The sequence below is a fragment of the Lachnoclostridium sp. genome (assembly GCF_031997925.1).
Taxonomy (GTDB): Bacteria; Bacillota; Clostridia; order Lachnospirales; family Lachnospiraceae; genus Lachnoclostridium.
The window spans coordinates 106,662-164,332 of the sequence record NZ_DAMADT010000001.1; the positions used below are offsets into that span (position 1 = coordinate 106,662).

General features: G+C 36.3%; 47 protein-coding genes, 3 tRNA genes and 2 pseudogenes (1 of these 52 only partly in view). 41 read left to right on the forward strand and 11 right to left on the reverse strand.

The genetic code is table 11. From position 1 onward, the window contains the following. The 7 genes from RTP52_RS00470 to RTP52_RS00500 form a co-directional block, all read left to right on the forward strand. A partial coding sequence (locus RTP52_RS00470) for a glycoside hydrolase family 13 protein (RefSeq protein ID WP_312368534.1) occupies positions 1–1,821 on the forward strand: 1,821 nt, incomplete at its 5' end. Between the two features lie 96 nt (positions 1,822–1,917). Beyond that, positions 1,918–1,999, forward strand: a tRNA-Tyr gene (locus RTP52_RS00475). A gap of 4 nt (positions 2,000–2,003) precedes the next feature. Then, positions 2,004–2,089, forward strand: a tRNA-Leu gene (locus RTP52_RS00480). Positions 2,090–2,191: 102 nt separating this feature from the next. After that, positions 2,192–2,262: transfer RNA gene (locus tag RTP52_RS00485), tRNA-Gly, on the forward strand. A gap of 36 nt (positions 2,263–2,298) precedes the next feature. Beyond that, positions 2,299–4,083 carry a B12-binding domain-containing radical SAM protein gene (locus RTP52_RS00490; protein ID WP_312368535.1) on the forward strand — a complete coding sequence of 595 codons (1,785 nt, stop codon included), beginning with the start codon at positions 2,299–2,301 and terminating at the stop codon, positions 4,081–4,083. 97 nt (positions 4,084–4,180) lie between these two features. Beyond that, positions 4,181–4,870 (forward strand): endonuclease III, encoded by a 690-nt coding sequence (nth, locus tag RTP52_RS00495; protein ID WP_312368536.1) that lies wholly within the window; start codon positions 4,181–4,183, stop codon positions 4,868–4,870. Positions 4,871–5,021: 151 nt separating this feature from the next. After that, complete coding sequence (locus tag RTP52_RS00500) at positions 5,022–5,729, forward strand: 3'-5' exonuclease (RefSeq protein ID WP_312368537.1); 708 nt, start codon at positions 5,022–5,024, stop codon at positions 5,727–5,729. Between the two features lie 75 nt (positions 5,730–5,804). Here the strand turns inward: RTP52_RS00500 and RTP52_RS00505 are convergent, their stop codons facing one another. Next, positions 5,805–6,419 carry a hypothetical protein gene (locus tag RTP52_RS00505; protein ID WP_312368538.1) on the reverse strand — a complete coding sequence of 205 codons (615 nt, stop codon included), beginning with the start codon at positions 6,417–6,419 and terminating at the stop codon, positions 5,805–5,807. Between the two features lie 275 nt (positions 6,420–6,694). On the opposite strand from RTP52_RS00505, the gene RTP52_RS00510 reads away from it, so the two are divergent. The 10 genes and pseudogenes from RTP52_RS00510 (at position 6,695) to RTP52_RS00555 (ending at position 18,381) form a co-directional block, all read left to right on the forward strand. After that, a complete protein-coding gene (locus tag RTP52_RS00510) occupies positions 6,695–7,654 on the forward strand; it encodes a VanW family protein (protein ID WP_312103643.1) in 960 nt (319 codons plus the stop codon). Between the two features lie 214 nt (positions 7,655–7,868). Next, on the forward strand, positions 7,869–8,867 hold the full coding sequence (locus RTP52_RS00515) for an AIR synthase-related protein (protein WP_312368539.1): 999 nt from the start codon (positions 7,869–7,871) through the stop codon (positions 8,865–8,867). A 57-nt stretch (positions 8,868–8,924) separates the two neighbouring features. Then, positions 8,925–9,326: pseudogene (locus RTP52_RS20325) on the forward strand (Lrp/AsnC family transcriptional regulator); the annotation flags it as partial. 51 nt (positions 9,327–9,377) lie between these two features. Beyond that, positions 9,378–10,463 (forward strand): annotated as a pseudogene (locus RTP52_RS00525) (pyridoxal phosphate-dependent aminotransferase); the annotation flags it as partial. A 213-nt stretch (positions 10,464–10,676) separates the two neighbouring features. After that, positions 10,677–11,147: a chemotaxis protein CheX gene (locus tag RTP52_RS00530; protein ID WP_312103652.1), complete on the forward strand. Its 471-nt coding sequence runs from the start codon at positions 10,677–10,679 to the stop codon at positions 11,145–11,147. A gap of 169 nt (positions 11,148–11,316) precedes the next feature. Continuing rightward, positions 11,317–11,817, forward strand: coding sequence for a tRNA (cytidine(34)-2'-O)-methyltransferase (locus RTP52_RS00535; protein WP_312368540.1), 501 nt, complete (start codon positions 11,317–11,319; stop codon positions 11,815–11,817). 362 nt (positions 11,818–12,179) lie between these two features. Then, complete coding sequence (locus RTP52_RS00540) at positions 12,180–14,570, forward strand: endonuclease MutS2 (RefSeq protein WP_312368541.1); 2,391 nt, start codon at positions 12,180–12,182, stop codon at positions 14,568–14,570. Positions 14,571–14,670: 100 nt separating this feature from the next. After that, entirely contained in the window at positions 14,671–15,387 is a 717-nt protein-coding gene (locus tag RTP52_RS00545) for a response regulator transcription factor (RefSeq protein ID WP_312368542.1), read from the forward strand. 50 nt (positions 15,388–15,437) lie between these two features. Then, on the forward strand, positions 15,438–16,811 hold the full coding sequence (locus RTP52_RS00550; protein ID WP_312103114.1) for a sensor histidine kinase: 1,374 nt from the start codon (positions 15,438–15,440) through the stop codon (positions 16,809–16,811). 199 nt (positions 16,812–17,010) lie between these two features. Next, positions 17,011–18,381 (forward strand): S1C family serine protease, encoded by a 1,371-nt coding sequence (locus RTP52_RS00555; protein ID WP_312368544.1) that lies wholly within the window; start codon positions 17,011–17,013, stop codon positions 18,379–18,381. 245 nt (positions 18,382–18,626) lie between these two features. On the opposite strand, the gene RTP52_RS00560 is transcribed toward RTP52_RS00555, so the two are convergent. Beyond that, complete coding sequence (locus RTP52_RS00560) at positions 18,627–19,511, reverse strand: GNAT family N-acetyltransferase (protein ID WP_312103108.1); 885 nt, start codon at positions 19,509–19,511, stop codon at positions 18,627–18,629. A gap of 430 nt (positions 19,512–19,941) precedes the next feature. On the opposite strand from RTP52_RS00560, the gene RTP52_RS00565 reads away from it, so the two are divergent. The 8 genes from RTP52_RS00565 to RTP52_RS00600 all read left to right on the forward strand — a co-directional run bounded on the left by RTP52_RS00565 (position 19,942) and on the right by RTP52_RS00600 (position 28,935). Beyond that, a complete protein-coding gene (locus RTP52_RS00565; protein ID WP_312103106.1) occupies positions 19,942–20,889 on the forward strand; it encodes a 3'-5' exoribonuclease YhaM family protein in 948 nt (315 codons plus the stop codon). A 221-nt stretch (positions 20,890–21,110) separates the two neighbouring features. Then, the gene (rlmD, locus tag RTP52_RS00570; RefSeq protein WP_312368545.1) at positions 21,111–22,517 is read left to right on the forward strand and encodes a 23S rRNA (uracil(1939)-C(5))-methyltransferase RlmD; all 1,407 of its coding nucleotides are present in this window, start codon (positions 21,111–21,113) and stop codon (positions 22,515–22,517) included. A gap of 158 nt (positions 22,518–22,675) precedes the next feature. Further along, a complete protein-coding gene (locus tag RTP52_RS00575; protein WP_312103102.1) occupies positions 22,676–22,906 on the forward strand; it encodes a hypothetical protein in 231 nt (76 codons plus the stop codon). A 146-nt stretch (positions 22,907–23,052) separates the two neighbouring features. Then, positions 23,053–24,342: an MFS transporter gene (locus RTP52_RS00580; RefSeq protein WP_312103100.1), complete on the forward strand. Its 1,290-nt coding sequence runs from the start codon at positions 23,053–23,055 to the stop codon at positions 24,340–24,342. Positions 24,343–24,579: 237 nt separating this feature from the next. Further along, positions 24,580–24,855, forward strand: coding sequence for a GNAT family N-acetyltransferase (locus RTP52_RS00585; protein WP_312368547.1), 276 nt, complete (start codon positions 24,580–24,582; stop codon positions 24,853–24,855). A gap of 358 nt (positions 24,856–25,213) precedes the next feature. Continuing rightward, a complete protein-coding gene (locus RTP52_RS00590) occupies positions 25,214–25,405 on the forward strand; it encodes a GNAT family N-acetyltransferase (protein WP_312103095.1) in 192 nt (63 codons plus the stop codon). Between the two features lie 131 nt (positions 25,406–25,536). Then, positions 25,537–27,894 carry a transglutaminase domain-containing protein gene (locus RTP52_RS00595; RefSeq protein WP_312368548.1) on the forward strand — a complete coding sequence of 786 codons (2,358 nt, stop codon included), beginning with the start codon at positions 25,537–25,539 and terminating at the stop codon, positions 27,892–27,894. Positions 27,895–28,047: 153 nt separating this feature from the next. Then, positions 28,048–28,935, forward strand: a complete 888-nt coding sequence (locus RTP52_RS00600; RefSeq protein WP_312368549.1) for an AraC family transcriptional regulator — start codon at positions 28,048–28,050, stop codon at positions 28,933–28,935. Positions 28,936–29,232: 297 nt separating this feature from the next. Here RTP52_RS00600 and RTP52_RS00605 read toward each other — a convergent pair whose 3' ends face one another. Continuing rightward, positions 29,233–29,658, reverse strand: coding sequence for a helix-turn-helix domain-containing protein (locus tag RTP52_RS00605; RefSeq protein WP_312368550.1), 426 nt, complete (start codon positions 29,656–29,658; stop codon positions 29,233–29,235). A gap of 210 nt (positions 29,659–29,868) precedes the next feature. On the opposite strand from RTP52_RS00605, the gene RTP52_RS00610 reads away from it, so the two are divergent. Then, the gene (locus RTP52_RS00610; protein WP_312103085.1) at positions 29,869–30,339 is read left to right on the forward strand and encodes a JAB domain-containing protein; all 471 of its coding nucleotides are present in this window, start codon (positions 29,869–29,871) and stop codon (positions 30,337–30,339) included. Positions 30,340–30,583: 244 nt separating this feature from the next. Here RTP52_RS00610 and RTP52_RS00615 read toward each other — a convergent pair whose 3' ends face one another. Then, positions 30,584–31,057, reverse strand: a complete 474-nt coding sequence (locus tag RTP52_RS00615) for a cupin domain-containing protein (RefSeq protein WP_312368551.1) — start codon at positions 31,055–31,057, stop codon at positions 30,584–30,586. Between the two features lie 238 nt (positions 31,058–31,295). Here RTP52_RS00615 and RTP52_RS00620 point away from each other — a divergent pair, with 238 nt between their 5' ends. Beyond that, positions 31,296–32,054 (forward strand): Type 1 glutamine amidotransferase-like domain-containing protein, encoded by a 759-nt coding sequence (locus RTP52_RS00620; protein WP_312368552.1) that lies wholly within the window; start codon positions 31,296–31,298, stop codon positions 32,052–32,054. A 210-nt stretch (positions 32,055–32,264) separates the two neighbouring features. On the opposite strand, the gene RTP52_RS00625 is transcribed toward RTP52_RS00620, so the two are convergent. After that, positions 32,265–32,843, reverse strand: coding sequence for a hypothetical protein (locus tag RTP52_RS00625; protein ID WP_312368553.1), 579 nt, complete (start codon positions 32,841–32,843; stop codon positions 32,265–32,267). 714 nt (positions 32,844–33,557) lie between these two features. On the opposite strand from RTP52_RS00625, the gene RTP52_RS00630 reads away from it, so the two are divergent. The 9 genes from RTP52_RS00630 to RTP52_RS00670 all read left to right on the forward strand — a co-directional run bounded on the left by RTP52_RS00630 (position 33,558) and on the right by RTP52_RS00670 (position 41,560). After that, positions 33,558–34,211, forward strand: coding sequence for a YkgJ family cysteine cluster protein (locus RTP52_RS00630; RefSeq protein WP_312368554.1), 654 nt, complete (start codon positions 33,558–33,560; stop codon positions 34,209–34,211). 98 nt (positions 34,212–34,309) lie between these two features. Beyond that, complete coding sequence (locus RTP52_RS00635) at positions 34,310–34,576, forward strand: autorepressor SdpR family transcription factor (RefSeq protein WP_312107274.1); 267 nt, start codon at positions 34,310–34,312, stop codon at positions 34,574–34,576. Between the two features lie 84 nt (positions 34,577–34,660). Beyond that, positions 34,661–35,314, forward strand: a complete 654-nt coding sequence (locus RTP52_RS00640) for an SdpI family protein (RefSeq protein WP_312368555.1) — start codon at positions 34,661–34,663, stop codon at positions 35,312–35,314. A 345-nt stretch (positions 35,315–35,659) separates the two neighbouring features. Next, complete coding sequence (locus tag RTP52_RS00645; RefSeq protein WP_312368556.1) at positions 35,660–36,784, forward strand: cysteine desulfurase family protein; 1,125 nt, start codon at positions 35,660–35,662, stop codon at positions 36,782–36,784. 93 nt (positions 36,785–36,877) lie between these two features. Then, positions 36,878–37,741, forward strand: a complete 864-nt coding sequence (locus RTP52_RS00650) for a tRNA 2-thiocytidine biosynthesis TtcA family protein (protein ID WP_312368557.1) — start codon at positions 36,878–36,880, stop codon at positions 37,739–37,741. A gap of 658 nt (positions 37,742–38,399) precedes the next feature. Beyond that, on the forward strand, positions 38,400–39,275 hold the full coding sequence (locus RTP52_RS00655) for an SPL family radical SAM protein (RefSeq protein ID WP_312368558.1): 876 nt from the start codon (positions 38,400–38,402) through the stop codon (positions 39,273–39,275). Positions 39,276–39,594: 319 nt separating this feature from the next. Then, positions 39,595–39,963, forward strand: a complete 369-nt coding sequence (locus tag RTP52_RS00660) for a GntR family transcriptional regulator (protein ID WP_312368559.1) — start codon at positions 39,595–39,597, stop codon at positions 39,961–39,963. After that, a complete protein-coding gene (locus tag RTP52_RS00665; RefSeq protein WP_312368560.1) occupies positions 39,960–40,829 on the forward strand; it encodes an ABC transporter ATP-binding protein in 870 nt (289 codons plus the stop codon). The genes RTP52_RS00660 and RTP52_RS00665 overlap by 4 nt, the downstream gene beginning before the upstream one ends. Continuing rightward, positions 40,826–41,560, forward strand: coding sequence for a hypothetical protein (locus tag RTP52_RS00670; protein ID WP_312368561.1), 735 nt, complete (start codon positions 40,826–40,828; stop codon positions 41,558–41,560). Before RTP52_RS00665 ends, RTP52_RS00670 begins: the two co-directional genes overlap by 4 nt. Positions 41,561–41,770: 210 nt before the next feature. Here the strand turns inward: RTP52_RS00670 and RTP52_RS00675 are convergent, their stop codons facing one another. Beyond that, positions 41,771–42,949: an amidohydrolase gene (locus RTP52_RS00675; protein ID WP_312368562.1), complete on the reverse strand. Its 1,179-nt coding sequence runs from the start codon at positions 42,947–42,949 to the stop codon at positions 41,771–41,773. Between the two features lie 341 nt (positions 42,950–43,290). Between RTP52_RS00675 and RTP52_RS00680 the strand changes: the two genes are divergently transcribed. The 3 genes from RTP52_RS00680 (at position 43,291) to RTP52_RS00690 (ending at position 46,885) form a co-directional block, all read left to right on the forward strand. Next, positions 43,291–43,779: a deoxycytidylate deaminase gene (locus RTP52_RS00680; protein ID WP_312102365.1), complete on the forward strand. Its 489-nt coding sequence runs from the start codon at positions 43,291–43,293 to the stop codon at positions 43,777–43,779. A 137-nt stretch (positions 43,780–43,916) separates the two neighbouring features. Next, a complete protein-coding gene (locus RTP52_RS00685; RefSeq protein ID WP_312368563.1) occupies positions 43,917–45,347 on the forward strand; it encodes a serine hydrolase domain-containing protein in 1,431 nt (476 codons plus the stop codon). Then, the gene (locus tag RTP52_RS00690; protein ID WP_312368564.1) at positions 45,347–46,885 is read left to right on the forward strand and encodes a glycoside hydrolase family 43 protein; all 1,539 of its coding nucleotides are present in this window, start codon (positions 45,347–45,349) and stop codon (positions 46,883–46,885) included. The genes RTP52_RS00685 and RTP52_RS00690 overlap by 1 nt, the downstream gene beginning before the upstream one ends. A gap of 24 nt (positions 46,886–46,909) precedes the next feature. Here RTP52_RS00690 and RTP52_RS00695 read toward each other — a convergent pair whose 3' ends face one another. The 4 genes from RTP52_RS00695 to RTP52_RS00710 form a co-directional block, all read right to left on the reverse strand. Further along, positions 46,910–48,703, reverse strand: a complete 1,794-nt coding sequence (locus RTP52_RS00695) for an ABC transporter ATP-binding protein/permease (RefSeq protein WP_312368566.1) — start codon at positions 48,701–48,703, stop codon at positions 46,910–46,912. 2 nt (positions 48,704–48,705) lie between these two features. Then, positions 48,706–50,649, reverse strand: coding sequence for an ABC transporter ATP-binding protein/permease (locus RTP52_RS00700; RefSeq protein ID WP_312368568.1), 1,944 nt, complete (start codon positions 50,647–50,649; stop codon positions 48,706–48,708). 309 nt (positions 50,650–50,958) lie between these two features. After that, positions 50,959–52,086: a sensor histidine kinase gene (locus tag RTP52_RS00705; protein WP_312102353.1), complete on the reverse strand. Its 1,128-nt coding sequence runs from the start codon at positions 52,084–52,086 to the stop codon at positions 50,959–50,961. Continuing rightward, positions 52,080–52,763, reverse strand: a complete 684-nt coding sequence (locus RTP52_RS00710; protein WP_312368570.1) for a response regulator transcription factor — start codon at positions 52,761–52,763, stop codon at positions 52,080–52,082. The genes RTP52_RS00705 and RTP52_RS00710 overlap by 7 nt, the downstream gene beginning before the upstream one ends. A gap of 279 nt (positions 52,764–53,042) precedes the next feature. Here RTP52_RS00710 and RTP52_RS00715 point away from each other — a divergent pair, with 279 nt between their 5' ends. After that, entirely contained in the window at positions 53,043–53,651 is a 609-nt protein-coding gene (locus tag RTP52_RS00715) for a DUF4367 domain-containing protein (RefSeq protein WP_312368572.1), read from the forward strand. Positions 53,652–53,818: 167 nt separating this feature from the next. On the opposite strand, the gene RTP52_RS00720 is transcribed toward RTP52_RS00715, so the two are convergent. Then, positions 53,819–55,303, reverse strand: a complete 1,485-nt coding sequence (locus RTP52_RS00720; RefSeq protein ID WP_312368574.1) for an L-fucose/L-arabinose isomerase family protein — start codon at positions 55,301–55,303, stop codon at positions 53,819–53,821. A 534-nt stretch (positions 55,304–55,837) separates the two neighbouring features. Between RTP52_RS00720 and RTP52_RS00725 the strand changes: the two genes are divergently transcribed. Then, positions 55,838–57,671: the 5' portion of a methyl-accepting chemotaxis protein gene (locus RTP52_RS00725; protein WP_312368575.1), read on the forward strand. 383 nt of this gene lie beyond the right edge of the window; only the first 1,834 of its 2,217 coding nucleotides appear in the window; the start codon lies at positions 55,838–55,840; its stop codon lies beyond the right edge, outside the window.

Here is a 57,671-nt window from a genome sequence, read left to right on the forward strand (position 1 = left end):
TATTATTTTGAGTTGGTAAAGGGTGAAAGGACATATTATTATAATACCGATGGTGTAACAGAGGAGATTGCACCAGAAAAAGCATTTACCATACTTGCTGGATATAAAACGCCTGACTGGGCAAAAGGAGCAGTATTTTATCAGATATTCGTAGACCGTTTTTATAATGGAGATGTGTCAAATGATGTGCTAGACAACGAGTATCATTACATAGGAGAAAGTGTGGCTCAGGTTTTAGACTGGAACAAGTATCCGGCTGTTAATGGAGTTAGGGAATTTTACGGTGGAGATTTGGCTGGTGTAATAAAGAAATTAGACTACTTAGAGGATTTAGGGATTGATGCTATCTATATTAATCCTATTTTTGTATCACCCTCCAATCATAAATATGATATACAAGATTATGACTTTGTAGATCCACACTATGGAGTTATCAAACTGGATGACGGAGAAAATTTGCCTTCCCAGAATAACAAGGAAGCGACTAGGTATATTAAGAGAGTAACAAGCTTAGAAAATCTTGAGGCTTCCAATCAATTATTTCAAACCTTAGTAGAAGAGGCACATAAGCGTGGAATAAGGATAATACTCGATGGTGTATTTAATCATTGTGGTTCTTTTAATAAATGGCTAGATCGTGAGTTGATTTATGAAGATGCAAAAGGCTATGAAAAAGGGGCCTTTGTTTCAAAAGAAAGCCCTTATCATACGTTCTTTCAATTCCTAGAGGATTCCTGGCCTTATAATGCAACTTATGATGGCTGGTGGGGGCATGATACTCTCCCTAAGTTAAATTATGAGAAGTCACAAAAACTCAGAGATTACATTATGGAAATAGCTAAAAAATGGGTTTCACCTCCATTTCATGCGGATGGTTGGAGGCTTGATGTAGCTGCTGACTTAGGCTATACCGCAGAATATAATCATCAGTTCTGGAAGGAGTTTCGAAAGGCAGTAAAAGAAGCGAATCCAGAAGCTCTAATCCTAGCAGAGCACTATGGAGATCCATCGGAATGGCTACAGGGTGATGAATGGGATTCAGTAATGAATTATGATGCCTTTATGGAACCAGTAACTTGGTTTTTTACGGGAATGGAAAAGCATAGTGATCAATATCGTGAGGATATGTTATCGAACCATAGTAACTTTATAAATGCAATGAATTATTTTACGGGTAAATTCCAGACTCAGTCACTACAAGTAGCAATGAATGAGCTTTCCAATCATGACCACTCAAGGTTTCTAACAAGAACGAATCGAAGGGTTGGTAGAACCAATAGTGTCGGAGCCAAGGAAGCAGAAGAAGGAATCCAAATGGCAGTTATGAGAGAAGCTGTGGTACTTCAGATGACTTGGCCAGGAGCACCAACCATTTATTATGGGGATGAAGCTGGGGTATGTGGATGGACTGATCCGGATAATCGAAGAACTTATCCTTGGGGAAATGAGGACAAAGAGTTAATTCGTCTTCACAAGGAACTAATACGATTACGAAAATCATATCAAGCACTAAAGGTAGGTTCCATGAAATTTTTAACTTCATTTCGTGGTGTGATTAGCTATGGGCGATTTGATTTAGAAGATCAGTTTTTAGTGTTATTAAATAACAATGATTACGAGGTAATGGTTTCCGTACCAGTATGGGAAATTGGTATTCCAAATGATTGCCCAATGATTCGTATGTTTGCGACAGACGATGTTGGTTTTGCTGTGGATGCTAAGGTATATTATCCAGAGCAAGGAGAATTATCATTGAAATTAAAGGCGCGTTCTAGTATTGTTGCAAAAAATTATCCAAAGAGACTGATGTTCTTAAAATAAAATGAAAAAATTACCATAAAAATATTTAAAAAATTTTTCAATAAGGGCTTGTACAATGAAGATAACTGTGCTATAATCAATCCTTGTCAGTACCATGGATGGGTTCCCGAGTGGCCAAAGGGGGCAGACTGTAAATCTGTTAGCGACGCTTTCGAAGGTTCGAATCCTTCTCCATCCACTTAGCCGGCGTGGCGGAACTGGCAGACGCACAGGACTTAAAATCCTGCGGGACTAATCTCCCGTACCGGTTCGATTCCGGTCGCCGGCATCTAATATCTGACTTTAAGATATTAGATACGAAATCAACTTAAGTTTTTCTAAGAACATATTTACAAACATGAGATATCTTTATCTCGAACATAATTCACATGCGGGTGTAGTTCAATGGTAGAACACTAGCCTTCCAAGCTAGATACGTGGGTTCGATTCCCATCACCCGCTTTTTTTGTACGCAAAAATACCAGAAAGGAGCCAGCTATGAAAATCTTATTAACTGCAATCAATGCAAAATATATTCACTCTAATCCTGCAATATACTACTTAAAGAGTTATGCAAAGGAATATAGAGATTATATCGAGTTAGCGGAATATACGATAAATCAATATACCGATGATATTCTGCAAAGTATATACCGAAAGAGGCCAACTATGTTAGCGTTCTCCTGTTACATCTGGAACATTAGTATGGTAGAAGAGATCATTCGAGAATACCGTAAGCTTGATGATAGTGTTAAGATTTGGCTTGGTGGCCCTGAGGTAAGTTATGACCCAGAGGAATGCCTAAAGCGTCTTCCTGAAATAGATGGAATTATGATAGGGGAAGGTGAGGCTACTTTTGAGGAGTTAGCCTCGTATTATTTAAAACAAGAGGATTGGAATGCCGATTGTAAAACAGGAGATGTAAGTAAAACTTTAGCAGATATTGAAGGTATTGCTTACCGTAGGGAGAATGGGGAGATTAACAAATCCAGCGCTCGTGAACCGATGGATTTTTCTAGGCTTCCGTTTTTATACAAAGAGGCGATGGAATTATCCGAGTTTTCAAATCGAATTATCTATTATGAGACCAGCAGAGGCTGCCCATTTTCCTGTAGCTACTGTCTTAGTTCGATTGATAAAAGAGTACGTTTTCGAGATCTTGATTTAGTGTATCAAGAGCTTGGTCTATTTTTAGATAAAAAGGTAGCTCAAGTTAAGTTTATTGACCGTACCTTTAACTGCAAGAAATCTCATGCGATGGGTATCTGGCAATTTATTAAAGAGCATGATAATGGAATTACGAATTTTCACTTTGAGATTGCAGCAGATATCTTAGATGAGGAGCAACTATCCTTATTAGAAACGCTTCGTCCAGGATTAATCCAATTAGAAATTGGAGTACAATCAACTAATGATAGGACAATTGGTGCAATCAATCGTCGTATGGACCTTTTTAAGGTAAGTGAGAATGTAGACAGAATAAAAAAAGCAGATAACATCCACCAGCACTTAGATTTAATTGCAGGTCTACCATTTGAGGATTATACTAGTTTTGGGACCTCATTTAATGAAGTATATGCTATGAGACCGGACCAGCTACAGCTTGGATTTTTAAAGGTGTTAAAGGGCTCATACATGGAGGAAGTAAGTAAGGAATATGGTATCGTATATAAAGCGAAACCCCCTTATGAAGTTTTGTACACGAAATGGCTTTCCTATGATGATGTAATACGTCTAAAAGGGGTAGAAGAAATGACCGAGGTATATTATAACAGCGGGCAATTTAAGGAAACCCTAGCATTTATAGAACATTTTATAAAATCACCATTTCATTTTTATGAAGACCTCGCAAAATTTTATGAAACTTCCGGATTATTTGGATTAAACCATAACAGAATTCGCAGATATGAAATTTTGCTTGAATATTTAATAGAACGATTTGATTCAAAAGTTGTATCTGTAGCAAAGCAGATGATGATATTTGATTTATACAAAAGAGAGCGTTTAAAGACAAGACCTTCCTTTGCGCCATATCCTGAGGAGTATAAAAAGGTATTTAAAGCTTATTTGACTTCGCAAGGAACGAATAAAAAGGGTGAACAATTACATTTAGAGCACTTTGATTATGACATTATAGAGGCAGCTTCTACTGGAAATATTGTTGAGAAAGACCTTATTATAAAGTTTGATTATCAAAAGAAAACAATACTTCATGGCGAAGCTGAGTTTACCATCCTTACGCAAAAGGAAATTGAAACTATGAAGTGTGAAGAGAATATCTAAGGCGCCAAAAGATGCCGCCTAAGATATTCTAAAACTTCACACTAGATTCTTGGATACTAGACAGGCATGATTTAATGTGGCTGAAAGGAGTATACGAATGGCACGTGAGGACGAAATCAAAAAAAAGAGACTTAGTAAAGCGGAAAAAGATAGAATTGATGCGATCTTAGCTCTGTTAAGCGAGCATTATTCGATGGAATATAAATGTTACTTGAATCACGAAACGCCGTGGCAGTTGCTAATTGCTACGATGCTTAGTGCGCAGTGTACGGACGAGCGTGTCAATATCGTGACGAAGGACTTGTTTGTGAAATATAAAAGTGTCGAGGATTTTGCAAACGCAGATCTAAGTGAATTAGAGAAGGATGTCCATTCTACAGGCTTTTATCGAAATAAAGCAAAGAATATTATTTCTTGTTGTCAAACACTGCTGAGAGAATACCATGGGGAAGTACCAAACGATATCGATGCTCTAACAAACCTAGCTGGAGTTGGAAGAAAGACTGCTAATGTAATACGTGGTAATATCTTTCATGAGCCAAGTATTGTAGTAGATACACATGTAAAACGTATCTCTAAAAAGCTTGGATTTACCAAAGAAGATGACCCAGTAAAGGTTGAATATGATTTGATGAAAATAATTCCAAAAGATCATTGGATTCTTTATAACATACAGGTTATAACACATGGTAGAGGGTTATGTACTGCTAGAAATCCGCAATGTGACCGATGCTTTTTATCACATCTATGTAAAGATAATATGAAAAATGTTAAGGTAAGGAAGTAAAAGTAAAATCTTTTACTCAGGAAGTTTATGTCTGTAAAATTTACATTTTAAATGCCACGTAGTGGCAATGAGGTTATGAGCAAGTAGCGTAAGCGGATTGCGAATATCCGCTTTGACTACGTTTGTAAAATGAACTAGAATGGGGGTTCGGATGAATTTCTTAGCAATAGATTTAGAAACAACCGGACTTAGTCCGGAAAAAGATCGAATCATTGAAGTGGCTGCCATACGCTATATTGATGGTAAGCCAAAGGAATGTTTTGAAAAACTAGTTAATCCAGGGTGTCCATTGCCTGAAAGAATCGTTGAATTAACTGGAATTACAGAAGATATGCTTGTAGGTGCAATGACAGAGAGGGAAGTAATTGAAGAATTTCTAACTTTTACTGGAGAAGATGTACTTCTAGGGCATAACGTATCTGTTGATTATAGCTTTATAAAAACTGCAGCGGATAGGTTAAAGATAGGGTTTGAGCGACAAGGTATTGATACGCTCTATTTATCTAGAACATTAAAAGCTGATCTTGAGAAAAAGAGTCTCGAAGCGATGTGTGAGCATTATGGGATAATAAGAGAATGCAGCCACAGAGCATTGGAAGATGCGATAGCGGCTGCAACTTTATATCAGAAATTGTATGATGAATTTAATAATAATTTTGAAGCATCGTTTCTTCCAGTAGAATTAAAATACAAGGTAAAGAAGCAAGAACCAATGACAGAGAAGCAAAAAAAGTACTTGCTTGATTTGGTCAACTATCATAAAATAGAGGTGCCATTAGGGTTTGCTGATTTTAGTAAAAGTATGGCTTCAAGGTTTATTGATAAAACAATTTTACATTATGGTAGGATGAAAAGATAAATCTTTTCAATCCTTGAAATTTGTACCTGCGTAATCCTCGGCACAAATTTCACGTGCGCAAAGAACGTGCGCAAATTACTCCTCCTCTTTCCCGTACATTTTATATAATTGATCTAAGATTGAATCTTTTAAGATGGTTTGTAATCCCCTTGCACGGGTAATGAGGGATGATATTTCTTCCTTTCTATCAAACTCAAGATAAAGTTTTGCAAGTAAAGTGTAAGAACTACTGATGTCACTCCCAATCGAGAGTGCAAATTCTAAAACATTAGCTGCTTGCTGCTTTTCACCTTTCTCATATAGCAGGTTTGCCCATTTGTTTAAGAGTCTTATGAGGTTGGTAAAGTTTTGATCATACGAACTTAAAAGATTAAGGTTAGCAATTCCATACTCAAGTTTTAAGTCTGTATTGGTAATATGAGACAGGTTGACAATCTTTTGTTCGCGAAGTTCATACAACTGTTTTTGAATTTGAGCTAGTTCGATATCACCGGTTTCCTTAAAAGGTAGGGAGTCGTAAGGAATCGTGATATAAGACAGAGTAGATAAGTCCTTTTTACGAACTAAGTTGGACTGATTTTCTTTGTCCCAGAAAATCTTGGAATTTTTCTTGGAATTTTTTTCAGATTTTCTTTTTTGATAAGCAATCCAAGCTCCAAGTATTAGAATGATACCAAGTATAATAGGCATAGTGTTATTCCTTTCTTATGTTAATTTTATTGGAAAAGAGGTGTATGTATGTTTCGTAATAAAAAGACGCAACGAATCATGGCAGTTGTACTTTGTGTAGTACTCATTTTAGCGATGGTAGTGCCAACAATTTTAAGTATCTTCGCGTAACAGAAAAAATAATGCGGTTACGCGTTTTAAAACGAATTTGCAATAGCATATACTTAAGAAAAATATACATAAATATATTCCAAATGTCAAACAATAGAGCATAAGAGATATTGATGGAGGCAATCATGAAAATGAAACGAAATGTCCTTATGACTACACTATTAAGTTTGATGGTAATAATTTGTGTAGGATGCAATAATGAAGCCCCACCAAAGGAACAGAATCATACTTTGGATGGGGCTTTATTTGATGTAACACCTTCCATTTCACCAGAGTCGGTAACAGTAACACCAAACGCCGATTTCATTGCAGATGAAGGAAAAGAAGCAATTACGGAAAATACAACTCCATTAAAGCCAGGAAATGTAGAAATCGATGCCAATGCAATTTTGGGGCAATACACAACCTACTTTTACAACTCATCGAAAGCAAGAAAAAATAATATTGTGAATGCGGCTAAGAAAATGCATCTTAAAGTTGTAAATCCAGGTGAGGTATTCTCAACCGTTAAGGCCATTTCTCCGATTACAAAAGAAAATGGTTACGATGATGCAGGGACCTATCAAGATGGTAGCGTTGTCAATGCAATTGGTGGAGGAGTTTGTCAAGTATCCACCACGCTATACAATGCAGTGCTGGGGGCTGAATTAAAAGTTACGGAACGGCATCCTCATTCCATGACAGTGAGTTATGTGGAACTTGGTAGGGATGCAGCGATTGCTGGTGATTATATGGATTTTTGCTTTCAAAATACCTTAGAAACTCCGATTGTAATTGAAGCGATTGCAGATCCAGCGGGTAGTATATCAGTACGAATCCGTGGAGTAGAAACAAGAGATAAAAGTAATCGTAAAGTTTCTTATGAATCGGTTATTCTCGAAACGACTGAGCCAGGTCCTGCAGTTATTACTTACGACAAAAATCAACCGAAGAATTATTTGAAAGTTACACAGTCTGCTCATAGTGGTTATAAAGTTGAACTATACCGTTTAATCTACTACCAAGGAGAACTTATCGACCGTATTTTATTAAATACAAGTACGTATGAGGCATCTCCACAACATCTAACCATCGGAATTAAATAGTTTATGGCAGAAATTTTCCAAGAATTTATTGAAAGAAATTCTAGGATGTTGTATAATAGCGCTTAATTGTACTGTCAAACCTAGAAATAATGCTAGTTAAGTATCAGTTTTCAAGAATTGTGAATGAGAAGCGAGGGGGGTATCTTAATATAAATCGTTTCGAAAACTAGCACATTGTTTCTAGGAAAGTACGTTAAAAAGAATGGAGAAAGATATGAAAACGGGAAAAGTAAGCGAGGTTATTTTAAAACGTTCCGTCTTAAAGTTTTTAGGAACGAAACAAAAGAATACACCCGTGATTAGTCTGGATGCAGGTAGGATTTTTTATGATGAAAGTACTGATTTGCTTTTCGCAACAGCATCTATGCAGGGCAATCAGTTTGGGCTAATAGAATCAGTTTTTCACCGAGCAGTGAATAATATCTATGCAAAGGGTGGAAAACCGATTGCAGTATCTGTTGCTTTAACACTGCGAAGACATGCAGATGAACAGGAACTGAAAGTTTATAGTAAAGAATTGAATCGATTAAGTACATTGTATTCCATTCCAGTGTTATCTGGAGAAACGATGGTAGGTGCAGGGGCGACACAAAACACTATAACGATTCATGCAACAGGAAAAGTTAATAAGCAATCAAATACGATGGATAAAAAGCAGGAATCGATAGAAGATTCCATAAAAGATTATCAAATCGTAATGTCTAAATATATTGGATTAGCCGCAACGAAACTTTTAATTGAATCGAGGAAAGAAAAATTAAAAGAACGTTTAACAGAGAGTTTTTTAGCAGGTGGTAAAAAAATCGGCGAACTTCTATCGATACAAAAGGATATGGAAGTTTCAAAGGATTTTGATATCGTATGCTCCCATGATGTGTCTGAAGGGGGTATCTTTGCGGCACTTTGGGAGATCGGGGAATCATTGCAGTGTGGAATGGAGATTGCCTTAGATTCCATCTTACTAATTCAAGAGACCATTGAAGTATGTGAGGCTCTTGATCTTAACCCTTACTTACTTTATTCCGGTGGGTGTGTTTTATTTGTTACAAAAGAGGGAGAGTCATTGGTAGAAAAATTAAACAGTGAAGGTATCCCTGCCTCAGTGATTGGTAAAACAACAAACACTCCAGACAGGATTGTAAGGAAAGAGGATGAAATACGTTATCTTGAGCCTTTTAAGGGCGATGAGATATATAAGGGTCTATCCGAGTAGACTCATTCGCATTGGGAAAATGATTCCCTTTGACATTTAGTAAAGGAGAGGAATAGCATGAGAGAGAAGATTTTGAAAGCGATTGACAAGAACAGTAAATTAACTGCCAAAGAACTGGCGGTGATGATAGACGCCGAGGAGGCAGCAGTCGCGGCCGCGATCAAGGAATTGGAAGCAGAATCCATCATTTGTGGGTATCCTACTCTGATTAACTGGGATAAAACCGAAAGTGAGAAGGTTACTGCTTTAATTGAAGTAAAGGTTACTCCACAAAGGGGCCAAGGCTTTGACCGTATCGCGGAACGTATCTATAAATTTGAAGAGGTAGAGTCAGTATATTTAATGTCTGGCGGTTTCGATCTTACCGTAATTATTGATGGTAAGAGTATGCGTGAGGTAGCGAATTTCGTATCAAGTAAGCTCGCCCCTATGGAGGCTGTTTTAAGTACAGCCACCCACTTTGTATTAAAGAAATATAAAGAGCATGGTATGCCGCTAGTGCATGAAAAAGAAATGAAAGATGCAATCTCTCTCGGTGTGGGAGAGCCAGATTTTGATACTCCTTGGCATATTCGTGAGGAGGGTATTTATTCGTTAGAAAAAGGTAGGACTTTTTATACTTCAAATTCCGGACTTGTTGAACTAAGAAAAGAGATTTGTAATTATTTATATCGCAGATGCAATTTAACTTATGATTACCGCCATGATGTAATCGTTACGGTTGGAGGTAGCGAGGCAATTGATGCTGCACTTCGCGCAATGATAGATGAAGGGGATGAGGTACTAATCCCGCAGCCAAGCTATGTGTCTTACTTACCATGCGTATTATTAGCAGATGGTAAGCCAGTTATCATAGAGTTAAAGAATGAGAATAATTTTAAATTAACCAAGCAAGAGTTGTTAGATTCGATAACAGACAAAACAAAAATCTTAGTCTTACCATTTCCAAATAACCCAACTGGAGCAATTATGACCGAAGAAGAGTTAAAGGAAATTGCAGAAGTAGTTATTGAGAAGGATTTATTTGTTCTATCGGATGAAATCTATAGTGAGCTTACGTATGGTACGAAGCATGTATCCATTGCAAGTCTACCTGGTATGAAGGAAAGGACTATTGTTATCAATGGTTTCTCTAAATCCTATGCAATGACAGGCTGGAGACTAGGCTATGCAGCTGGTCCAAAAGCAATTATTGAGCAGATGACTAAAATCCATCAATTTGCTATCATGTGTGCGCCAACCACAAGTCAGTATGCTGCAGTGGAAGCACTTCGTGCAGGTGATCCAGATGTGGAGATGATGCGAGATGATTATGATAAGCGGAGAAGATATGTAGTAAATGCGCTACATGAAATGGGATTAGAATGTTTTGAACCATTCGGTGCTTTCTATGTATTTCCATGCATTAAGAGTCTTGGAATGACCAGTGATGAATTTGCAAATGCTTTACTTCATGAAGAAAAGGTAGCAGTAGTACCTGGTACAGCATTCGGAGATTGTGGCGAAGGTTTTCTTCGTATATCCTATGCTTATTCTATTGAGAATTTAAAAGAAGCATTAGAAAGAATGGCTAGGTTTGTAAAAAAACACAGATAATGTGAAAATAAGTTGATAATATATTCCAAAACGTGATATAATCAAAGAAAAAATGGAACATTTTAGAGAATAAGCGCACATAACTTATCACTTACTCCTTAGAGTTTAGTGCTAAGTCTATGTGATTTGCTTATTATCTTACTGTTAACAATAAGATAGCATCAAACGTATTTCTACTGTATGGATAAAGCGTGTTGATACATAGGAGGGAAAATGGCGGTTATAAGCGCAGACTATATAAATCCGTTTTTAATAGCAGCAACCAAAGTACTGAAAGACATGGTAATGATTGATGCCAAAGTAGGTAAGCCATCCACAAAAGAAGCAGTAATTGCGGATCAGTCATTACTTATCATGCTTGGAGTAACTGGGGAGATGAGTGGTCAGGTTATCTTAAGCTTTGAAGATAAGGTAGCACTCGATATCGCATCTAAAATGTGTATGATGACCTTAACCGAACTGGATGATTTGTCTAAGAGTGCCATCTGTGAGCTATGTAACATGATTTTAGGTAATACAGCAACTGTATTTTCTACCAAAGGAATCGAAGTGGATATCACGCCTCCGACGATGTGTACAGGAACTGTGAAGTTTACAAATAACTTTGCTGCAAATATTTGTATTCCATTAATTTATGATGATGGTAAAACGATTGAAATTAACGTTGCAATAAAAGGAAACTAACTCGGGTGCTGCCATATGGTAGCACCCTTAAATGTTTGAAAGGAAGAGTGAAAGAAAATTTATTATTTTTTTTACTCGGATATTTGTGTTTACATCGTCCTCAGCACAAATATCCAGCCTACTAAGTAGGCTTCGGATGCGCAAAAAGATGCGAAGGAAAGGGAAAACTATGAATATTGTATTATTTGAGCCAGAAATTCCTGCGAACACAGGTAATATAGGTAGAACTTGCGTGGCCACCGGAACTAAGCTACACTTAATTGAGCCACTGGGATTTCGTTTAGATGAAAAAGAAATTAAGCGTGCGGGTCTTGATTATTGGAAAGACTTAGACGTTACTGTATATGAAAACTATGATGATTTTTTGCGAAGAAATCCAAATGCAAAAATCTATATGGCAACAACGAAAGCTAGACATGTGTATACAGAAGTTTCTTATGAACCGGATTGTTTTATTATGTTCGGAAAGGAAAGTGCAGGAATACCAGAGGAAATCTTATTAGATAATAAGGATACCTCTATTCGTATCCCAATGATTGGAGAAATCCGTTCTTTGAATCTTTCCAATTCTGTAGCAATTGTACTATATGAGGCATTAAGACAGCAAAACTTTGATCATATGCGTCTACTTGGAAATCTCCATCATCATTCTTGGGAGGAAGCAAAATAAGTTTTTTGGGTAGGAAATAGGATACGATAGGGAAAGGATTAGTAAAGCTAATAGATATTAGTTTAGTCCTAATCCTATATCGTATCCTTTGTTTTATTCATGACAAGGAAAAGTTAATGATGTTCTTTTCATGAATAACTAAAATATCTGAAAAACAAGCTTTAAATAATCACAGTTAGTAATAGAGTTGTTTTACTTTTATTATAAAATATAGTAAAATAAGAGTGCCTCTATCGTTGTGGATTTCAAGGGATTTGCACTTGAAGCATTGATCAGTGACAATGAGGAGCGATGTTTGATATATTATGGGAGTTAGAACATCTTGATTTGTATGTGTGCTAAGCACACAGATGGGAGTTATTATGAATGAAAAAGCGTTACGTACATTGGAATATCATAAAATTATAGAAAAACTCAGTGCTCTTGCTGGTTCTTCTCTTGGACGGGAAAAGTGTCATCAGCTATTGCCACTAACCAAACTAGAAGATATTGTTCAGATGCAACAAGAGACAACGGATGCACTAACAAGACTCTATGCAAAGGGTACACTCTCCTTCTCTGGAATACCAGATATTAGAGATACTCTGATGAGATTAGAGATAGGTGCATCCTTGGGAGCTGGTGAGTTATTAAAAATCAGCTCTGTTTTGACTGCAACATTAAGAGCTAAAAATTATGGTTATAATCAAAAGAACAACGAGGAAACGGAGGAAGCTGCGCAAGATACCTTAACAGAACGTTTCCATTTATTAGAACCGTTATCTCCAATCAATAATGAAATCAGACGTTGTATTATCTCGGAAGAAGAAATTGCAGATGATGCAAGCCCAGGATTAAAGAGTGTAAGAAGACAGATTAAACTAACGAATGATAAGGTACACGAGCAACTTGGAAGTATCTTAAATTCTGCTTCTACCAAGGGAATGCTTCAGGATGCAATTATCACGATGAGAAACGGTAGATATTGTCTTCCAATTAAGCAAGAATATAAGAATACTTTCCAAGGCATGATGCATGACCAGTCTTCTACTGGATCAACCGCTTTTATTGAGCCAATGGCGATTGTTAAGTTAAATAATGAACTTGCTGAGCTTGCGATACGCGAGCAGGAAGAGATAGAGAAAATACTTGCTGAACTTAGTAATCTGGTAGCTACAGAGAAATATAATCTTAAGTATAATCAGACTACGTTAGCGGAACTGGATTTTATCTTTGCACGTGCGGGGCTGTCAAAGAATATGAAGGCAAGTCAGCCACATTTTAATAATCATCACTACATTAATATTAAAAAGGGACGTCACCCACTGATTGACCCTAAGAAAGTCGTGCCGATTGATATCTATCTTGGCGATAAGTTTGATCTATTAGTTATAACAGGACCAAACACGGGTGGTAAAACCGTATCGTTAAAAACTGTTGGTTTGTTTACGTTAATGGGACAGGCTGGGTTACACATTCCTGCATTCGATGGCTCAGAATTATCAATATTTGAGGAAGTATATGCAGATATAGGTGATGAGCAGAGTATTGAACAAAGCTTAAGTACCTTTTCTTCTCATATGACCAATACCGTTTCTATATTAGAACATGCTAACGAAAATTCCTTAGTACTATTTGATGAACTTGGTGCCGGAACAGATCCAACGGAAGGTGCTGCTCTTGCGATGGCAATTCTAAGTTACCTTCATCAAAGAAAGATTCGTACCATGGCAACCACACATTATAGCGAGTTAAAAATATTCGCTCTCTCCACAGAAGGAGTATCGAATGCATGCTGTGAATTTAGCGTAGAAACCCTTCAACCTACGTATCGTTTATTGATCGGTATACCTGGTAAGAGTAATGCGTTTGCAATATCCTCTAAGCTTGGATTATCGAATTATGTTATTGAAAAAGCGAGAGAATTTATCGGTACAAAGGACGAAAGCTTTGAAGATGTCATTAGTAATCTAGAAGCTAGCCGTATGGCGATGGAGAAAGATAAAGCAGAGGCAGAGCAATACAAAAAAGAAGTAGAAGAATTAAAACGAAAGTTAGCGGAAAAGAATACAAAGATTGATGCTGCAAAAGATCGGATACTTAGAGAAGCGAATGAAAAAGCTAGGACTGTTCTTCAAGAAGCAAAGGACTATGCGGATGAAACCATTCGTAAGTATAATAAGTGGAGTGCGGGTGGCGCGAACAATAAAGAAATGGAGAACGAACGTGCTGCCTTACGTGAAAAGCTGGGAGATACGGCTTCTAGTCTAGCTTCTAAAGAAAAAAAGAACCGCAAGCAGCATAAACCTTCCGACTTTAAGGTTGGTGACTCTGTTCACGTGATTAGTTTAAATTTAAAGGGTTCTGTAAGTACTCTTCCAAACGCAAAGGGAGACTTATATGTACAAATGGGAATATTACGATCCCTTGTAAATATTTCAGACCTAGAATTAATTGATGAAGAAACGATAGTTGCTCCAACGATGACGAAAACCCAAAGCGGTAAGATCCGTATGAGTAAATCGTTATCGATAAGTCCAGAATTAAATATTATTGGAAAGCGTGTGGATGAAGCACTCCCAATGGTGGATAAATACTTAGATGATGCTTATCTTGCTCATCTGCCACAAGTTACGATTATTCATGGTAGAGGCACAGGTGCGCTAAAAGATGCAGTTCATGCACATCTAAAAAGAACCAATTACGTAAAGAGCTATCGTGTAGGTGGATTTGGTGAAGGTGACCATGGGGTTACGATTGTTGAATTTAAGTAAGTGACTACTGAGAAGGCATGGTTACAGACTACGAGCGGGCATGTTTTCAATATTGTGCTGCCACATAAATTCGCAGATTTGTGGTAGAATGGAGGTTAGTATGGCAACAAAGCAAAAGATTTTAATTGTGGATGACGATGCCAATATTGCAGAGTTAATTTCACTGTATTTGATGAAGGAATGCTTTGATACCAAGATCGTCTATGATGGGGAAGAGGCGATTACACAGTATCGGGAATATCAGCCTAATTTAATTCTCTTGGATTTGATGTTACCAGGAATTGATGGCTATGAAGTATGCAGAGAAGTTAGAAAGACCAGCACGGTACCGATTATCATGCTCTCTGCGAAGGGAGAGATCTTTGACAAGGTTTTAGGGCTTGAACTTGGTGCAGATGATTATATGATAAAACCCTTTGACACGAAGGAGTTGGTAGCAAGAGTAAAGGCAGTACTTCGGCGCGTAGTGCCATCACAGTCAACATCAGAGCAGGTAATTATGCAGGAGCTGGGTGATTTTGTGTCTTACCCTGATCTTGTCATCAATCAATCGAATTATTCGGTAACTTACTTCGGGGATTCCATTGAAATGCCACCAAAAGAATTAGAGTTGTTTTATTTTCTTGCTTCTCATCCGAATCAGGTTTTCACAAGAGAACAATTACTAGATCATATCTGGGGTTATGAGTACATTGGAGATACAAGAACCGTGGACGTTCATATCAAGCGTTTGCGTGAGAAAATTAAGGATCATACCTCATGGAGACTTTCCACGGTATGGGGAATTGGATATAAATTTGAAGTGAAGAAAAATTAGTCCATATCGTAGGAAATATCAGGTGTTAAAGCGCCAGAATAGAGGATGCTATGAAGAGAACAGCATTTGTAAAATTAATTCTATGTTATTGCTTTGCTGCGATTTCGATGTTTCTGCTTTTAAATACCTTTGGGGTTAAATTTATGGAAAATAAGCTGATGGATCGAAAGAAGGATGAGCTTTATAATGAGGCATCCATTATTGTTACTGACTATGCTACTGAGATGGTAGAACAGTTGCGAGTTATAGATAATTTTCTTGGTACTCGAATTTGGATTGTCAGTAAAGACGGTACTATAGTAGCAGATACAAGAAGCAATGCAATAGGGATAAATATTACAAATCTGGATGCTAATTTTTTAGAGCAGACATTTTCGGAAAATGTATATTTTAAGGGGATATTTACAGAACCTATGCTTAGTGTTGTAGTGCGTATTCCTTATAACTATTCCATTAAAGGGTATGTTTGTATCCATATGCCAATGGATAGTATTCGAAGTGAAAGCATTTATTATATTGATGTAGTCAATGTCTGTTACTTAGTATTTTTAATCATTTTATTCTTAATTTTTTTGATTATCTATTATATTACGGTTTTTCCAGTACGTCGTATTACAATAGTTTGCAGTGAATATGCCAAAGGAAACTTTGATGAACCAATGGAAATACGGACGAATGATGAGTATAGGGAATTAGCGAATAGCGTCAAATACATGGCAGATGAACTTAAGAATTTAGATGATTATCAGAAAAAGTTCGTGGCTAACATCTCTCATGATTTCCGTTCCCCTCTTACCTCGATTAGAGGGTATGCAGAAGCTATGAGAGATGGGACAATACCATATGAGATGCAAAATAAATATCTTGATATTATTTTATTTGAAACAGAGCGTTTGACAAAGTTAACAACAAACCTATTATCCTTAAATAGTTTTGATAATAAAGGTACGTTACTTGATCTTTCTTCCTTTGATATCAATGCTGCTATAAGAAAGACAGCAGCTACCTTCGAAGGACAATGCACAAAGAAGCGTATTGTGTTTAATTTAGAATTCTCAGCGAAGGAAACTTTTGTAGATGCGGATATTGACAAGATTCAACAGGTCCTCTATAACTTGATCGATAATGCGATTAAGTTTAGTAATGTAGATTCCACAATCAAGGTGACAACGGAAGAGAAGGGTTCAAAGGTCTTAATATCGGTAAAAGATCACGGAATAGGAATTCCGAAAGATAGCATTAAAAAGATTTGGGAACGTTTTTATAAGACAGATTCCTCAAGAGGAAAAGATAAGAAGGGAACTGGCCTTGGGTTATCGATTGCGAAGGAAATTATTACCTCCCATGATGAAAATATTAATGTTGTCAGTACTGAGGGTGTTGGAACAGAATTTATTTTTTCTCTAAAGAAAACAGATTATTAAAAGCCGGTAGAAAAGCCTAAAAAGACTAAGGTAAAACAGGCGGCAAAGCCTTTGGTTTGGAAATAATGTCGAAATACAGTAAAATACCGCAAAAACGTAGCTTTATTGTTTACAGTTTCTTCATAGTTAGTTCATAAGTCTGTGCTAGAATGATAAGACAGGCACAATTGATACTTATGTATGCGTAAGGAGAGCACATATGGAAACAAAGACACCTGAACCTGAGAAAGAGTTTCGCTTTATTCAGGAAAAAGTAGTACCAAGGAGAAAACACAAGGTGAAAAAAATGGTGTATGCCGCTGTTTTTACTGTGGTACTTGCAGTTATTTTTGGACTGGTGGCAAGATATGTATTCATAAAATCGAATCATTTTTGGATTAAGGTACTTGGAATTGATACGACTGAAAGAGAACAGATTACTTTCCCATCCGAAGGGGCAGAGAATCCTACAGGATCTGATGGTACAGGGGAGAATGTTACGATAACACCGAGTATCAGTACGACACCAGAACCAACTGCTACTATTACAGGGGTTCCGGATAACGAAGATCAAGTAACGGTTGTTGAGAAGAAAATAGAAGCTACCGTGGAAGATTATGAACGTATGCTATTTGAATTAAAGAAAGTTGCTACTTCGGCTACGAGCGGTTTAGCTGTGGTAACAGCCATAGAAAATCAAGTAGATTGGTTTGATGAAACGTATGAAACCAAACGCACTACTACCGGTATCATTATTGCGGAAAATAATGCAGAATTACTTGTTTTAACGAGTCTAGATAAGATTAATGGTGCTAGTGATTTAGAAGTAACATTTAACTCCAGCTTTAGTGTTTCTGGTTTTACCGTTTCCGGTAAACTATGGTCTTATGATAAAGATTATAATCTAGCAGTAGTTGCAGTTAAATTAAAAGATATACCACCACAGAAAATGTCATCAATAAAGATTGCAGATCTAGGAGAATCGTATTCGATTACGCTTGGTGCGCCAGTGATTGCACTTGGAAAGCCTGATGGATATAATGGCTCGATGATGTTTGGTATGGTCTCTAGCAGTGGTGATTCCTATTACATTATGGATAATCGCCTTGATGTATTTCATACTAATTTGAATGTAAATAATAACAGTGATGGTGTCATTATCAATACAAAAGGACAGATTATTGGTATCATGTCTGAAAAGATGAAGGATACTGCAAATCCGGATGTAAATACAGTGGTTGGTATCTCTAGGTTAAAACCAGTCATAGAAAAACTAGCCAATAAAACCGAGAGAGTTACTTTTGGAATTATAGGTGAAGATATTCCTTCCGATGTCTTACAATCCTTTAATTTATCTACAGGAATTTATGTAACAGAAGTTCGTTCTGATTCACCAGCATTTAATGCAGGGATTAAGCAGGGGGATATTATTACTCAGGTGAATGAATACTCAGTTACCAACATATCTAATTTCGCTAGTATTTTAAATAATTACAAACCGAAAGAAATCGTGACTGTTGTGGTTCAACGAAAGGTTAAGCAAGAACTTTCGGAAAAGAGTATTAAGGTTGTACTGGAACTAAAAGAATAGATGTTTAATAATTATAGAAATAATTCAACAAGAAGAAGCACGCCTAGCGAACTTATCCTTGTCATGAATAATAACGGGGCTTTTGCAAAATAGAGGAGTAATCTATGAAGCGAAAGTTCCGTTTTTGTCTTAAATCGAACAAAAGCAAGTCCCGAAAGACTTACTTTTGTAGTATCATTAGCTTACTCTACCAATGGTAGAAATCTAGATTTCCTATGCTCCAACCTAGAAAGAAAATACGATCATTAAGCATGAGATAGGTCTGGAAAATGTAATTTTAAACGTTCTACATTAAGTAAATCTTCACCAAGAATGAATAAAGTACTATCTTCTTCATGGTAAGTAGATACTTCGTATAGAGAGGTATGAAACGGGGTAAATCCTAACTCAATTGTTTCAATGATATCACTGTAAAATAAGGCGATATCCTTAGGTTCAATTATTTTTGAAGCAATAATTTGGTGAAGAAAAAGAGTTTTACTATGAATCGAGGCCACGATGTAGCAATCTAATTCAGGTAAATAATAAATATTATCACAGTATGGACCTGTTAACCCAAACGCCATGAGACCGAAATTATCCATGGAGAAAGCTTCATTTGGTATACTATGTTTCATCGCTTCTAGCAAAACATTACGATTTTTATCATCGGACATATCTACTTTTTGAGGTTTTAAAACTTTGCCTTCAAGTTCATGTTCTGATTCTGAAAAATTTAAATGATAACGATAAACATATTCGTTACTTTTTATAAATCCAAACTTCGGATAAAACTCGAGTACACTGTCATTTGCAAAAAGATAGATTCCGTCCACTTTACCAAGATATTTTTCTAAAATTGATTCCATCAGTTGACGACTAAGACCTTGATTGCGATAAGCAGGGTCTGTCATAACTGTTCCAATTTGTAAGAAACTCTTTTTCACCCCAGCGATTGTCATAGTCATATGATTGACAGAAATATTAGCAACAACAGTATTACCATCTATCATGGAATGTGGTTCATATGATTCACTCCAATACCCATGGTCATACCAATCCTTTAGTTGGAAATGAAATACCTTTTGGGTTAAGGCATGAAAACTATTTCTTAAAGCAGTGTCATTTTGATAATTTACTCTATACTCCATAATAACCTCATTTCTAGCATATTCAATTATATCTAGATAGCCTATGTAAGATATTGTTTCTTAGTATTATTGCTTGTAACGATACAGTGTATATAAAAATACAGTTTATATAAAAATACAGTTTATACAACAATACAGTCCATTAGCAATATGGAGGTTGATCGGTAGATTCCCTCCTACGACAGTATCTAGTTAATTTTATCATAAAGTGGTAGATTAGAAAACCTTAAAGGTGGGTTAGAAAAAAGTTTAAGGTATTATTTAAAAGGCAGAAACAATATCTTTTCGATAATGCAAGTAAAATGTATAAGAGTTCTAGTATTTCACACTTTATATATTGACTTAGGTGGGGTATAATAGAAAATAGGTGGTTGAAGTAAGAGTTAATTTCAATCGCAGTTGTTCTAGAATAGAAAGGCTAGGTAATAAAATGAGATATTTAGGTGAGTTACGAGACGGAGAAATGTTTAAAGAAACATATCTTTGTAAGCAACTTCAAATTTTAAAAACAAAGGCTGGAAAAAGCTATTATTCCATGTTAGTACAAGATAAAACCGGAATAAAAGATGCTAAGGTATGGGAATTAGGCCCTGGAATTGAACATTTTGATACCATGGATTATATACATATCGAAGGGCAAGTAACATGTTTTCAAGGCTCCTTACAGCTAAATGTAAAACGTGTTAGAAAATGCCAAGAAGGTGAATATGATCCTGCAGATTATATGCCTTCTACCGATAAGAATGTAGAGGATATGTATAAAGAGTTACTAAGATATGTAGATAAAATAAAAGAACCACATGTAAAGCAGTTAGCGCAAAGCTTTTTTGTCCAGGATAAGGACTTTGCGTTACGATTTAAGAGACACTCTGCTGCAAAGAGCGTACATCATGGTTTTATGGGTGGATTACTGGAGCACACATTAGGCGTGGTACGTTTATGTGATTATTTAGCGGATAATTATCCATTGATTCAAAGAGACTTACTATTAGTTTCAGCGATGTTCCATGACCTTGGTAAGCTAGAAGAAATCTCCAGCTTCCCTGAAAATGATTACACCGACGAAGGCAACCTCCTTGGTCATATCTTCATCGGAACTGCTAAGCTAAATGAAAGAATGAAGACGATTCCTGGATTCCCTAAGAAGATGGCAAGTGAAATTATGCATTGTATCTTAGCTCATCATGGAGAACTGGAATATGGATCACCAAAGAAGCCAGCGCTTATGGAAGCGTTAGCACTTAGTATGGCAGATAATTTAGATGCAAAATTACAGACCATGAAGGAAATCTTAACAAGCGAAGAAGATAAGAATGATTGGTTAGGCTTCCAGCGCTTATTTGAATCTAACGTGAGAAGATCCTCGGATTATGAATAAACCAAATTGTTTTTAAAAATAAATTACCATAGTTTTATTAGAAGATTTGTGCCATTTTATTTCATGGCACAAACTCTTTTTTGTAAGAGTAGATTCTTAAATTGGGTGTTAGAAAGAGAGAGTAAGTATGAAAGATAACTCTTTCACCCAACAAGTTTGTGCTACGCCAAACTTGAGCCATTAGCTACTCCTAAAAAACAGTCGTAGCATGGAGGCTAGATATGGAACAGGTTAAGATACCAGGGAAGAATGAAGTTGTACCAATAATTATAGAAGACATCGGTGCAGATGGGGAAGGGATTGGAAAGGTACTTGGATTCACTCTGTTTGTAAAGGATGCAGTAGTAGGAGATGAACTTCTTGTTAGGGTAATGAAGACTAAGAAAACCTATGGTTATGCCCGTATCGAACAGATTGTAACCCCATCCCCTTACCGAGTTACTCCAAGATGTGAAATTGCATCAAAATGTGGAGGTTGTCAGATTCAACAATTATCCTATGAAGAGCAATTACGCTATAAGCAGAATAAAGTTCTTAACTGTTTAAAGAGAATTGGTGGAATTGAAAATCTACCGATGGAGCCAATCGTTGGTATGGAGAACCCTTATTACTATCGTAATAAAGCACAATTTCCAGTTGGAAAACGTCCGGATGGAGAAATAGTAATCGGATTTTATGCAGGTAGAACTCATTCCATTATCGATACTGCTAAATGCCACATAGGTGACGAAAGTACAGAACCTCTCATTGCTTGCATTCGAAATTTTTTGAAACAGGAAAATATCAGTATTTATGACGAAGAAAGTCATAAAGGACTAGTAAGACACATCCTTCTTCGAGTTGGTTTTACTACAAAGGAATTAATGATATGCCTAATTATCAATGGCAAAGAGTTACCAGCTAGTGACAAGTTAATAAAACAAATTTTAGCATGTCCGAACCTTCCAAAAGAATTTAAGGTTACTAGTATCTGTCTTAATAAGAATACCAAGAAGACGAATGTAATCCTAGGGGAAGAGATCATTCCTCTTTATGGTCCTACCTATATTACGGATTATATTGGCGATATAAAATATCAAATCTCACCTTTATCCTTTTATCAGGTAAACCCAGTACAGACAAAGAAATTATATGATCTGGCGCTTGATTACGCTGAACTTACAGGAAATGAACTTGTTTGGGATTTATACTGTGGGATTGGAACGATTTCTTTATTCTTAGCGAAAAAGGCAAAGATGGTATATGGGGTTGAGATTATACCACAGGCTATTGAGGATGCCAAAGCAAATGCTAAATTAAACGACATTAACAATGCAGAGTTTTTTGTAGGTGCAGCAGAAGAGGTATTGCCAAAGCAATATCAATTAAGCGGAGGAAAAATCTATGCAGATGTGATTGTTGTCGACCCGCCAAGAAAAGGATGCGAGGAAAGTTTATTAGAAACTATCGTTTCCATGAAACCAAAAAGAATTGTTTATGTTTCCTGTGACCCAGCAACACTAGCAAGGGATTTAAAGTATTTGATAGAGCATGGGTATGATCTTAAGAAGGTTAGACCTGTTGATCAATTTCCTCACTCAGTGCACGTTGAGTGCGTAGTAATGATGACGAATAGTGGTCAAAAGTGAAAATAAGATGGTTTGACCGCAAGATGTTGCGGTTTTGGTGCGAAAAAGAGCAAAAAACGGGCGAGAAAAGTACATTTTTCGACCTTGTTTATTTGCCCAATTTATATATGACATTCGGTATTTTTTGATAGTTGCTTTAGTAAGGTTATCAATAAAGTATGGCAGAAGATATAGCAATTATTACAGATGGAGAAATTAGAGAGCTAATCTCGGAAAAACCTTATTCATTTGCCTACAATGGCGCAACCAAAGAAGCAAGAAAGAATGCCCTAACGCAAAGTTGTTACCGGGATTTGCGGCAACAAGTGATTTTGATGATAAGCAAGTTCAAGATTGGATTGATGGAATTGAAATTTTATGTGGAGATAACAGTGGATATTGATATGTAAAACCTCAGATTAACAGGAATTCATCTCGGAATCGAGGCGTGGAAAAATGGCTAGTACAATGTTGTCTACTCGTCGCTTCGTTCTCCTCCTTAGAAACCCGACTTAACAGTCATTAATATAGAAATAGTCGTAGAATGGAGAAACCAGTGAAAACAGTACAAAAAACAAAAGCTCTGCGGAAGCACCCACTAATTGAATTATTAAAACATAACAAAGGAAATCCAAGAACGCTAATTTTGATGGAGCCTCTCTGGGGTATTCCGCATAACTTAATCGCACCTTATGCCACACTATATATGTACACGCAAGGAATAACGGACGTTCAAATCGGACTGATTCTGTCGGTTGCTATGTTTGTTCAGGTGTTTTTTTCCTTCTTTGGTGGTATAATCACCGATAAGTTCGGGCGCAAATTTACAACCATGATGGGTGATTTCTTTGGCTGGAGTGTTGCTTGCTTGATATGGGCCATTTCGGGTAACTTTTGGCTCTTTTTAATTGCAGTTATATTTAACAGTTTTGAGCAGATTAACCAGACGGCATGGTTTTGTTTATTGATTGAAGATGCAGAGCCCAAGGATTTATTAGGAATATATACCTGGGTAAACATAGGCGGTCTAGTTGCAATCTTTTTTGCACCTATTTCAGGATTGTTGATTAATTCCTTCACCGTGGTTCCAGTTGTCCGCGTTTTATATATTGTTTTCGCTGTGAATATGCTGATTAAGGTGATTATTACTTTTCGGTTTTGTGATGAAACCCGGCAGGGAAAGATTCGTATGACGGAGACGAAAGATACCCCTGTTTTACAGATGTTATATGAATACAAGGATCTAATACCCAAAGTACTAAAGAATAAAGAGATTATGAAAGTGGTTATTGTCTCTGTGATATTACATATAACGAATCTTGTCAGTACCAACTTCTTTAGCTTGTATGTAACACAAAGACTAGGAATAGCAGAGCGCTATCTAGCTTTTTTTCCTATTTTGAATGCGGCTGTGATGTTGATTTTCATGATTGGAATACAGCACCGCTTGGAGTCTGTGAAATTCCGGATACCTATGTGGATCGGTCTGGTATTGTATGCCGCTTGCTCGATTCTTCTGATACTGACTCCAATCGGTAGCATGCCATTTATTATCATTTATGTCTTTGTTTCTGCAGTAGCAAGTGCCCTTGTAGTGCCTCGTAAAGATGCCTTACTCCAGCTAAATATTAATCCGAAGGAGCGGGCTCGTATTAATGCTTTGATTATGGCCGTTACCATTGCGTTTGCCTCACCATTTGGCTACTTTGCTGGATGGTTATCAAGTATTGACCGTCGCTTGCCATTTGTGTTTACATTCACTATCTTTATCGTAGCAATCATTATCGTTGGTCGTATCCGTGATCCCGAATTCGCTAATGAGCATGGGGAAGTTGATAATCAATGATAACCCAGTGTGTTTCTTCTAAAAGGGCGTAAAAAGCAAGGTAGTACCCATTGCATTTTTTATGGATAGTTATGTTTCACTTCGTTATCATATTCATTCTATTACCTTCTTTTTGTATAGTATCCTACTTATGCATACTTGCACAAAGTAACTTTTTCGCATATGATAGCGTAAGAGTGATATACTAAGTAGCATAAAAAATGAGGTAAATTAAGAAGATAAGTTGGAGGTGCTGCAATGTTAGAAATTAAAAAAGGAACTAAGAGTTTTTATATAGGAGATTCAGAAGAAAATTCGTTGGCAATAATGACATATGTTCTTTCTGGTGAAGATCTTATTATAGTGGATCACACCTATGTGTCTGACGAACTAAAGGGTCAGGGTATTGGAAAGCTGTTGCTGAAAGAACTTGTTGATTGGGTAAGGGAGGAAAACAAAAAGATAATTCCCCAGTGTTCTTATGTAAGAGCACAAATGGAAAAGAATAATGAGTACCATGACTTGATATATTAATAGCAGTACAATTAAGTGCGGAAATCAAACTATTGTATGCAAGGTTGTAGTAGAAGAGTAGCAATATTTTCTATTGTAAAATAAATTGAAATAGCCATTCCTAGCTGTAGTGTTAGGGATGGCTTATTTTAATCTTACTTATAGGAAAAACTAGCAAGAAAAAGATTACTATATTATGACAATTTCTTTACGAATACAAGGATTTATGATAATATGTATGGGCAGTCTAGTCTGCATTTAAATAAAAATAATTATCGAAAGGTGGGTTGTTAACATATGAAAAGTATTAATTTATCATTATTATTGACAAACAGGAGGTTAACCTTATAGTAGCCTTCTGAACTTAGGAGGATATCGATTGAATAATATTACGATAAGACTAGAAGAAGAAAAAGATTACAAACAAGGGATAGGTAGTGCTTTAATGAGGCATTCACTCAAGACAGCAGCAAAATTAGGATACGGTTCTGTCATATTCTATGGACATGCGTCTTATTATCCGAGGTTTGGCTTTAAAGAGGCAAAAGAATTTGGAATTACAACATGTTGAAATGGGAATTAAAGAAATTGACAATTAGTCTCTTTTTATAAAAATAGCGACAATGGAAGAAAGCAATCTTCCGTAATAAACTAGTAAAGTACATACTACCCAAAATACATCCTATAGGAGATAAAAAAAGTATGAAAAAAGTAGCAACGCTTATTATTGCTTTTATTATGATGCTATCGACCAGTTTATCGACTACGTATGCCGCGTCATATTTTTCAAATAACAAAGCTCTTGATGATTTATTTAAGAAACTGGAGAAGGAATTTCTGAAATATGAAAAAGACGAAGTAATACCTCTTAGAAGTATGGGTGCAATAATCACAGATAAAAATCAAGAACGAATCAAAAGAACTTCAAAGAAGATGTCAGATAAGCAGGTCAAGGAAGCTGCACAAAAGAAACTGAATGAAATTAGGGTAGTCATCGAGTTAAAGGAAGAGGAATTAGGCGGACTGTCGAAACAGGAGTATAAAATAATATCTGATCACCTGACAGGTTACCTACAATTAGCAAAAGGAAGCTCCTACACCTGGGATTTTGAAGGAAAAAATGTCAGTCTATACTTGGATGTATATGAGGATAGCTTTTATAATTTTAAAGGTCTCGTAGGAAATTTCGCTAGAATGGGCAAAGAAAAAGATCAAGTCAATGCGGCTGACCTAAGAGTTAAGGGTAAGATAACAAGGTACTTGAATCAATCCATTCAAAAAGGTAACAAAATCGGTAAGGAAATACTAAATAAACTTCCTGGTGAAGTAGAAAAGCTGTTTATCGAAAGTTCCTTATCAAGAATTGAAGCATCCAGAGTGTTATATAGAATACATGATCAAATATATAACCCTGACATTAATAACTATTTTGCAGATCAATATGATGGATCTACCTCCATTGATAAACTTTTAGAAGGCTATGAGATTGAAATTGAATGGGCACGTAATGACAGGGAGGCAGAAAAAAGATTCGATTATTTTGAATACTCGAAAGATATCCCATCCAGCAAAGCGAAAGATTCCATCACCAAACAAATTATTAACGAAGAATTACCGCAAACATTCACATATGGATTTAATAAGCCGGTAACCCTTGAGGAATTGGCTAGATTATATTTTGAATCCACAGAACTTAATGATAAAATAGAAATTGAAGGCAATGTAATCGATAAGGATAGTCCTGATTATGTGAAACAAGCATTTATTTATGGCATGATTGATGGCGATAATAATTTGAAACAGCCTCTTACAAGACTGGAAGCTGCAAGATATTTGGTCAATGGGACAATTTACAGGGGAAGGGGATTTAATAATATATTAAGAATAACAGATTGTGCCAAAATCCCAATTGCCGATCAAGTAATTGTATCCACTTGTATAACAGGAGGTATGCTATTAAAAATAGATAAATTTGAACCACAGGCTAGTTATATAAAGGAAGATGCAATCTTAGATAGAGAAATGTTTAAATTTAATAATCTAAGAGGTTATAAAATTCCTTTTAGCTTAAAGGAACCAGAGAAGATTATCCTTGGAAAAAACACAATTCATTTGATTTTTGAAAATAAAGATGAGATTCTGGATTATATGGATGATTATTTTGATGATACTGTATTGGGTAAACTTATGTTAAAGAATACTTACACTAAAATTGATACAGGATGTGCTCTAATCGAAGTCTTAACACCGGAAAACGGCATTAAATTTACAATAAAAAAAGGAAGCACCTATATTGATTTTGAAGAAGGTGTTTATGGACCTGGTTTAGCCTACGATATTGAACCTAAAGTATTAAAAAAGAGTGATAAAGTGGATATGAATATGCAGGTGGATGCGATTCATAAAAAGCTATTTAAAAAGCTTGATGAAATCCTTGCTAAGATTATAAAGCCTGGAATGACAGAGGAGCAAAAAGTAAAAGCCATCCATGACTTTGTTGTAAAACATATCACTTATGATAGTAAGTTACAGGATGAGCACACAATTCAAAGTATTATTTATACCATTGATAATGGAAGAGGTGTTTGTGGTGACTACGCTCTCTTATTTATGCATTTGTGCAGGAGGGCATCCATTCCATGTACGTTCGAAGCTGGTGATCCTTTTACCTTTAACCATGCTTGGAATGCAGTATTTGTAAATGGGAAATGGTTGTTCGTGGATACTACCTGGGACGATGGTCCGAATGGAAAAGTGTTATATACCTACTTCCTAAAGGACAGATTTACTTTCATGAATACCCATACACCATACATGGGTGTTCCGGAATATAGGGTGTACACCGACATCGATTCTATGAAGATCAAAAACCAGGACGAGTTAAGAGGTTATTTATTAAATAACTTTTACTGGATAGATGGTTTTAAGCTGACATTTCGTATGTCTGATAAGAAGATAAAGCCTACCATTGGATATTTAAAAGATCCTTATGTAAGTGTGGATTTAAAATATGATTCTAAAAAAGACTTGTATACAGTTACAGCAAAATCCAAAAAGTAGATAAAAAATTGGCCATTCCTAGCTGAAGGTTAGGGATGGCTTATTTAAATAAAGAGAAAAGGACGTCTAGTTAGCAAAACAGGAACAGCTTTCTAATGAAGTTACTGTTATACTAAAGTCACCGTACGGAAGAAAGGCTTGGTGGAGGTGTAATTGAACTATAGAAAAGATATAGAAACCTGTGTGAGATACATCGAAGAGCATATCAAAGAAAATATAACGCTTGAGGAAGTTGCTAGTCAAATTGGTTATTCCCTATATCATTTTAGCAGAGTGTTTAGCTTATCTAAGGGAATAACCGTTATGGAATATATCAGGAGTCGCAGATTATCTTTGGCAGCGACACAATTATTTCAAGGTAGAAATGTTATTGATATTGCATTTGAGTATGGATTTGAGACTCCAAGTGGGTTTGCGAGGTCTTTTCGTAAAGCTTTTGGATATAGTCCCACACAGTTTATGAAACGGATGGCTGGTTATGCAGAAACAAAAACAACAGTAGAAATCGGAGGTTATATTATGAATCCTGTTATTGTAAGAAGACCTGAATTTAAGGTAGCTGGTTATGGAATAAAGACCAATATCACTGGAGATACGTACACAAAAGATGTTGCGTCCTTTTGGAGCAATTATGATGGTGAAAATCTAGAGAGTAAAATGTATAAAATTCTAAACCCAAAAAAACATGGAGAAGTAGGCTTGTGTGTTCCTGTATCGGAGGACGGAAAAGCAATCTATCTTTTAGGTGTTATAGTTGAAGATTTTTCAAGGGTTGAGGAAGATATGTTAACGGTAGTCGTTCCAGAGGCTGAGTATGCCGTATTCACTACTCCTCCGGTCGATACGACAAAGGATATGGAACAAAAGGAATTTGCTAAAATTATTGCTAGCACATGGAAGTATATATTCGAAGAATGGTTTAAAGATAGCGGATACGTTTATGACGAAAGTAAGCTTGACTTTGAATATTACGATGAACGCTGCCATCACAGACAGGATACGGTAATGGATATTTATGTTCCGGTGGTTAAAGTGAAATAACAATCCAGTAAACCTATTTGGGAGGCCGTTCTGGAAAAATATATGACGAAATATTGCATCAATGACAGTTATCAAAAAAATTGGAATGTCTTGTCTTGGAGTTAGGGATTTTAGAGGTGAACAAGCTATATTTTATGAAATATTACGATGAATTCAATAGATTAATGGTATGAATGATATGCTTTTTAAAAAGATTCTTGTATCGTCATGTTGGTAGGCATATCATAAATCGGAGAGTAAAGAAAATCAGGAACTTATAAGAAGATAGGACGGTATTCAGACTTAAAGAATGCCGTCCTATTTTTTTCTTGCTTTAATTTTTATAAATTCTAAGATATCATCTTGATCCTTTGTAGATATTTTTTCAAAGCAAAACAATAATTCTTTCTCTTTTCTATTTAGCATTTTTAGTTTCTTTTCATTATCCGGATTATCCAAATAGTCCAAAAAGTCAGATAACATATTGGAGGCAATGTTATTATTTTCAGGAGACACGTAGGTTTCCAGTGAGTTTGGAGAGAGTAGCTTAAGTAGATCATTTACTGGAATATGATAAAGAGAAGATAATTTATAAAGTGTATCAGTTGTTGGCGTATTCCTTCCGGTTTCATAGTGAGAATATGCCTGCCTTCCTATATTTAGATAAGAGGCAACAAATTCCTGAGTATATTCAAAAGACTTTCTAAGTTCTTTTAATCGTTTCGCAATAAGATTATTGTTCATGCATTCACCGTCCTTAGGAAGATTATAGTAGCTTTTTAGGGAATAAAGGATATTTTAGATAGCGATAAATTACACAATATGCTATAATAAATAGCATAAAAAGAAAATCAGCTAATGATACATTATTAATTCTATTGTTACCTGTTTCGTATAAGGAATGTAAGAGTTTTCGATAATTTTATAAAGGAAGGTTTATGTTAGGTGGTAGAGATGAAAATAAATGTTTATAATACCATACTAAATGAGGAAACAAGACACAATGAATTAAAGATAGAAAAAAGTATTATTTGTGAGGATAGCAATAAGCTAAAATCGCCATCTGGAGTTCAAAAACTAATGATAGAACAATTTCAGCTACATAAGAAGGCAGAGGAATATGTATATTTAGTATCTCTGGATATGAAATGCAACCCTCTGGGTATCTTTGAACTATCACACGGCACTGTGAATATTTCCTTGATTATGCCAAGAGAAATATTTATACGTGCGTTACTTTCTGGTGCCGTTGGGATTATTATCATACACAATCATCCCTCCTCTGATATTACACCAAGTAGTCAAGATTTGCTGGTAACGGAGAAAATAGCGCAAGCTGGGAAGATGATAGGAGTAGAACTACTCGATCATATTATTATTGGAGGAAATGAATATTGTTCCTTAAAAGAGATGGGAGTACTATAAGGAAAGGTAGCGATTCACTGCTCTTTATTAATAAGAAAATTCCCGGAAATTGTATTCAGGTGGAATTCTAGCCTTAATACAATTACCAGGAATTATAGTTATGATATTTATGACAAAACCCTCCAAAGTGAACACGAGCTATTACAAAAATATCAAAGTGAATTTACGTGATAGCATGGTAATTAATCAACAATACTCTGAATGCGTAGTTTATTGGAAATCAGATTCATAAGTGCATGTAGTTCTATTCACCCTCATAATAGTTTGTTTTATTCGCATTCTTAAAAAACGTACTCGACTCACCTTGCAGTATAATGCCTACTTTATCGGAGTCTGGATAATGAATAATATCCGGTGAATTTTTAGTATCAAAATCAATGTATTTTAAAGACTCCGATGTGGAGGTATTTATTATCTTATGCGCCCCGGCTTCGCAAGGTGGACAAACGATAATATCTCCCTGTTGTATATTTCTATCTCCTTTATAGGTCTTTAATATCCCTTGACCGCTTAGAATATAGAAAGCTTCTGTGTTTGCCTTATGATAATGATAAGGATAATTTGCTTTTTTAGGAGGTATTTCATAGATTGCAAGATAACATTGGTTAAAATCTTTTCTAGGTGTCACCTCATACTTAACAAACTCATATTCTTGATGTTCTGCTTTACGTTTGCCTATCAGATTCTCTTCATTTATTATCAAAATCTCATCGTTCATAGATAACCTCACTTTCTGTGCAATAGCACCTTATAATAACTTATTATATCATTCGTTCTTTAGAAGTTATAGAAAAAATTAGGATATTTAAAACTACATTTTTGTATGGAAATAGTAATTTGATTTCACTATAATTAATCTAGGAATATTTTTCTATAAAGTAAGTTAATTAAATTATAGTCAATACATTATAATTGGAGGCTATTTTCAATGACAACAATATCAGGAGGTTCGGTATATGAAAGTATTTCTTACAAGTTTAATCGGTGGTAGCTATGTTGAAAAGGGGATAAGGATTCCATGTCCCTTGTTTGATGAAAATCAATTTCTAGTGAATTTAAAAAAATATTGGGCAGAGAATGCAAAGTGCCTTATTATAAGCTCCAGCCCAGATAATACTTTAATTAATGACAGTTTTCTTACGATATTTAAAGAAGCATTTTCAATGAGTGGATTTTCGCTCTCGAAAATTGATATCTGTGATAGAAGAAATGAAGATAAACTTGCAAAAATAATCTATGACTATGATGTTCTTTTGCTTGCTGGAGGACATGTTCCCACACAAAATGAGTTTTTTCATAGGATAAATCTTAAAGAGCTTATTCATAAATTTAATGGAATAATTATTGGTATCAGTGCAGGTTCCATGAATAGTGCAGGTCGTGTATATGCTCAGCCTGAACTTGATGAAGAAGTGACAGACACGAATTATAAAAGATATCTAGATGGATTAGATTTGACTAAGATATCAATTCTACCTCATTTTCAAGATTTAAGAGAGGCAACAATAGGTGGACTCCGTGCTTTAGAAGACATATCATTTGAAGATAGTAAGGCAAAACCATTTTATGCGTTAGTTGATGGTTCGTATGTACTTATCGATGACCATGATGAAACCTTTTATGGAGAAGTATATTGGATTGAGAATGGTACAATAACAAAGGTATGTGAAAAGGGAGAATGCAAACAATTAACATTGCATAAGGGTAAATCGTAGAAATTGTGGATATCGTGACTTTCATCATAATACAGAGGGGGCGAAAGTACTCGTTGCTTTACCCTCTTGATTGACACATAAATAGGAGCAGACGGCTTTGTCAATGACGGAGTTAGCCGTTCATTTCGTCATTGACAAGGGCGCTGGATCTGGCTCTCCTACGCTTTCGTTGCTTTATTGGTTTATAATCTGCCCTACAAACCGGAAAATTTATATCTGTAGCAGGAAATGCTTCTCTATTTCAGCCATAGCTTTTGATATTGTGCTATCCTCGTTACGAATATATGTATAGAACCCACTCTCCTCATATTCTTTGTAGTGCTCCAGACTATTCACTTTTGCCAAACAATTTTTGTAGTTCTCCATCGCTTTTATAGGATATTGCGCTTTCTGAATTTGCTGATAGATAAATTGCTTGTCTTCGTCCTCGCGGTCAAAAAAACGCTCTACAGATAAACTTTGCGGACTAAGCATGATTGCTATATGATGATAGTCTGCGATTTCTTTCAATATTGAAATCGGAATATTAGTATCCACAAAGACTTTCCTATCCTGCGCTGAAAGTTGTATCAATTTGGCGATTTCTAAATCAGTGGCTTCTCTGGCGCATCCTACAATCCAAGCATCATATTCCTCTGGCGTTCTTCCGATGAATTCTTGCCAACTTGTCATCGTTTCAAAATAAGACAGATTAGGCTGATGCTTAGTATCTATTGCGCTCATTAATTCGTCGTGATAATTTTCACCACATTGGATGCCATCATACTTCTCGGACAGTAGCCTTACCATTGTAGATTTCCCTGCATACGCTGTACCATTAATAAAATACATATTTTTTAGCAAATGCCGAATAACATTACTTTCTAACTGCAATTTCACTAATACACACCTCTTTCCATATTCCAGCATATCTTTTGCACATAACATTTTCGTCCATGGTCAAAGTCCATTGCGACATTTCAAATCTAATATTATTTTACCACATACTTGAAAGGAACTCCACATTTGCTTCTGGGTACCCATTTTGAATAACTATGCTAATTAGATTACATTATATTCCTTAAGAAGTTTTTCAATTTCAGTATTCTTTACCTTCTTGAGAGCTTCTTTTAGCGCCATTTTAATTAAAATTCCGAACTAATTTGCTCTAAAAATAAACATAACCCATTATATTGCTTAAAAAAATGAGATGCAAGAAAAATGTATTGGATACTATCTTACTTTTCTTACAGTTTAAAAAATTAGGTTCTAGTTTGATTGCCTTCATTAAAATACTTTTAATATAGAATATTATTTACTTTTCTACGCTTAAGATTCTAAACTTTATTCATTGATAAAAACAGAAATTTTTTATGAGTAATAATGTAGTTATTCATTTTAATTTTACCTTGTTGACTTCACTCACGTTTCTTCATAAAATAAGTGTTGAAACTTGAATTCAATTTGAATTTATGTGAATGTTAACTGAATATGCTTAAAATAGGAACAGGAATAGAGAATACTATGGATAGAAAAGTGAGTTTAAGTGAAATATCTGATGGAAAGTTGTACGGATTAAATGATATGGTAAAAGCAGGATGTAATGATTGTAAAGGATGTTCTGCTTGTTGTAAGGGGATGGGGAAATCTATTATATTAGATCCATATGATATCTTTCGACTTACAACAAATCTCGGGAAAAACTTTGAGGAATTGTTAAATGATAAAATTGAGCTCAATATTGTAGATGGGGTTATCTTACCAAATCTAAAGATGGTAGGCGAATTTGAAAGTTGTGCCTTTCTTAATGAGGAGGGAAGATGTAGTATTCATGCGAGTCGCCCGGGAATCTGTAGAATATTCCCGCTTGGGAGATATTATGAAAATCATGCGTATCAATACATACTACAAATTCATGAATGTAAGTATAAGAATCGTTCCAAAGTCAAGGTGAGCAAATGGATTGACACGAACGATACCAAAAGAAACGAACAGTTTATTATAGACTGGCATTATTTCTTAAAAGACTTACAGGAGCAAATAAAAAAATCTGCGGATTCTACATGGATAAGAAATATTAACTTGTATTTGCTAAATATCTTTTATCAAAAGCCTTATGAGATAGACAAAGATTTTTATTTACAATTTGAGGAGCGATTGGAGTTAGTGAATTATTAGAAGATAAAATTAATGCGATGGATTTGAATCCTTGACACATATACTTTCTATGTGTATTCTTAATTTAGATAAATATCTAAATATAAGGAGATGAGAAATTGAGTTTTCAAGAGAGTTTTAAGGCTCTTTCGGACCCGACTAGAAGAGAGATTATTAATATTTTAAAACGTGGGAAATTAACGGCAGGGGAAATCGTAGAGCATTTTGATATGACAGGAGCTACGATTTCTCATCATTTAACAATACTAAAGGCTGCAGGGCTTGTTACGGATGAAAAGAAGGGAAAGTATATATATTATGAACTCAATTTATCCGTTGTAGAGGAAATTATGGCATGGTTTACAAGCCTTAAGGAGAAAGATTGAAAGATTTCAATCTACAAGTTTGTGCTGCGCCAAACTTGAGCCATTCGCGGCTCCTAAAAGATAGTCGCAGCATGGAGGCTAGTAATGAAAAAGTTGTTTCACCAGGAAAATTATAAGGTATGGATAATTGCTATCATCGCATTGCTTATTGCAGTGATTGCATATCCATTTTTACCCGAAGAGATTCCTCTTCACTTTGGAACAAACGGAGAGGTGGACCGCTATGGAGGAGCATGGACGATATTTTTAATACCAGCGGTTATTATCATTCTTATTATTTCAGCTGAATTATTTCGTGTTATTGATCCGAAGAGACAATCCTATGCCAAATTCTCCAGGCAATATTACGGGGTGCATTTCCTAATCTCCCTACTGTTTATGCTCTTGGAAATCTATATCATTGCAATGAGTATGGGTATCGAGGTAACGAATATCAATCATCTTATGCCTATTCTCGTTGGTATATTGTTTTTGGTACTTGGCAATAGTATGCCAAAATTTAAGCATAATTACTTTTGTGGGATAAAAACCTGTTATACATTAGCAAATGAGGATGTTTGGTTTATGACTCATCGTTTTGCAGGGAAGTTATGGTTTCTTGGAGGGTTTGGTATGATATTTACCGTATTTTTACCAACCAAGGCTATTTGGATAGTTTTCATTATTATTGTTGCAATTCTTATAATCGTTCCGGTTCTATATTCTTATTTTGCATATCAACGTATAAATAAAAAATAATATAAGTTAAAAGTGTGGTTAGTGCTTATTACTGCCATGATGTTAAATTAGAAGTTATGAATTGAATGATTTTAAGAAGACACAAAAGCCTTCTAAAATAGAGTTAATAATTGAATAAGATAAGTTAATAAAGAGAGATGGAATTATTTATTTGAGGTTGCAAAAAACTTCTATTTGAAATAGTTTCTCTCTTTTTTTACTTCCTTTTACCCTATCCATGTATTTCACTTGACAATTCTATGAAAAAACTATAATCTAATCCATAGAAAAACTGTAGGAATTATAGCAAAGAAGTTAAGAACATCTTGATTTGTATGCGTGCTAAAGCACGCAGATAGGAGTTTTATGATATATCTTGATTATGCAGCGAATACACCAGCGTCTGAAGAAGTACTTAAGGCGTATTTGGAAACAGAACAACAATTTATAGCTAACCCCAATTCTTCACATCCGTTAGGAATATTAGCAAAAGAACGATTGACGGAAGCGAGCAAGGAGTTAGCAACTCTACTAAAGGTAGAACCAGAGCAGATTATCCCAACTTCAGGTGCGAGTGAAGCAAATAACCTCGCAATCAAAGGAATTACTTATGGCTACCGTGAAAATGGTAGACACATTATATCTACCTGCTTAGAACATCCATCAGTAAGTGGAAGCTTAACATTCTTACAAAGCCTTGGCTATGAGATAGATTTAGTGGACATTTTGCCAAATGGACAGGTGGATTTAGAACATTTAAAGGAACTGCTTCGTAAAGATACGGTACTTGTATCAATCTGTACGGTTGACAGTGAGTTAGGAACGGTTCAGCCTATCAAAGAAATCGCAAAAATTCTAGAAGGTTATGAGAATTGTTTCTTCCACACGGATGCAACCCAAGGTTTTGGAAAGATAGAGGTAGACTTATCCTTAGCAGATTTAAAGACCTTTACTCCTCATAAATTTTATGGATTAAATGGAACCGGAGTCTTAGTGAAGAAAAAAGAGGTGGTATTGCTACCGCAAATCCATGGTGGTAGCAGTACCACAATTTATCGTAGCGGAACTCCTATGTTATCGAATATAGTTGCGTTAACTGAGGCAGTAAAACTTTCGTTAGAGCATTACGAAAAAAGGCTTGACAGAGTTGTGTCATTACGTAAACAATTTGAATCAAGATTACGTAATTATCCAAATGTTCGTATCAATAGTACGGAGTGCGGGGTTCCCCATATCCTGAACATCAGCGTGAAGGGTGTTAAAGCCATTACGATGAAGGAGCTTCTTGAGGAATATGGCATCTGTATTTCGATTAAATCAGCTTGTTCCGCTACAATGACACCTTCGAGACCAGTTTATGCGGTAACGAAAGATAAGAAAAACGCATTATCTTCTTTCCGTATTAGCCTAAGTCATTTGACGACAGAGGAGGAGGTAGAAAAGTTTTTTGAAGGCTTTGGGGCAAGTTATCAAAAGGCTATGAAGGGTTAGTTTCTATCATAACCATAAGTTGAATAGATACAGGAAATTAAAATAAGGAAACCATAAATTAACTTATAGATTGATGTAAAGGATGTAAAAGTCATGGAACGTTATCAAGAGATTGAAAGAAGTATTGTAAAGAAGTATCGGAAAGAAATATGGCGTCCGTTTGTAAAAGCGGTACAGGAATATGAACTGATCAAAGAGGGAGATAAAATAGCAGTTTGTATCTCTGGTGGTAAAGACTCTATGCTTCTTGCGAAATGTATGCAGGAGCTTCAAAAGCATGGTAAGATCCCATTTGAATTGATATTCCTCGTTATGGACCCAGGGTATAATGAGATCAATCGTCATACGATTATTAATAATGCAAAACTATTAAACATTCCAATTGAAATATTTGAATCTAATATCTTTGATATTGTAGCTGAAATAGATGAGAGTCCTTGCTATCTATGTGCAAGAATGCGTCGTGGGTATCTTTATAAGAATGCAAAGGCATTTGGATGTAATAAAATTGCATTAGGTCATCATTTTGATGACGTGATTGAAACTATTTTGATGGGTATGCTTTATAGTGGGCAGATTCAAACGATGATGCCAAAGCTTCATAGTACGAATTTTGAAGGAATGGAGCTAATCCGTCCAATGTATTATGTAAAGGAAGATGCAATTCTTCATTGGAAGCAATTTCATGAACTCCAATTTATTCAATGTGCATGTAGATTTACAGAAAACTGTACGTTATGTGACAATGGAGGTGGCGGTTCAAAACGTCAGGAAATGAAGGCGCTAATTAAAAAATTCCGTAGCCAAAGTAATATTATTGATAGCAATATCTTCCGATGTGTGGAAAATGTGAATTTAGATACTGTTATAGCGTATAAGACCAAGGGTGTAAAACATCATTTTCTTGATACGTATGATAGAGAAGATAGTGTAGACCTAAATGATACGGACTTATAGTACTTTTACGAGTAGGAAGTGATAGCGGTTACCTAATTCGTTTTGACTTGAATCACTAAACCACTTTGATTGAATCACTTAAACCGCTTTGGTTTGAAGAAGAATAGAATATATAAAAAGTGAAGCAGTTACGTATTTTTGGGATGTAACTGCTTTCGCCATATGAGGAAGAAGGGAAATTAGGCAATAACTATATTTATTTAGATTATTAGAATCATTAGTCTTATTCTTATATATTTGGTAAAATCCCCATGCATATTGTCAAATCATGGTGGGTGAAATGACGCATGGAGATTTACTAGATTATATTATAATAATTATAAAAATAAAAGTTCTAAACCGTTAAAATTTTGCTAAGAAAAAAGCTGATAATGGTTGCGGATATGCTCCGTTAATCCAGTTTTAGCAACACGAATACTGTTAGATAGTTTTGCTAGAATTCAAAGTTTACTTTACTTCTAGGAAACAGAAAGATACATATAGTATTATCTTATAATATGACGTTAGATGTCATATTAATATTGTATACTAAGGTTAGATTTTTATCATATGCAGAGTTTGTTCTAACAAGTAAAATATTTCCTTAGATTTGTATGAATTAACTCATTTATGATATTCATATGATCTACCAAACTAAGAAAGGAGACAGGAAAGAACTGTGCACTATAAAGAAGCAAAAGGAATTCTATCTCAAACCAATGGAATGAATTTATATCGTGGCTGTACCCACGGTTGCATCTATTGCGATGCTAGGAGTAAGTGTTATCAGATGGACCATGAGTTTGAAGATATCGAAGTGAAGATAAATGCACCGGCGTTACTAGAAAAGGCTCTTAGCAGTAAGCGAAAAAAGTGTATGATAGGAACGGGTGCAATGAGTGATCCTTATCTTTCATTGGAGCCTGAATTAGAACTAACTAAAACCTGTTTGTCTTTAATAAATCAATATGGGTTTGGCCTTAGCATTCAAACAAAATCAAACCGTATTCTCCGGGACCTTGATCTCTTAAAAAGTATACATGAAAAATCAAAGTGCGTTGTTCAGATAACACTTACTACGTATGACGAAGAGCTATGCAAAATCATTGAGCCAGGGGTTTGTACTACCAGAGAACGGTTTGAAGTATTACTAAAACTGAAAGAAAATAACATACCAACGGTAGTATGGCTTGACCCAATCTTACCTTTTATAACGGATACAGAAGAAAATATAAGAGGAATCTTAAACTATTGTGTAGAAGCCAAGGTATATGGAATCATTTGCTTTGGAATGGGGCTAACGTTAAGGGAAGGAAATCGAGACTATTTTTATCAAAAATTAGACCAACATTTTCCGGGGCTAAAAAAACGATATCAAGAAACCTATGGTTATGCTTATGAGATTATGAGTAAGAACAATGATAAGCTAATGAGAATATTCCATGATGTTTGTCAGAAGAATGATATTATATGTGACAATCAAAAGCTTTTCCGATATCTTCATGAATATGAGGGGAAAAATAGGGTGGAGCAGTTAAGTTTTGATTTCATTTGATTCTAATAAGAGAGAGTTTATCTATATGATTACAAGAATAAACATCTTAGGTGGGAGATGAATTGTACGTTGCCTGCAGATAAGAAATGTAAATGTAATAGAATAACGAGGGAATAAGTAAAAGTGAACGAATCCTTATGAGAAATCATAGGGATTTTTTGTTGAAAAAAGTGATAAAACTTTTGGAAAAAGATGTTGACATTTTATTATTTAAGATATATAGTTAGTTACATAAGTAATTAACCGACAGGGTGATTAAGATAATTGTCAGTAAGGTAATGAATGGAGCGAAAGATTACTTTTAGAAAGGAGGATTTTCATGAAAATTGATTTTGAAAGTGGTAAACCAATCTTTCAACAGATAGCAGAGCAAATTGAAGATGCCATATTTATTGGAGCTTTTGAAGAAGGTGCACAAATACCATCTACTACGGAAGTTTCTACAACATTTCAAATTAATCCAGCAACCGTATTAAAAGGAATGAATCAGCTTATGGAAGAAGGAATTTTATATAAGAAAAGAGGGGTCGGCGTGTTTGTCTGTGAAGGTGCAAGAAATCAGATTGTTGGAAAAAGAAAAGAAAAGTTTTATGAAAATTATGTGGAAGGCTTAATAACAGAAGCAAAAAAACTTGATTTAACAAAACAGGATATTATCGAGTTAATAGAGAGGGGGTTAGCAAAATGAATGGAATTACGATTGAACAGGTAAGTAAAAGATTTGGAAGTGTTGTTGCATTAGACAACATTAATCTATCACTTAGTGCTGGAAAAATCTATGGTTTACTCGGTAGAAATGGAGCTGGTAAATCAACTTTATTAAATGTGATAACCAACCGTTTATTTGCAGAGAGTGGAAAAGTAATCATTGATGGAGAGAAGGCAATTGAAAACGATGAAGCATTAGCTAAGATTTACTATATGAGTGAAGGTAGCAGCTATCCTGAAAACTACTCAGTAAATGATGTCTTTCGATCAGCGAAGTTACTATATGGTGAATTTGATTTTGAATATGCAAAAAAGCTCTGTAAAAAGTTTGATTTAAATGTGAAGAAGAAAATTAAAGGCCTATCAACCGGGTATGGTTCTATTTACAAGATTATAACAGCGTTATGTCTACCAGTACCCTATCTATTATTAGATGAACCTGTTCTTGGACTGGATGCAAATCACCGAGAGTTATTTTATCAATTAATATTAGAAGACTATAATCGATATGAAAGAACCATAGTTATCTCAACCCATTTGATTGAAGAGGTTTCTGGACTAATTGAAGAAGTAATTATTATTGACAAGGGTAAGGTGATTCGTCAAGAGTCATGTGAGGAGATATTAAATTCCGGTTATACAGTTACTGGAAAGGTAAAAGATATTGAACAGTTTATTAAGAATAAGAATGTGTTAAGTGAGACTAGTCTTGGTGGGCTTAGGAGTGTTTGTATTCTTGGAAAGTTAAATCGTGCAGAGATTCCAGATACCTTAGAAATTACGAAATTAGATCTTCAGAAATTATTTGTTAATCTTACAAGGGAAAAGGGGGAGATGGCAGAATGAGATTAAGTAGAGCATTTAAGTTTCAAATGAAGGAAATTATAAAAGCAATAGCGTCTTTTTATGGAGTGATTTTTCTATTTGTTTTTTTGATTATCCCTATTTCATTTAAGTCTAGTGGTGGGGATGCAAGTTTTGGGGGATTTGAACTCTGTACAGTCGTGATGTTTTTTGTTACTATGCTTTCAATGATTCGATCCGATTTTCTTTTGTTTTTGCAACATGGATACTCAAGAAAGACCTTATTCCTAAGTACTACACTTTGCTTAGTAACCACCACGGCGGTAGTTTCTCTTATAGAAGCAATTCTATATAAGATATTCAATCATTATGTATCATACTATGGAATTTTTAATCAAGCTTATGGGGCTGTATATGCCAGTGATGCAGGAGCAAAAGGAATGATTGATGAGTACTTGTGGAAATTTTTCCTTTACATTTTAGCAGGTGCTATTGGTATTTTTATTTCTCTTCTTTATTACCGCATGAATAAACTACAAAAAATAATAGTGAGTGTAGGTGTTCCAGCCTTATTTATCGTTGTATATCCACTTTCGGATCAGTATTTATTTCATGGTGCTCTATCCAAATTTGCTATAAAGATAATGAATTTTTATACTGGTTATGCCTTTGGAAGAGAACCATATGTTAATATGCTATGTAATATTGCATTGTTCGCTTTATTTGGTGCGTTCAGCTTTTTACTATTAAGAAGATGTAATTATAAAAAATAGTAAGGTGACCTAATAAAAAAGCGGGTTGCGGCAATGTCTTAAAAAATGAGCGAAAGCGGTTTACTGCTTTCGCTCGCTTGATTATTCTTGCTATTCCATTAGGAGCAAAATGCTCATTTTGTGAACATTAACGATTCTAGTTCAAACCAATGTTTTGTTAACCATAACATTTCATTCCAAGATGCAATTTTTCCGGAAAAGGGACCCCTTTCATTCTGGTTTATGATATTGATAAACAATTTTACCATCAATAATGGTATAGAGACAATTTGTAAAGACTTCGAGCGGGTTTCCGTCAAAGATGGCGATGTCAGCATCTTTTCCTACCTCAAGGCTTCCTATTCGATCGTCAACTCTACATATTTTTGCAGCGTTTATTGTAAGAGCTTTTAGTCCTTCCTCCATCGGTAGTCCATTCTTAACAGCTAGACCAGTACAAATAGGAAGGGATTGTATAAGGCTAACCGGATGGTCGGTTGTTATGGAAACCATAACACCAGCCTTGCTAAGTTCACCCGCTGTCTTAAAGCCCATGTTTTGTGTTTCAATTTTATTGCGGGAAGTAAGATCAGGACCAACAATAGAGGGGAAACCAGAAGCTAAGATTTCCTCAGAGATTAGATGCCCTTCCGTACAGTGATCTAAGGTCATAGTTAAATCAAACTCCTTTGCGATTCGTATTGCTGTTAGGATGTCATCCGTACGATGGACATGTGCTTTCAGAGGAATCTTTTTTTCTAAGACTGGTATCCATGGCTCTAATCGAAAATCCTCCTCGAATTCCTCTAAAGTTTCTTCTGCCTTCTTCTTTTTCTTAAGATATTGCTTGGCGTTCCATAATTCTTCCCGAAGTAAAAACGCAATACCCATTCGGGTGAATGGCATCATAGCTTGTTCACCATAAAAGGATTTTGGATTTTCACCAAATGCAACCTTCATTGCTGCAGGATTTAATATAGCTAAGTCCTCAACGCATCTTGAACCTGCTGTTTTTAGAAAAGCAAATTGTCCTCCTACGACATTGGTACTTCCCGGGCCTACCATAATCCCTGTAATACCTGTTCGAATGGCATCATGAAAAGCTGGATCAAGCGGATTGATAGCATCGATTGCCCGTAGATATGGAGTAACCGGATCGCTTGTCTCATTTGAGTCGTCTCCCTCTTTCCCTTTCTTTTCTTCAGCAATACCGACGTGACAATGTGCTTCAATGAAACCTGGCATCACAATACAGTTTGTTGCTGGGATGGTAATAAGTGAATCCTCCTCACTAATTGTGATAGTAGGGGCGATTTCTTTAATTTTTCCGTCCTCTATTAAAAGATCACCGGGTTGATACGTTGTTCCGGACATCGTTAAAATTATTCCATTTTTAATTAGTAGTTTCATAGTGACTCCTTAGTTAACCATAGAGTCAAGTATTGATCTATGGATATTAGTTTATTCATGACGGAGGAAAGTTCGTGATACGAGCCTTTTATTGTATATTTTATGACTACATTCTCAAACAGCAGTGGCATGTAATGGCTGTTCGTATGAAAAGTGATAATCTAACGTATCAATTTCTTACATGTAGTATTAACAGACAATATAAAAATATGAAGATGAGCTTATATTCGTAATTGTTTTTTCTTGTATAATAAAAAACAGTATGCTATTCTAGGTGATAATAGAGAATCAAGCTTATACCGTTATAGTAAGGCGTTAAACGCCAGAAAAGGAGTTAACATATGGAACGTAGAGACAAAGTGAATTACTATCTTGATATTGCAGAAACGGTTTCCAAACGTAGTACTTGTCTTAGAAGAATTTATGGAGCAGTGATTGTAAATAATGATGAGATTATTGCAACCGGTTATGTCGGAGCTCCAAGAGGAAGAGCAAATTGTTCTGATTTGAATTTTTGCATACGCACCAAGCTTTCGGTACCACGAGGAGAACGTTATGAGTTGTGCCGTAGTGTACATGCAGAAGCAAATGCAATTATTAGTGCACCAAGAGAAAAGATGCTTGGAGCAACGCTTTATCTGGTGGGATTTGAAATGCCAGATATGACTTATATTCAGAATGCTAATAGCTGTTCCATGTGTAAACGTATGGTTATTAATGCGGGAATTGATACCGTAGTAATTAGAGATAGCAAAGAAGATTATCGTACGATTGATGTTAATGATTGGATTGAAAATGATGAATCTTTAGAGGGTGTAAGAGGATATTAAAGTAATACACTTACAAAAGATGTCCCCCTCCTCTTAGCGGAGCTGCTGTAGGGTTACGAGGAAGTAGCAAGCGATTCCGAGTATCCACTTTACAGAAAAAATGGATGATGAATAAATTTACCACAAAGGAGTAAGAAATGAGTATGACAGAGAACAAAAAATTAATACCGGAAAAAGCAGTGAAGTCATTTCTTAAACAAATACAGGATGACCGAGTGAATCTACATGGTTTTCTTATGATGCAAGAGGATGAAGTTATTTATGAGGGTTACTTGGAACCATTTCGCGCAGAATCGATGCATCGTATGTATTCCGTTGGAAAAAGTTTTACTTCAATTGCAATCGGCTTACTTGTGGAAGAAGGGAAGCTGAAACTTACAGATACAATCTGTACTTATTTTGAGGATAAGTTACCAAAAGTTGGGGTACATCCATGGATTAAAGAAACCACAATTCGTGATATGCTCTGTATGACATCAGCTCACCATACAACGACATATAAGAGAAATCCAGAAGGTGACTGGGTAGAATCATTTTTCCATGTAGAGCCTTCTCATAAACCGGGTACCATCTTTTCTTATGATACCTCTTCGACACATGTTCTATCCGCTTTAGTAGAAAGACTTACTGGAATGGAGTTACTTGATTATTTGAGAGTAAAATTCCTAGATCGCATTGGTTTTTCCAAAGATGCAAAGATTCTAAAAGATCCTATGGGGGTTTCTCAGGGCGGTTCTGGACTGATTTGTACACTAAGAGACCTAGCATTAGTAGCTAATGTATGTCTACATATGGGCGAGTATAGAGGAGAGCAGTTATTACCAAGAGAATACCTAATGGAGGCAACAACAAAGCAGGTAGACACAGTAATGCAACCATATCTTGATGAGCAATTTGGCTATGGATATCAAATATGGAAAACAAGACATAATGGATTTTGTTTCTACGGAATGGGTGGGCAGCTTGCGGTGTGTTTTCCAGAGCATAATTTTGTATTTGCAACCACAGCGGACACACAAGGTTCTCCAGATGGACTTAAAAATATATATGATGCATTTTATCAGCAAGTATATCCATATCTAGAAAGTGATTCTTTCGGTGATTCAGAAGAAACTCTTTCTGATATAATAAATCATCTAAAAGCCCCTGTTGCTTCTTCAATGTTTGAATCATACAAAGAAGAAAAGAAGACAATGGCACAAAGTTATAGTATGCAGCCAAATCAGATGGGGTTAGAGGAAGTAACAGTCGCTATCGATGGAGAAATCGGATACTTTGATTACAAAATGAAACAAAAATCACATAGGTTGACCTTCGATTTAAAGGGCGCGTTTCATCAAAAATTCCCTGATACACAGTTTGAGTGCATGTGCTCTGGAGTATGGCTTACGGAAGATGTACTTTATATCAAGACGAATATCATAGAAGAGTGTTTTGCTTCTATGAATATGCTGCTAGTATTCCGAGAGGATACGGTAACTATTTGTATGAAGAAGGCAGCAGAAATGTTTTTACAAGATTATGAGGGGTTTGCTACTGGAACAAGAACATATGGAGGTTTGGTATAGTGGGACAAGAATATTGTAATCCAGTACAACGAGGTTTTTTCCCAGATCCGTCTGTCATTCGCGTCGGCGACGATTATTACATGGTGAATTCCTCCTTTCAGTATTTTCCGGCAATTCCTATTTCACATTCCAAGGATATGGTTCACTGGCGGATTATAGGACATGCGATAACGAATCCAGAATATCTTCCGTTAGAGGATATGAAAGACTCACACGGCATTTGGGCACCAGATATTTCGTACCATGATGGAACCTTTTACATTTATGCGACACTTCGTTTAAATGGTAGCGGTACCAGAGGGAATAATGTGCTTCGAAGACAGCTTTTGGTTACTTCTAAGACACCGGAAGGTCCTTACGCTACACCTACTTGGTTTGAAGTAGACGCGATTGACCCATCTCATTTTATCGATGACGATGAAAAGCATTATATGGTAATTGCGAAAGCAGCTACTGTTATCCCATTAAGTGACGATGGAAAACATGTGATTGGTGAACCTGTTGCAGCATGGACTGGAACAGGAGAGAGCTGTCCAGAAGGACCACACATTATGAAGAAGGATGGGTACTACTATGCTATCGTTGCAGAAGGTGGAACCGGATATGGACATGGAATTAATGTAGCACGCTCTAAAAGCTTATATGGTCCTTATGAGGAGTGTCCTTATAATCCAGTACTGCGCCAGTTTAAGGAGGATTCCCCTATTCAGCGTACCGGTCATGGGAAATTGGTTCAGACACAAAACGGTGACTGGTGGATTTATTATTTACTTGGTAGACCAAATCAGGGAAGATATACGACCGTTGGTAGAGAATCTGGCCTTGACCCAGTTACATGGACAGAGGATGGCTGGTTTATCGTAAATGAAGGGAAAGGTCCAAGTGAGAAACAGATAGCACCAGACCTCAAACCGTGCGTCTTTGAGAGAAATTCAAAGGACGATTTTGAGGAAGAAAAGCTTAATTTAGAGTGGGAATTTGTTCGAAATCCTGACTATGGAAGCTGTTCTTTAACAGAGAGACCAGGATTCTTTCGCATCTGGACAAGGGATGGTAAATTAGAGGAGATTCGCGCTAAGAATACTCTAGTTCGTAGAGAGCAAGAGCTTTCTTATGAAGCAGAAACGAAATTAGAGTTTCATCCAACCAAAGACGGAGAACAGGCAGGTTTGACTTGCTACTATAGTACTGCGACTTATGCGAGATTTTCTCTCTGCTATGAGGGTGGTAGAAAACTTCAGCTTGTGATTAACCGAAATCATGGAGAGGAATTGATGGCGGAAGTTCCTAACATCAGGGAAAGTGCAGTTTATCTTAAAGTTATTGTTGATAAATTAACTCGTAGTTTCTATTATAGTTACGATGGAAATAATTGGGTTTTGGCTGGTGTATTAAAACACTGTATCTACCTATGTGACGAAGGAGTTCCAGATGATCCAAAGCGTCATACGGGTACCTTAGTTGGAATCTATGCCAATAACGGTGGTTGTGGTTCTAGAATACCTGCAGATTTTGATTATTTTTATTATCAGGATTAGTATACCCAAAATATCTTTCTCTCGCTATTTTCTCAATGCTATCGCCGGCTCAGTACGAATTAGCTTATAGCTTGCTACAGCACTTAGAAGCATAACAATGGCGAAGGTAGAAAAGACTGATATAACAACCTGAACTCCTGTAAAAATCAGCGTAAAATCAAGCAGTTTACCGAGCAATATGCTGCCAAAAAGAAGGATGAGGTTTACCACTGTCGCGAGGGAGGACAGTAACAAATTTTCACATCGAATCATCGAACTGATTTGCTGTCTGCTAAACCCAAGGGCTGATAAAAGTCCTATTTCGTGATAACGAGTATTTTGTAGCTTGTTTAGTAAAACAGTGCAGATAAACAAACCAATTGCCAAAATCAAAAAGGAAACCACAAGGAATAATTTATTTAAACTATGAAAAGTGTTTTGTAGTGCGTACACCTCATCCGAGGCGGTTTTAGCAGTAATTCCACGTAATTTTAGGACATTACTAACCCCTACAATATCCGAAAAATTCTTGACATCATAGCTAATAGAATAATTTTTTTCCTCCGTAAGATTCTTATAAAATTGTTGCTCAATATCGGAGCTGACAATAAAATCATCATAGCCAGCGTTATAGATTCCACTCATAGTAAGCTTATATTTTTGTCCGTCCAGTTCTAATATAAACTCTTTTCCTATAAGACTCTTAATGTCTGTATCAAATTTCTTGGCAAGACTCGGTGTGATTGCAATCTCATTTTGTCCGGTACGAGGCATTACCCCGTAGGATAAGCTCTCGGTTGCTTTTGGCGTTGGGAACTTCTCTGCTATCTGCTCTGTTTTACCACCTGTCGATAAAGTAAGATTACGAAGCTTATACTGATAATACACGTTTTCGATGCGTTCGTCCTTCTTAAGATATTCAAGAATTGTGCCATCGTCCGTACCCTTGATATAGCCATTATTAAAGGCGGTGTTCTTGGTCTTAAAGTCGTCAATAGAGCGTTCCATTACATTGCCAAAGGATAGAGAAAACAGAAAGGTAAGTAAGCCAATTGAGATAGAGAGAGATACCGCAGCATAACGCATTACGTGCACCTTAAAGTTTTTCACAGCGCGAGAAAATACGGAAACCTTAGGTGGTGAACCTACTATTAACGATTTTTTGTTTGTCTCATCGCGTCTTCCTACCTGCTCCTCTATTATTTTTTTCTCCTTAATGTGAATAATCTCATCGGCAAATTCGCAGATTTTTGCATCGTGAGTAATCACCACAACAAGTTTGTCCTTAGATATTTCCTGTAGCAGCTTCATAATTTCTGTTGAAGTGGTGCGGTCAAGGGCACCGGTAGGTTCATCAGCGAATATGATTTGTGGGTCACTCATCAAGGCTCTGGCGATTGCAACACGCTGCTTTTGACCGCCGGAGAGGTTTTCCACTTTTTGATTTTCCTTTTCTTTGATTCCTAGTCGCGTTAACAGTGTTGCGGCTTTTTGCTTGCTAACCTCTGGAGAATCCTCCGATAGTGCAGACGCAAGCTGCACATTATCCAGTACGGTATAACCCGGTAGCAGGTGATAATTCTGGAACACAAAGCCGATGTTATCCCGGCGATACTGACAGAGCTTGCCCGCGTCCATTCCGCTAATTGATGTGCCACCTACTAGGATTTCTCCTTCGTAATCAGTATCGAATCCAGCAAGAAGGTTAAGCAGGGTGGTTTTACCACCACCAGACGCACCCATTAGGCATACGATACCTTTGGAAGGAAAGGAATAGCTGCTGTTTTCTAGTATAATGGTATTTCCATATTTTTTTGTCACATGATTCACTTGTATCATAATTAACGATCTCCTGTCTTTAGCGAGGCAGATGCCTTAGTCATAATAACTTCGATAGTTGTGGTTGTGCAGGAGAGGATACCCATTACAAGGACGAGTATCACTCCGGTTCCAAGTAGTTTTCCGTTTAGAATATCGACATTCCAAAATGCAGTAGTTGCTAAGTTTATAAGAGGAGAAATGCATAGGAATAGAATGCCGGATGCTACTGCCAAAAGCAAAAATTCCGAAGCTGTCATCAGTAAGAGGTGCTGATTTGTATATCCACTTACTTTAAAAATTGCATATTCTCTCCTACGTGTTAGAGCGGTCATTAAGGATACAAAAAGAATGATTACAGCTGCCAAGATACCGATAACGAGAATAGCAGAACCGGACTGCTGGGTGGTCTGGTCATTTAAGCGTACCATATCCTCCACCAGTTCAAAACGTCCTAATGGGACGATGCCTTCTGCATTGAGTTCATCCTTAATTGCAATTAGATCAGCGGGTGTCTTAGTGCGGATAGTAAAGTTCCCTTCGCTGTTTTTTATGTCCGCTTGTGTGCGCATCTCATTTAGTGCAGATCTACTAAAAAAGAAGGAGTCATCCACGGAATATTCCATCAACTGTCCACCGTATTCATATTTAACTGTGGTGTCTACCACTCCAACAATGTTCACGGTGGTAGACACTGGCATTGAAACAGGTTCACCACTGTCCCAGTTATAAACGCGTCCTTTAAAGTCAATAGTTTTACCTAGTGCTTCTTCCGCTTTAATACCTAGCTTTTCAATAAAGCTTTCTGGGACAGCAATTTCGTTATCTTCTCCCATAGGCATTTTGCCTGCAATTAGCTTGTTGACAACAGGGACAGAATTACTTGTTTCGATGTTGTACTCCTTGCCATCTGCTGTTATCTTGACGTCGTTGTATGCTTGCGTGAACACGATGTGGGACACCCGCGTGTCATGTAGATATTTATCATACAGTCCATCAATATTCTGGTCTACATTGGCATTTGGCTCGTCATTTTGGGAGCCATCCGATCCACCCGCACTCATAAAGCTACCCACGATGTCGATATCCAAAATGCCTTCTCCATAGGTTTCAAACAATTTGTCAAAGGCAGACTGACTACTGTCTATAATAGCACCGCTAACTGTAACTAACAGAAGGGTTGCAGCAACCACCAGTGAAACTGTGGTAGTAATTGTACGATTCCACTTACTTTTGATGTTACTTAAAGATAGTTTACAGGCATTCGCAAAAGAAAGCTTATGAGGTTTGGACGTGTCAGCTTTTTCTTCCTTTGTGGAAATCGCCTCGGTAGCAGTAGCCAATTCCCCCTTATCAAGTTCATAAACCTTGGCTTTCTGGTCAATCAGCGAGGTATCGTGAGTAACTACTATCACAGTTCTGTTTTTGGCAATATCACGCAAAATATCCATTGTGATTTTTGAGGAGTTTTCATCTAAAGCACTGGTTGGCTCGTCTGCAATGATGACTTGAGGATTTTTCATCAGTTCTCTAGCTATTGCTACACGCTGCTTTTGACCACCAGATAACTTACCTACCTTTTGATTGGCAAGTTCACTAATTTTAAGTTCGCGTAACACCTTCATAATTGCTTTTTTATCTTGACCATGTTTTAAATATTGTGGAAGCATGATGTTCTCCAAAACTGTCAAATCATCCAACAAGTTAAAATCCTGCCACACAAAGCCGAATATATTATTATAGTAATAGCTTTTTTCCTGCTCAGTGAGTGCTTTTACATCTTGCCCACAATAAAAAACTTCGCCGTCAAATTTTTGTTCCATACCACTGATGATTTTCAGCAACGTAGTTTTACCACTACCAGAGGAACCGATGATAAAATTCAGCCCCTTGCTAATGGTCATAGAAATATTTCTTAGGGCATATTCATCCCCGAATTGCTTGGATACATTTCTTATTAAAAACATCTTGATCTCCTTTACTTACTGAAAGCTTGTTCTTGCAACTATTCCAAGGTTGCATAGCTATCGTTATTTTTCCATTGTTTCTCAATATTTTGATGATACAGCCATTAACTATGTAATCAACTTTTTCATGATCTTATCTCTTATTTCATTTTGATAAGGTTATTGTAGCAAAGACGAAATAAAATCCGTGTTAAGTAAATCTGATAAAGATCGCTTATCTTTAAATAAGTGGAAGTAATCGTGTACCTTACAAGAGATAGTCTGCTATATTTAAGAAGACCACAAACAAAGCTGTTCATGGTCTCTTTGCTATAATTGTATGATGAATCGACTGCCCGTTGTTTCATTTTTGGAAACGGAGATGACCCCGTTATGCTTTTCGATAATTGTTTTCACGGTTGATAATCCCAAGCCTGCCCCGCCCATTTGTCTTGAACGAGATTTATCCACACGAAAGAAGGGTTCAAAAATTAACTCTTCTAGCTCCTTCGGTATTCCGATACCTGTGTCTGTAATCGTTACAACAGCATGGTCTGTCGCATCACCAATGGAAATGTCAACTGTTCCGTTTTCGGTATTATATTTGATGGCGTTTTCGACTAGATTGTAAAAGGCTCTGTGCAGCAGACTTTTGTTTCCAACTATGCTTTTTGATGTGCCATTTACAATTATTGAAATATTTTTTTCTTTTGTAAGAGGAATCAACTCCTCCACTACATCTTGGAGTAATGCGTTTAGTTCGATTTGCTCATCACAGTTGAGATCATCCATATTGGTCAGGTCTAATAAATCCTTCACTAGCTCTGACAGTCGGTTTGTATGTGTGGTGATGACGGATAGTAAATTGTTGTATTCCTCGGAAGTGTGCTCTTTTTTCATTTTAAAGACATCTACCTTTGTTTTGAGTACCGTAAGCGGTGTACGTAACTCATGGGCGGCACTTTGGGAAAACCGTTTTTGCATGGCAAAGGCTTCTTCTAATTTGCCAGACATCTGATTAAATGAAATCGTCAGATCCGCAATCTCATCGTGAATTTCTGGTACCGGTAAATCCTCAGATAGATTGTGTACCGTACGATTTTTCATCTGGTGGCTCAACACCCGTAATGGCATTAAAGCTTTTCCTGTAATATAGTAGGTAAGTCCACCGCCTATGGCCACGATTAATACCATATATAGAATACTTTGATATAAAAAATGAGTTCGCGCTATCCTGGAGTCTGCCGATGGCGCTGATATGCCGATGGAAGGGGGCTGTACCCACATTGATGTTTCTTCCGTTACTTCAGTTGCTGGTGTTAATGGGATGGCTTCAATTACATTCGCCATACGGTTTGCGGAAAAGTTTAAAATAATAGTTAAGCCAATACAGCAGGCGGTTATTGCTAAGATACTAAGAGCAGTCAGTCGAGCACGAATGGGTAGCTTTTTTAACATAGTGATTTACCTCCATTCAAATAATAACCCTCGCCGATTTTAGTTGCGATAGGATCATATCCAAGTGCTATCTTAAGCTTTTTGCGCAGAGAAGCAATGTGTACCCGAACCGCATTACTAAAGCTATCCGCTTCCATATTCCAAATGTGCTCCATCAGCTCCTCTTGACTGATGACCTTACTTTGGTTCAAAAGAAAATACTCCAACAAGGCTAACTCTTTTTTTGTCATAGTAACATCGATACCATTTACGGATACCGTACGTCCAACTGTATTTAAGGAAATTTCGTTCCATAGGAGCACCGCATTTTCCTGTAAGAAGGAACGGCGCAATAGATTACGGATGCGTGCCACTAGTTCTTCAAAAGCAAAAGGCTTTGACAGGTAATCATTTGCACCGATATCAAGTCCCAATACCTTATCGGATACGCTACTTCGAGCGGATAAAATAAGAATTTTCAAATCTTTATTTGTTTTTCGTACCTCTGATAATATGTCAATACCATCCATACCAGGAAGATTTAAGTCCAATACAACAAGATCATAAGTTTCTGTGGAGATAAGCTCATATGCCACATCTCCACGATAACAGGTATCAACGGCATATCCATCTATTTGTAATCCCTCTGCGATGGTATCGCATAAATCAATTTCATCCTCAACGATTAAGATTCGCATCGAAACACCTCCAATTTTTTATTTATTATACCACATCAACATAAATTCTACGTTAAGGGAATTTGCAACAAAAAGAGACTTTCCATTGTATATAGAGTGAAAGGGGGCGAAAGGATGGGACTTGAATCATTATCCGGAGATGATTTGGTCAGAGAGATCATTGAATTAGAACCGATGAAATTGCAAGAATCCTAAAAAAGAAGGATACTACAATTAGGTCACTATTATCAAGAGCAAGTGAAAAGCTAAAAACGACATTAAAGGAGGCGTATGATTTTCATGAGTGATTATAAAAATGCCTTAACAAAAATATATATCAGTAAGGAAATGGAGGAACGAGTAATGAGAGAAGTTAAGACGAAGGTAACAAAGACAAAACAACAGAGGACCGTAGGTAGGAGATGGCTATTACCGGCAGCGATGGTTGCTTGCGTGGTTCTTTCACTGGGTATTTTAGTTTTACCTAAATTGACGAAGGGTACGAAGGAACAAGTACAAATACCGAATCCGATAGTAGAGACAGATGATATTAAGACCTTAAAAGAAAGTGTTTCGTTCCCTTTAAAGGTGCCAACGGTTGTTCCAGAAGGGTATGAAGTTATTGATACTTCAGTAATTGGGGGAACCATAGCACAAATCACTTATTCCAATGGTACTAATAACATTACTTATCGTATGGCAGAAGGTACGGATGATATCAGCGGTGAATATAACACTTATGAGAAGTTGCGTGAAATTACAGTGGATGGACAAAATGTTTTATTAAAGGGGAATAATGACGGATATCAGGTAGCAACTTGGACAGATGGAACATATACGTATTCAATTACCTCAGATAGTCCTTTAAGGGAAAAACAAATTGTTCAAATGATAGAAGGAATTCAGTAATACGGAGGATGTTTCCGATAAGAATTGGATATTATTAAATTAGTACAGATGATATAAAGAGATGAAAAAACAGGAACAAACGAATCGTTTGTTCCTGCTTCTTTATAAAGAAGTATATTCTAGATTTAAAATAAATTCTGGCTTGAAAAAAGAATGATTTATCCTAATTATCTATAAAAAGGATTCTCTGTCGGATATAGCATGGAAGCTGGTTTGTTAAATTCAATGTCAGCTACACCAAAGTATTTAAATACTTCAAAGATTGCCTTACCGAAGTGTCCGAATGCAACAGCTCCGTGATGAGGATAATTCTTTTCAACTAATACATGACGGTAGAAACGCTTCATTTCTGGAATCGCAAATACACCAATGCTTCCGAAGGACTGAGTTGGAACAGGAAGAACTTCACCTTCTGCAACATAAGCACGTAATACTGTATCAGCGGTGCTCTGAAGACGGAAGAATGTGATATCACCCGGAGCGATATCACCCTCTAAGGTACCCCTTGTGATGTTTGGTTCCTGATTTGGCTCAAGGCTTCTAGCCATAATCTTCTGATTCTTCATTGAGCAGAAGGATAACTTCTTAGATGGTGTATTTCCACAATGGAAGCCCATAAAGGTGTCGGTTGGCTTATAGTAAAATTTGCCTTTGATTGAAGCATCGTACATATCAGCAGGTACGGTGTTGTTAATATCAAGAAGAGTAACAGAATCTTCGCTGACACAAACACCAAGGTACTCGCTTAATGCACCATAGATATCAACTTCACAGGAGATTGGCATACCCTTACTTGCAAAACGGCTATTTACATAACATGGTACGAAACCAAACTGAGTCTGGAAGGATGGCCAGCACTTATTAGCGAATACAACAAATTCTTTACAACCCTTGTGAGCATCTGCCCAGTCAAGTAATGTTAGCTCATACTGCGCAAGCTTTGGAAGGATACCAGGCATATTATTTCCAGTACCAAGCTCTTCTTCCATATCTTTAATCACATCTGGAATTCTAGGGTCATTTGCATGATCGTTAAAAGATGCGAATAAATCAAGCTCTGAGTTCTCTTCAATTTCAACACCTAGACTATATAACGCTTTGATTGGAGCGTTACATGCAAGGAAATCCTGAGGTCTTGGACCGAAGGAGATGATCTTTAGGTTCTGTAAACCGATAATTGCACGAGCGATTGGTAAGAACTCTTCAATCATAGTAGCAACCTCAGTAGGTGTACCAACTGGATATTCTGGTATGTATGCGCGGATATTACGTAACTTTAAGTTATAGCTTGCATTTAACATACCACAGTAAGCATCGCCACGTTCATCTGCAAGAATAGAGGTATTCTCCTCTGCTGCTGCAGCGAACATAACAGGACCATCGAAGTTCTTAGCTAATAATGTTTCGCTGCTTTCTGGACCAAAGTTACCAAGGTAAACAACGAGAGCATTACAATTTGCTGCTTTTACATCAGCAAGAGCTTTTAACATATCTTTCTCATTTTCAATCGTGACTGGACATTCGTAAATTTCAAGTCCTTTTTCGCGATAGGCAGATACAACAGCTTCTCTTCTTCTGTTGGAGAGACTCATAGGGAAACAGTCTCTACTTACGGCAACAATGCCGACATTAATGTTTGGAATGTTATTCATTTGAAAATACCAAACCTTTCATAGTAGTGGGTGTTGTAAGTTGTTACGGGAATAATTAGTTTAGTCATAAAACTATGTAATTCTATTATAAGTTTAACTATACGAAATGTCAAGGAAATACAAGCGATACATAAAGAAAAATACACGCTGTATACAAAGAAAAAACAAACTGAGTACAAAGAAAAACATAGCTTGTAAAAGAAAGATATTAGCTGTTTGTAAAAGAAAATAGTAGTTATTTGTATAAGAAAATATTAGTTGGCATTTACAAATACAAAGGATACCTTAAGAAAAAAGTATCAAGAGGTACTTTAAGAGAAAACTAATATAAATACTTTAGTACACTGCATAACATGTCAATATATGTTGAACTTAGTTGTATATTGTAGCAATTTATGTATAATATAATATGACATCATTGAAGAACTGGAAGGCGTTATATAGACAGCAGTAGTTCTAAGAAAGTGCGGATTTCTTTTATGAAAATTATGGCTAAGAAGAGCGTAAAATTTACAAATTGAAAGAAGGTTCATTATGATGGAAAAAAAGAGGAATGAAGGAGAAATTAAGGCAAAACGGTTAAAAAAACAGGCACAATCAAAGAGGGAAGAGAATAAAGATAAGTTATATAAGCGAAACAAAGAATTAAAACAAAAGAAGGGAACTAGACAGGATAGGTATTCAAAGCAGAGGGAGAAAAAAAGGATCTTTGGAATTCGTCTAAGGTTAGTCTTGGCGTTTATGGTACCAATCGCCTTTATTATCTTTCTAGGAGTTACATCTTATAATAAAACGTCAGATGCAATGTTAAAAAGCTATGAAGAATCAACCTTTCAGTCTCTTAAGACTACAACAAACTACTTTGAACTAGCGATGGAAACGGTAGAATTACGCTTAAATCAGTTAAAGGGCTATGAGAACTTAAAGAATTATTATTCTGGTACATATAAAAATGATCCGGTAACAGATATGACTACATATAAGAATCTTCAAGTATATATTGAAACAACGACATATTCCGATAATGTATTGGCTAACTTCTACTTATTTAGTAAACGTGGTAATAATTTATGTACCACTGGGAGTATGGATTTAAGTGGTAGGGAATTAATGGATGCTTATCTTGATACCGAAGAGGGTAAAAGAGATGAAAGTGAACGCGGAGCATATTCTTGGTCTGGAAAGCATCAGTTTGTTGATGAGCATTTTGTACAGGATAAAAGTAAAGTTACAATACCATATGCATTTTCCGTATCTTCTGCATTTTTTGGGAATGGATTTAAACAAATCGGTTATATGGTAGCAGATATCAGGCTAGATTTATTTCAAAAGAAATTGTCAGAGCTTGAGATTTCTGAAGATTCTATCTTTGTAGCGATCTCAAAGGATGGATATGAAGTGCATTGTGATGGAGATGAGGACGTTTTGGTTGCTGACAAATCGTTTTATATCGATGCAATCGAAGGTCCAGAGTTAAGCGGAACTAGCTATGTGGATTATAATGGTGAAAAGCACTTGTTTTTATATTCAAAAGCTACGAAATCTGGAATTACCGTATGTGGATTAGTTCCATACTCTTATTTGATATCACAAGCAAATGCAATTAAAACCTCAACTGTTATATTAGTTCTTATTGCAGTGGCCTGCGCCATGTTAATTGCAGTCATTATGTCAACTGATATGGGAAACGCTATTAATAAAATTATTGTCGTACTAAAAAAGGCTTCAGAAGGGGACTTAACTGTATCTGTTAATTGCCATAGAAAAGATGAATTTGGTATGTTATCTGATAGCGCAAATGTTATGATTTCTAATGTAAAGGATCTTATTGATAAAGCGCAGAAAGTAAAGGATACCATTTCATCATCCACAGACGAAGTATCGGATTCCACAAAACAGCTTTTAATAGCGACTCAAAATATTTCTACCTCGATTGAAGAAATTCGTCAGGGTATTGTACAACAAGCGGAAGATTCCGAAAAATGCCTTCGTCAGTCAGATGAACTAACATCGAGAGTGAATCAGGTATCGGATAATGTTACAACGATTGAAAAACTGACTGGGGACTCAAAAGCTGTTGTACAGCAAGGATTAGTTTCCATCGGCATATTGCGTGATAAGTCAGAAGAAACAACAAAGATAACAAAAAATATCATCGGGGAAATCGAATCGCTAGAGACAGAGAGCGAGTCCATCGGTAAAATTATTGGTGTTATTAATGATATCGCAGAGCAGACGAATTTGTTATCTTTGAATGCGTCAATTGAAGCAGCTAGAGCAGGGGATGCTGGTCGTGGGTTTGCAGTCGTTGCAGATGAGATAAGAAAACTTGCAGAACAATCCGTTAGAGCATCTGGTGAAATTGCAA

Excerpts from the sequence above, each read along its gene's own strand:
- RTP52_RS00560 (WP_312103108.1), bottom strand. The coding sequence starts at position 19,511 with ATGGAGTATAGAGTAAATTATCAAAATGACACTGCTTTAAGAAATAGT.
- rlmD (WP_312368545.1), top strand. The coding sequence starts at position 21,111 with ATGGAACAGGTTAAGATACCAGGGAAGAATGAAGTTGTACCAATAATT.
- RTP52_RS00490 (WP_312368535.1), top strand. The coding sequence starts at position 2,299 with ATGAAAATCTTATTAACTGCAATCAATGCAAAATATATTCACTCTAAT.
- RTP52_RS00585 (WP_312368547.1), top strand. The coding sequence starts at position 24,580 with ATGTTAGAAATTAAAAAAGGAACTAAGAGTTTTTATATAGGAGATTCA.
- RTP52_RS00535 (WP_312368540.1), top strand. The coding sequence starts at position 11,317 with ATGAATATTGTATTATTTGAGCCAGAAATTCCTGCGAACACAGGTAAT.
- RTP52_RS00640 (WP_312368555.1), top strand. The coding sequence starts at position 34,661 with ATGAAAAAGTTGTTTCACCAGGAAAATTATAAGGTATGGATAATTGCT.
- RTP52_RS00605 (WP_312368550.1), bottom strand. The coding sequence starts at position 29,658 with ATGAACAATAATCTTATTGCGAAACGATTAAAAGAACTTAGAAAGTCT.
- RTP52_RS00715 (WP_312368572.1), top strand. The coding sequence starts at position 53,043 with ATGAGTGATTATAAAAATGCCTTAACAAAAATATATATCAGTAAGGAA.
- RTP52_RS00660 (WP_312368559.1), top strand. The coding sequence starts at position 39,595 with ATGAAAATTGATTTTGAAAGTGGTAAACCAATCTTTCAACAGATAGCA.
- RTP52_RS00565 (WP_312103106.1), top strand. The coding sequence starts at position 19,942 with ATGAGATATTTAGGTGAGTTACGAGACGGAGAAATGTTTAAAGAAACA.
- RTP52_RS00620 (WP_312368552.1), top strand. The coding sequence starts at position 31,296 with ATGAAAGTATTTCTTACAAGTTTAATCGGTGGTAGCTATGTTGAAAAG.
- nth (WP_312368536.1), top strand. The coding sequence starts at position 4,181 with ATGGCACGTGAGGACGAAATCAAAAAAAAGAGACTTAGTAAAGCGGAA.
- RTP52_RS00545 (WP_312368542.1), top strand. The coding sequence starts at position 14,671 with ATGGCAACAAAGCAAAAGATTTTAATTGTGGATGACGATGCCAATATT.
- RTP52_RS00540 (WP_312368541.1), top strand. The coding sequence starts at position 12,180 with ATGAATGAAAAAGCGTTACGTACATTGGAATATCATAAAATTATAGAA.
- RTP52_RS00710 (WP_312368570.1), bottom strand. The coding sequence starts at position 52,763 with ATGCGAATCTTAATCGTTGAGGATGAAATTGATTTATGCGATACCATC.
- RTP52_RS00515 (WP_312368539.1), top strand. The coding sequence starts at position 7,869 with ATGAAAACGGGAAAAGTAAGCGAGGTTATTTTAAAACGTTCCGTCTTA.
- RTP52_RS00670 (WP_312368561.1), top strand. The coding sequence starts at position 40,826 with ATGAGATTAAGTAGAGCATTTAAGTTTCAAATGAAGGAAATTATAAAA.
- RTP52_RS00575 (WP_312103102.1), top strand. The coding sequence starts at position 22,676 with ATGGCAGAAGATATAGCAATTATTACAGATGGAGAAATTAGAGAGCTA.
- RTP52_RS00595 (WP_312368548.1), top strand. The coding sequence starts at position 25,537 with ATGAAAAAAGTAGCAACGCTTATTATTGCTTTTATTATGATGCTATCG.
- RTP52_RS00685 (WP_312368563.1), top strand. The coding sequence starts at position 43,917 with ATGAGTATGACAGAGAACAAAAAATTAATACCGGAAAAAGCAGTGAAG.
- RTP52_RS00700 (WP_312368568.1), bottom strand. The coding sequence starts at position 50,649 with ATGTTTTTAATAAGAAATGTATCCAAGCAATTCGGGGATGAATATGCC.
- RTP52_RS00720 (WP_312368574.1), bottom strand. The coding sequence starts at position 55,303 with ATGAATAACATTCCAAACATTAATGTCGGCATTGTTGCCGTAAGTAGA.
- RTP52_RS00695 (WP_312368566.1), bottom strand. The coding sequence starts at position 48,703 with ATGATACAAGTGAATCATGTGACAAAAAAATATGGAAATACCATTATA.
- RTP52_RS00650 (WP_312368557.1), top strand. The coding sequence starts at position 36,878 with ATGGAACGTTATCAAGAGATTGAAAGAAGTATTGTAAAGAAGTATCGG.
- RTP52_RS00680 (WP_312102365.1), top strand. The coding sequence starts at position 43,291 with ATGGAACGTAGAGACAAAGTGAATTACTATCTTGATATTGCAGAAACG.
- RTP52_RS00645 (WP_312368556.1), top strand. The coding sequence starts at position 35,660 with ATGATATATCTTGATTATGCAGCGAATACACCAGCGTCTGAAGAAGTA.
- RTP52_RS00510 (WP_312103643.1), top strand. The coding sequence starts at position 6,695 with ATGAAAATGAAACGAAATGTCCTTATGACTACACTATTAAGTTTGATG.
- RTP52_RS00530 (WP_312103652.1), top strand. The coding sequence starts at position 10,677 with ATGGCGGTTATAAGCGCAGACTATATAAATCCGTTTTTAATAGCAGCA.
- RTP52_RS00610 (WP_312103085.1), top strand. The coding sequence starts at position 29,869 with ATGAAAATAAATGTTTATAATACCATACTAAATGAGGAAACAAGACAC.
- RTP52_RS00555 (WP_312368544.1), top strand. The coding sequence starts at position 17,011 with ATGGAAACAAAGACACCTGAACCTGAGAAAGAGTTTCGCTTTATTCAG.
- RTP52_RS00630 (WP_312368554.1), top strand. The coding sequence starts at position 33,558 with ATGGATAGAAAAGTGAGTTTAAGTGAAATATCTGATGGAAAGTTGTAC.
- RTP52_RS00675 (WP_312368562.1), bottom strand. The coding sequence starts at position 42,949 with ATGAAACTACTAATTAAAAATGGAATAATTTTAACGATGTCCGGAACA.
- RTP52_RS00705 (WP_312102353.1), bottom strand. The coding sequence starts at position 52,086 with ATGTTAAAAAAGCTACCCATTCGTGCTCGACTGACTGCTCTTAGTATC.
- RTP52_RS00625 (WP_312368553.1), bottom strand. The coding sequence starts at position 32,843 with ATGGTAAGGCTACTGTCCGAGAAGTATGATGGCATCCAATGTGGTGAA.
- RTP52_RS00550 (WP_312103114.1), top strand. The coding sequence starts at position 15,438 with ATGAAGAGAACAGCATTTGTAAAATTAATTCTATGTTATTGCTTTGCT.
- RTP52_RS00505 (WP_312368538.1), bottom strand. The coding sequence starts at position 6,419 with ATGCCTATTATACTTGGTATCATTCTAATACTTGGAGCTTGGATTGCT.
- RTP52_RS00500 (WP_312368537.1), top strand. The coding sequence starts at position 5,022 with ATGAATTTCTTAGCAATAGATTTAGAAACAACCGGACTTAGTCCGGAA.
- RTP52_RS00615 (WP_312368551.1), bottom strand. The coding sequence starts at position 31,057 with ATGAACGATGAGATTTTGATAATAAATGAAGAGAATCTGATAGGCAAA.
- RTP52_RS00665 (WP_312368560.1), top strand. The coding sequence starts at position 39,960 with ATGAATGGAATTACGATTGAACAGGTAAGTAAAAGATTTGGAAGTGTT.